Annotated in this window: 45 protein-coding genes, 1 tRNA gene and 2 pseudogenes (2 of these 48 cut by a window edge); 13 read left to right on the forward strand and 35 right to left on the reverse strand. The window is 69.6% G+C overall.

Annotated elements, in window-relative coordinates; genetic code table 11:
• The 14 genes from ACN267_RS12845 to ACN267_RS12910 form a co-directional block, all read right to left on the reverse strand.
• Positions 1–554: the 5' portion of a class I SAM-dependent methyltransferase gene (locus ACN267_RS12845; RefSeq protein WP_421488762.1), read on the reverse strand. Its footprint begins 124 nt before the window's first position; 554 of the gene's 678 nt are visible here — the first part of the coding sequence; its start codon is at positions 552–554; its stop codon lies beyond the left edge, outside the window.
• Positions 551–1,237, reverse strand: coding sequence for a class I SAM-dependent methyltransferase (locus ACN267_RS12850; protein WP_421488763.1), 687 nt, complete (start codon positions 1,235–1,237; stop codon positions 551–553). Before ACN267_RS12850 ends, ACN267_RS12845 begins: the two co-directional genes overlap by 4 nt.
• 50 nt (positions 1,238–1,287) lie before the next feature.
• The gene (locus tag ACN267_RS12855) at positions 1,288–2,391 is read right to left on the reverse strand and encodes an NAD(P)-dependent oxidoreductase (RefSeq protein WP_421488764.1); all 1,104 of its coding nucleotides are present in this window, start codon (positions 2,389–2,391) and stop codon (positions 1,288–1,290) included.
• Between the two features lie 137 nt (positions 2,392–2,528).
• Positions 2,529–3,713: a M20 family metallopeptidase gene (locus ACN267_RS12860; RefSeq protein ID WP_421488765.1), complete on the reverse strand. Its 1,185-nt coding sequence runs from the start codon at positions 3,711–3,713 to the stop codon at positions 2,529–2,531.
• A gap of 3 nt (positions 3,714–3,716) precedes the next feature.
• The gene (locus ACN267_RS12865) at positions 3,717–4,505 is read right to left on the reverse strand and encodes a helix-turn-helix transcriptional regulator (protein ID WP_421488766.1); all 789 of its coding nucleotides are present in this window, start codon (positions 4,503–4,505) and stop codon (positions 3,717–3,719) included.
• A gap of 28 nt (positions 4,506–4,533) precedes the next feature.
• Entirely contained in the window at positions 4,534–5,244 is a 711-nt protein-coding gene (locus ACN267_RS12870) for a hypothetical protein (RefSeq protein WP_421488767.1), read from the reverse strand.
• A 417-nt stretch (positions 5,245–5,661) separates the two neighbouring features.
• Positions 5,662–6,825 (reverse strand): ParB N-terminal domain-containing protein, encoded by a 1,164-nt coding sequence (locus ACN267_RS12875; protein ID WP_421488768.1) that lies wholly within the window; start codon positions 6,823–6,825, stop codon positions 5,662–5,664.
• A 56-nt stretch (positions 6,826–6,881) separates the two neighbouring features.
• Positions 6,882–8,105, reverse strand: coding sequence for a class II histone deacetylase (locus ACN267_RS12880; RefSeq protein WP_421488769.1), 1,224 nt, complete (start codon positions 8,103–8,105; stop codon positions 6,882–6,884).
• A gap of 115 nt (positions 8,106–8,220) precedes the next feature.
• The gene (locus ACN267_RS12885) at positions 8,221–9,468 is read right to left on the reverse strand and encodes a histidine decarboxylase (protein ID WP_421488770.1); all 1,248 of its coding nucleotides are present in this window, start codon (positions 9,466–9,468) and stop codon (positions 8,221–8,223) included.
• Positions 9,465–10,118: a hypothetical protein gene (locus ACN267_RS12890; RefSeq protein ID WP_421488771.1), complete on the reverse strand. Its 654-nt coding sequence runs from the start codon at positions 10,116–10,118 to the stop codon at positions 9,465–9,467. Before ACN267_RS12890 ends, ACN267_RS12885 begins: the two co-directional genes overlap by 4 nt.
• Positions 10,119–10,495: 377 nt before the next feature.
• Positions 10,496–11,953 carry an APC family permease gene (locus ACN267_RS12895; protein ID WP_421488772.1) on the reverse strand — a complete coding sequence of 486 codons (1,458 nt, stop codon included), beginning with the start codon at positions 11,951–11,953 and terminating at the stop codon, positions 10,496–10,498.
• Positions 11,950–12,342: a hypothetical protein gene (locus ACN267_RS12900; RefSeq protein ID WP_421488773.1), complete on the reverse strand. Its 393-nt coding sequence runs from the start codon at positions 12,340–12,342 to the stop codon at positions 11,950–11,952. Before ACN267_RS12900 ends, ACN267_RS12895 begins: the two co-directional genes overlap by 4 nt.
• A 114-nt stretch (positions 12,343–12,456) precedes the next feature.
• A complete protein-coding gene (locus ACN267_RS12905) occupies positions 12,457–13,140 on the reverse strand; it encodes an N-acetyltransferase (RefSeq protein WP_421488774.1) in 684 nt (227 codons plus the stop codon).
• Positions 13,140–14,474 (reverse strand): FAD-binding oxidoreductase, encoded by a 1,335-nt coding sequence (locus ACN267_RS12910; protein WP_421488775.1) that lies wholly within the window; start codon positions 14,472–14,474, stop codon positions 13,140–13,142. Before ACN267_RS12910 ends, ACN267_RS12905 begins: the two co-directional genes overlap by 1 nt.
• 153 nt (positions 14,475–14,627) lie before the next feature.
• Between ACN267_RS12910 and ACN267_RS12915 the strand changes: the two genes are divergently transcribed.
• Entirely contained in the window at positions 14,628–16,268 is a 1,641-nt protein-coding gene (locus tag ACN267_RS12915) for a hypothetical protein (RefSeq protein ID WP_421488776.1), read from the forward strand.
• On the opposite strand, the gene ACN267_RS12920 is transcribed toward ACN267_RS12915, so the two are convergent.
• Together ACN267_RS12920 and ACN267_RS12925 are read right to left on the reverse strand one after the other, a co-directional pair.
• Positions 16,251–16,817: a GNAT family N-acetyltransferase gene (locus ACN267_RS12920; protein WP_421488777.1), complete on the reverse strand. Its 567-nt coding sequence runs from the start codon at positions 16,815–16,817 to the stop codon at positions 16,251–16,253. The two genes, ACN267_RS12915 and ACN267_RS12920, sit on opposite strands and share 18 nt — an antisense overlap.
• 330 nt (positions 16,818–17,147) lie before the next feature.
• Positions 17,148–20,414, reverse strand: a complete 3,267-nt coding sequence (locus ACN267_RS12925; protein ID WP_421488778.1) for an NACHT domain-containing protein — start codon at positions 20,412–20,414, stop codon at positions 17,148–17,150.
• 1,832 nt (positions 20,415–22,246) lie between these two features.
• Here ACN267_RS12925 and ACN267_RS12930 point away from each other — a divergent pair.
• The gene (locus ACN267_RS12930) at positions 22,247–22,585 is read left to right on the forward strand and encodes a hypothetical protein (protein WP_421488779.1); all 339 of its coding nucleotides are present in this window, start codon (positions 22,247–22,249) and stop codon (positions 22,583–22,585) included.
• Here ACN267_RS12930 and ACN267_RS12935 read toward each other — a convergent pair.
• Positions 22,540–22,761, reverse strand: a pseudogene (locus ACN267_RS12935) (hypothetical protein); the annotation flags it as partial. The gene ACN267_RS12930 and the pseudogene ACN267_RS12935 sit on opposite strands and share 46 nt — an antisense overlap.
• A gap of 320 nt (positions 22,762–23,081) precedes the next feature.
• Between ACN267_RS12935 and ACN267_RS12940 the strand changes: the two are divergent.
• Positions 23,082–23,381, forward strand: a complete 300-nt coding sequence (locus ACN267_RS12940) for an NIPSNAP family containing protein (protein WP_421488780.1) — start codon at positions 23,082–23,084, stop codon at positions 23,379–23,381.
• On the opposite strand, the pseudogene ACN267_RS12945 reads toward ACN267_RS12940, so the two are convergent.
• Positions 23,376–24,413 (reverse strand): annotated as a pseudogene (locus ACN267_RS12945) (WD40 repeat domain-containing protein); the annotation flags it as partial. The gene ACN267_RS12940 and the pseudogene ACN267_RS12945 sit on opposite strands and share 6 nt — an antisense overlap.
• Positions 24,414–24,533: 120 nt before the next feature.
• Positions 24,534–25,411, reverse strand: a protein-coding gene (locus ACN267_RS12950; RefSeq protein WP_421490416.1) for an IS5 family transposase whose coding sequence is annotated in 2 segments (ribosomal slippage) — positions 24,534–25,021 and positions 25,021–25,411 — 879 coding nt in all. Because the reading frame shifts where the segments join, the coding sequence is not laid out codon by codon here.
• 185 nt (positions 25,412–25,596) lie between these two features.
• Between ACN267_RS12950 and ACN267_RS12955 the strand changes: the two genes are divergently transcribed.
• Positions 25,597–26,196, forward strand: coding sequence for a GNAT family N-acetyltransferase (locus ACN267_RS12955; protein ID WP_421488781.1), 600 nt, complete (start codon positions 25,597–25,599; stop codon positions 26,194–26,196).
• Positions 26,197–26,469: 273 nt separating this feature from the next.
• Here the strand turns inward: ACN267_RS12955 and ACN267_RS12960 are convergent, their stop codons facing one another.
• Positions 26,470–29,340 carry a restriction endonuclease gene (locus ACN267_RS12960; RefSeq protein ID WP_421488782.1) on the reverse strand — a complete coding sequence of 957 codons (2,871 nt, stop codon included), beginning with the start codon at positions 29,338–29,340 and terminating at the stop codon, positions 26,470–26,472.
• A gap of 188 nt (positions 29,341–29,528) precedes the next feature.
• Between ACN267_RS12960 and ACN267_RS12965 the strand changes: the two genes are divergently transcribed.
• From ACN267_RS12965 to ACN267_RS12990, 6 genes are all read left to right on the forward strand, one after another.
• Complete coding sequence (locus tag ACN267_RS12965; RefSeq protein WP_421488783.1) at positions 29,529–29,966, forward strand: hypothetical protein; 438 nt, start codon at positions 29,529–29,531, stop codon at positions 29,964–29,966.
• Entirely contained in the window at positions 29,963–32,602 is a 2,640-nt protein-coding gene (locus ACN267_RS12970; RefSeq protein WP_421488784.1) for a tetratricopeptide repeat protein, read from the forward strand. The genes ACN267_RS12965 and ACN267_RS12970 overlap by 4 nt, the downstream gene beginning before the upstream one ends.
• A gap of 178 nt (positions 32,603–32,780) precedes the next feature.
• A complete protein-coding gene (locus ACN267_RS12975; protein WP_421490417.1) occupies positions 32,781–34,592 on the forward strand; it encodes an Hsp70 family protein in 1,812 nt (603 codons plus the stop codon).
• 67 nt (positions 34,593–34,659) lie between these two features.
• A complete protein-coding gene (locus ACN267_RS12980; RefSeq protein ID WP_421488785.1) occupies positions 34,660–36,171 on the forward strand; it encodes a hypothetical protein in 1,512 nt (503 codons plus the stop codon).
• 280 nt (positions 36,172–36,451) lie between these two features.
• Positions 36,452–36,646: a hypothetical protein gene (locus ACN267_RS12985; protein ID WP_421488786.1), complete on the forward strand. Its 195-nt coding sequence runs from the start codon at positions 36,452–36,454 to the stop codon at positions 36,644–36,646.
• Positions 36,647–37,804: 1,158 nt separating this feature from the next.
• Positions 37,805–37,978, forward strand: a complete 174-nt coding sequence (locus ACN267_RS12990; protein WP_421488787.1) for a hypothetical protein — start codon at positions 37,805–37,807, stop codon at positions 37,976–37,978.
• 54 nt (positions 37,979–38,032) lie between these two features.
• Here ACN267_RS12990 and ACN267_RS12995 read toward each other — a convergent pair whose 3' ends face one another.
• Positions 38,033–38,974 (reverse strand): hypothetical protein, encoded by a 942-nt coding sequence (locus ACN267_RS12995; RefSeq protein WP_421488788.1) that lies wholly within the window; start codon positions 38,972–38,974, stop codon positions 38,033–38,035.
• A 574-nt stretch (positions 38,975–39,548) separates the two neighbouring features.
• Between ACN267_RS12995 and ACN267_RS13000 the strand changes: the two genes are divergently transcribed.
• The 3 genes from ACN267_RS13000 to ACN267_RS13010 all read left to right on the forward strand — a co-directional run bounded on the left by ACN267_RS13000 (position 39,549) and on the right by ACN267_RS13010 (position 41,255).
• Positions 39,549–40,385, forward strand: coding sequence for an IS5 family transposase (locus ACN267_RS13000; protein ID WP_421488789.1), 837 nt, complete (start codon positions 39,549–39,551; stop codon positions 40,383–40,385).
• A complete protein-coding gene (locus ACN267_RS13005; protein ID WP_421488790.1) occupies positions 40,382–40,789 on the forward strand; it encodes a hypothetical protein in 408 nt (135 codons plus the stop codon). Before ACN267_RS13000 ends, ACN267_RS13005 begins: the two co-directional genes overlap by 4 nt.
• Positions 40,790–40,898: 109 nt before the next feature.
• Positions 40,899–41,255: a tyrosine-type recombinase/integrase gene (locus tag ACN267_RS13010; protein ID WP_421488791.1), complete on the forward strand. Its 357-nt coding sequence runs from the start codon at positions 40,899–40,901 to the stop codon at positions 41,253–41,255.
• A gap of 115 nt (positions 41,256–41,370) precedes the next feature.
• On the opposite strand, the gene ACN267_RS13015 is transcribed toward ACN267_RS13010, so the two are convergent.
• The 14 genes from ACN267_RS13015 to murJ all read right to left on the reverse strand — a co-directional run.
• Positions 41,371–41,444: transfer RNA gene (locus ACN267_RS13015), tRNA-Pro, on the reverse strand.
• A gap of 174 nt (positions 41,445–41,618) precedes the next feature.
• Entirely contained in the window at positions 41,619–43,016 is a 1,398-nt protein-coding gene (gene der, locus ACN267_RS13020) for a ribosome biogenesis GTPase Der (protein ID WP_204962024.1), read from the reverse strand.
• Positions 43,013–43,693 carry a (d)CMP kinase gene (cmk, locus tag ACN267_RS13025; RefSeq protein ID WP_421488792.1) on the reverse strand — a complete coding sequence of 227 codons (681 nt, stop codon included), beginning with the start codon at positions 43,691–43,693 and terminating at the stop codon, positions 43,013–43,015. Before cmk ends, der begins: the two co-directional genes overlap by 4 nt.
• A gap of 186 nt (positions 43,694–43,879) precedes the next feature.
• The gene (locus ACN267_RS13030; RefSeq protein ID WP_204962026.1) at positions 43,880–44,650 is read right to left on the reverse strand and encodes a pseudouridine synthase; all 771 of its coding nucleotides are present in this window, start codon (positions 44,648–44,650) and stop codon (positions 43,880–43,882) included.
• Complete coding sequence (gene scpB, locus ACN267_RS13035) at positions 44,637–45,620, reverse strand: SMC-Scp complex subunit ScpB (protein ID WP_421488793.1); 984 nt, start codon at positions 45,618–45,620, stop codon at positions 44,637–44,639. The genes ACN267_RS13030 and scpB overlap by 14 nt, the downstream gene beginning before the upstream one ends.
• Positions 45,621–45,624: 4 nt before the next feature.
• A complete protein-coding gene (locus ACN267_RS13040; RefSeq protein ID WP_421490418.1) occupies positions 45,625–46,587 on the reverse strand; it encodes a segregation and condensation protein A in 963 nt (320 codons plus the stop codon).
• A gap of 140 nt (positions 46,588–46,727) precedes the next feature.
• Positions 46,728–47,651 (reverse strand): ParA family protein, encoded by a 924-nt coding sequence (locus ACN267_RS13045; RefSeq protein WP_088644512.1) that lies wholly within the window; start codon positions 47,649–47,651, stop codon positions 46,728–46,730.
• A 171-nt stretch (positions 47,652–47,822) separates the two neighbouring features.
• Positions 47,823–48,854 (reverse strand): site-specific tyrosine recombinase XerD, encoded by a 1,032-nt coding sequence (locus tag ACN267_RS13050; RefSeq protein ID WP_421488794.1) that lies wholly within the window; start codon positions 48,852–48,854, stop codon positions 47,823–47,825.
• Positions 48,855–48,886: 32 nt separating this feature from the next.
• A complete protein-coding gene (gene ald, locus ACN267_RS13055) occupies positions 48,887–50,002 on the reverse strand; it encodes an alanine dehydrogenase (RefSeq protein ID WP_421488795.1) in 1,116 nt (371 codons plus the stop codon).
• Positions 50,003–50,345: 343 nt separating this feature from the next.
• A complete protein-coding gene (locus tag ACN267_RS13060) occupies positions 50,346–50,951 on the reverse strand; it encodes an NUDIX domain-containing protein (protein ID WP_204962031.1) in 606 nt (201 codons plus the stop codon).
• A complete protein-coding gene (locus ACN267_RS13065; RefSeq protein WP_421488796.1) occupies positions 50,948–52,723 on the reverse strand; it encodes a CTP synthase in 1,776 nt (591 codons plus the stop codon). Before ACN267_RS13065 ends, ACN267_RS13060 begins: the two co-directional genes overlap by 4 nt.
• Positions 52,724–52,848: 125 nt before the next feature.
• On the reverse strand, positions 52,849–55,248 hold the full coding sequence (locus ACN267_RS13070) for a hypothetical protein (protein WP_204962033.1): 2,400 nt from the start codon (positions 55,246–55,248) through the stop codon (positions 52,849–52,851).
• On the reverse strand, positions 55,248–56,423 hold the full coding sequence (locus ACN267_RS13075) for a glycosyltransferase family 4 protein (RefSeq protein ID WP_421488797.1): 1,176 nt from the start codon (positions 56,421–56,423) through the stop codon (positions 55,248–55,250). Before ACN267_RS13075 ends, ACN267_RS13070 begins: the two co-directional genes overlap by 1 nt.
• Positions 56,420–57,671 carry the 3' portion of a murein biosynthesis integral membrane protein MurJ gene (gene murJ / locus ACN267_RS13080; protein ID WP_281898771.1) on the reverse strand. Its footprint extends 419 nt past the window's final position, so only the last 1,252 of its 1,671 coding nucleotides appear in the window; its start codon lies beyond the right edge, outside the window — the gene reads right to left on this strand; its stop codon occupies positions 56,420–56,422. Before murJ ends, ACN267_RS13075 begins: the two co-directional genes overlap by 4 nt.

The following is a 57,671-nucleotide window of genomic DNA, read 5'->3' on the forward strand; positions in this document are numbered from 1 at the left end:
AGCGTGACCCGGCCGGCTTGGCGGGACGGTTCGGGAGCCCAGTTCGCGCCGGCGCACCAGCCGCCCGGGGCGAGCGGGACGTGCGCCCTGCGCCAGGCGTCGAGGAAGTGCTCTGGGGTTTCGGCGAGGCCGAGCAGACCGAACTGGGTGATCAGGTCGGTGCTGCCGGGGGTCAAGGCCAGCGACGGTCCGTCAAGGCAGTCTGCGACCAGGGTGCCGGCCAGGGACCGGCACCGGCGGGTGAAGTCCTCGGCGGTGCGGTGGCACATTCTCAGCACCGTCGTATAGGCGGGGCGTGGCTGGCCTTGAGCGGCGTACCGGGACAGGATCGCCAGGCGGTCCGGGTCGACGTCTATGGCGATGAGATGGTCGGCGGTGAGCGGGATCGACCACAGCAGCGACTCGGAGCCGGCACCCAGATCGCACCAGCGGCGGACGGGCGGAAGTTCCGAAAGGGCGGCGAGGACGTCCTCGGTACCCATCCCGAACTCGAATTCGGCGTTGTAGTAGCGGTTCCAGTAGGGGTCGGCCGCCGCGACGGTCTGCCCGGTCATGTCGGCGCTGCGGCGAGGAGGACTTCGGTCAGCTGGCCGAGCCCGGGCCGGTAGGTGGCCACCTTCATACCTGCGGCCGCTGCGGCGTCGGTGACCGACGGGCGGTCGAGCAGCCGCAGGGTGACGGTGTGCTCGTACACCTGGGTGTCGTCGTGCCGCAGAACGAAGTCGATGCTGACGCGGTCGCCGGTGCGGCGCTGTCGACGGTGGCGCACCAGCGTGCCGCCGGAGGGGGCCGGTATCACGCGGTCGATGAAGGGCGCGTCGCCCCGCAGCGGCTCGTAGAAGCCGCACCTCTCGACCGGTTCGCCTAGCAGCGCCTGAATGAGTACCTGGCCGCCGGGGTTCAGGACGCCGGCGAGTGGTCGGAAGATGTCCGGTAGCGGCATAGCGTCGGCGAGCTGGTTGAGGGCGCCGTTGGGCACCACGATCAGGTCGACCCGCAGTTGCTCGGCGGTGAGCGTTTCGAGCCGCGCGTGGATCAGGCTGACGTGCGGCATGCCTGCGACGTTCTCGGCCGCGGCGTCGAGCATCTCCGGGCTGGCGTCGATGAGCACCGTGGTGCATCCCGCAGCGGCGTAGGCCCTCGGGTAGTGCCCGGTGCCGGAGGGGACCTCTGCCACGGTCAGGCCCGGGCGCAGTAGGTCGTCGAGCAGGTGGGGGACGGTGAGTCCGGCGGCCACCTCCGCTGCGTACGTGCCGGCGCGGGCGGCGTATCCGGGCGTCGCGGCGGTCACCGCGTTATCCCGTAGAAGCGGGCGTGCTGGCGGACCACGGGGTGCGTCAGCGCGCCGTCGGCGGTGATCTGAGCGGTCCGCACGGCGGTGTCGTCACGGCCGCGTAGCACGGTTTTAGCCAGTCGTACCAGGTACGGCGCGGCGTTCGCGGCATACGCGTGGCTCGCGGTGACCGGCACCAGCGCGGGCCATACGTCTACCTTGACGTGCAGCACGCCCCGGACGATCCTCGGCGGGTCGCCCGGTTCCTGCACGGGTCCGGCCGTCGGGAGGTAGCCCGGCCCGTACCCGCAGGTGGCGTCCACAATGACCGCGCCGCGTCGCATGTGGTGCAGGTCGGTGGTGTCGATCATCGGCGGGGTGTCGTGGGTCGAGATCAGAATGGCGCCGATCACGAGGTCGGCGCTGGCCAGAGCCTCGCGGAGGACCGCGCAATCGTTGGCGAGCACGGTGACCCCGGTCGGGGCTTCGGCCTGGTATTCGTCACGGGACGTGGGGCCGCTGGTGAGGACGGTGACGCGGGCTCCGAGCTGCGCGGCGGTGAGCGCAGCGGCGCGGCCGACGTTGCCGCTGCCAATGACCACGACGTTCGCCGGGTCGGCTCCCGGCAGGCCGCTGGGGAGGACACCGCGCCCGGCCGGGTGCTGCAACGCCTGCGTGCCGGCCAGGACGGCTTGTACGCCGGCGATGTGGCCGCCGGGGCGGCCGAGGGGGAACTGGCCGTTGTCGGCCAGGAACTCGTAGCTCCAGGCGTTCACCTTCGTGGACATCAGCGCGGCGAGCAGATCCACGTCGCCCTCGGCGTGGAACAGCGCGCCGATGTGCTGCCCGGGCCGTAGGCGGGTGAGGTCGCCGGGGTCGGGCGACTTGTAGCGCAGCACGAGTGGTGCCGCCCATACCTCGTCGGGCGTGGTGAGTCGCACTCCGGCCTGCTCGTAGGTCGTGTCGTCGATGAAGATGCCCTCGCCGATGCCGGGCTCGGCGTGGAGGTCGAACCCGGCGTCGGTGAGCGACCGCGCCAGGGTGGGGGTGAGGATCGTGCGGCGCTCGGGTCCGCTCTCGCGAGGGAATCCGATGGTCTGTGGGGGGTGGGGGCGCACGGTGGACGACCTCCTGAGGATGTGCCTACTGGTAGTGGCACCCTCACCCGCCGTGCAGGAGTGGGCCAGTTCACGGATGTCGTCGAAATATCTACCGCTTGTTCATCGACCAGTCGCGAGAACGATGAAAGCCCAGGTCAGCGAGATGCGAGCAGACCGAGAAGTGTCCGATGGTAGACAGCCTGCACCGCAGGGATGGACGCCAGCCGAATCCGCTCGTCCGTCGCATGCAGCCCTTCGTAGTCGACGCCGAAACCGGCCGTCGCCGGGATGCCCAGACCAGCCAGGTAGTTGCCGATGTTCGACGGGCCGGCGATCTTCGGCGACGGGGCGAGCCCGTAGCGCGTAGCGGCGTTGACCAGCTCCCGCACCATCGGGTCGGTGTCCGCCAGGGCGTACGGCGGCCATCTGGTCGTGATCTCGACGTGGGTCGGCGCAGTGTCCGGCCACCTTCGGTCGACTGCCCGGACGCACTCGCGCACCAGCGTCTCCCCGGCCCGATCGTCCAGCGAGGGTGTGAGCCGCACGTCCACGTTCACGGTGCACAGGTCCGGAACGACGGAGTAGCCCTCTCCACCGCTGATCGCGGTCACGGTCAGCTTGGGCAACGGTGGGAAGGCTTGGGCGGGCCCGGGTAGCGGTGCGTCGCGCAGCTTCTGCACCAGCTCCGCGGCCTTGACGATGGCGTTCGGTGTCGGTCGGCTGCCGCCCGAGTGGCTCGACACCCCATGCACGTGCAGCCGGGCCCGAAGCACGCCGCGGCCGCCGACGACGACATGGTCGCCGCCTGGATAGCCGATCATCACGCCAGCGATGGGCGGGGCGTCACGGAAGTACGTCTTCGCCCCACCGAACACGCCGGTGTGCTCGTCGACGTCGAAGAGCAGCACGACGCTGCCGCGCAGCCGATCGCGGACCGCCGCGAGGCGCACGCCGATGTGCGAGAAGACCGCGACGGCAGCTTTGGAGTCTGCCGCCCCACGGCCGTAGAGCCAGCCGCCGTCGGAGGCGGCCGATGTCGGAGCATGGGTCCAGGCGGCCTCGTCGCCGAACGGGGCGGTGTCGAGGCAGGCGTCAAGCACATAGCGTGGTCCTGGCTGAGCGCCGTGCATCTCGACCACAAGGGCGACGGCTTCCCCACTGGGCCCTTTCAGCCGGCGCGCCGGCAGTCCTCGCCCGGTGAGCCATGCTTCGAGGTGGTCGAGCGCCGGACCGTAGGGGTCGATGCCGCCTCGGCTGGGAAGGCGGACCAGGTCTCGGGTGAGGGTGATGACGGAGTCGTGGTCGTGCTGCGCCGCCTGCCACACCGGATCGTGGGTCACCCGCTACTCCCGCTCTCGCAGCACGTCCAACGCTTGCACGTCGGCCACCGTTTCGATGCGTCGAGCGGCAGCGTACGCCTGCCGGCCGTGGTCGAGCAGGCGTGAGGCCGGCCCGGCGCCGAGCATCACCCCGGAGTCGAACGCCTCGTGGGAGGTCAGTGACGGGATGGGAACCACGGCCGCCCGCTCACTGGCCACGAAGAACCGCTCCGGAGCCAACGGGTCTTCCTCGATGCCGAGGTTGAGCGTCTTCACGCCCAAGCTGCGGTCGCGCGGATCGCGGATCTCCAGGAGCCGCGCCAGGTGCTCGCGCAGCACCCGGTAGTGAGGTGGGCCGTGCAGGACGCGGTAGAAGATCAGCGCGGGGCTCGCCACGAGGGCGGCTTCGATCGCTTGCAGGTACCCGGTGCTACGTGACCGTGAGCCGGTGACGATGAGGCATTCACGGGCCTGCGCCACGACGGTCAGCATCGCCTCGTTCAGGTCGGCATACCGGGCCAGCAGTTGTGGCCCGTCGCCATGGTCGCCCAGGTGGTTGTCCTGGTGGGTGAACAGCTCGTCGACGCTTTTGCCGTAGATGGCGCACAGCGTCTTGCGGTGAGCGTGGCTGGTGGTGTGCCGGCCCAGCTCCCAGCCGCTGATCATGGTCGGGGTGACGCCGGAATGCCCGCCGGTGGTGCGTTGGTCGAACGCTTCGACGACCTTCTCCAGGGTCCACCCTCGCGCGAGGCGGGCACGGCGCAGGGGGGACGGCTCCTTGGGGGTTGCCTGACGACGAATGATGACTTCCACCTCCCAGTCGCCGCGGCCGAGGATGCCGCTAGTGACCGTGCACGGTCATCTCGCGGGTCGGTGAGTCGGCCGTGACCTTCTCGCAGATGCTCAGCAGTTCGGGATGGTTGCGCAGCCGGGTGTAGCCCTGAGGGGGATGGAACGAGCCGAGTTCGATCTTGAGCTGATCCAGCGGCATCCCCGGGTACTGAACGACCCGCTGAATGGGGATCGCGAACGCTTGTGGCAGGTCCTGCACATACTCGAACACCGAAACGCCGTTACCCACGCGGGCCTGCTCGGCGATATCAGCGATGCGCTGCGGTGTGTCCACCACAGCGGGCCCCAGGTCGATCACCGCGCCAAGGCGGGACACCGGGGCGGTGAGGAAGACGAACCAGCGTACCGACTGGCCGGTCAAGAAGCGGCGTCGGAACTCGTGACGCTTCTCGCCGGCCCAGATCAGGTCGAAGTAGACCGGGTTAAGCGACATCAGCACCGGCTCCCGAACGTCGTCCGAGGCGTCGTCGAAGAGGCTGGGTTGGGCGCTGCCGGTGAACAGATTCATCGTCACCCTATCCATCATGCGGCCGGCGTGGTCCTGGAGGTAGCCGTCCAGGTCAGTCGGTGTGTCGCCAGGTCGACCGGCGGTGCGGCCTCCTTCCGGCCGCCACCGACGCCGCCTGGTTGCAGGCGTGCTTCTCAGGTCAGTCGACGCCAGCCGGTGGGCATTGACCTCGTCGGTCTTGTTCAGGTACATCGCGCCGGTCAGTGTCTCGGCGTAGGCGAGCGAGATTCGAGGGCGGTATGGCCCCGAGGGCCCACGCCCCTAGGGTCTGGGCGACCGGGGCCAGCAACGGGACACGATGGCCATCAGACCCTGTGGGCAACGCCGCACCGCCGCGTGCGTGGCGATCAACGTCTTGCCCGGCCTGCACGCGGCGAACACCTGTCTCCTGCCGTCGTGGGTGGTGTGCTCGGCGGTCACCTCAACCGCTTCCTGCTGGTCTTCCCGCAGCGGTGGCACCGCCTCGCAGGGTCTTCGGTCTAGGGAACGTCGGGCCGATAGCGGCCCGACGTTCTGCCGCGTGCAGCCGTGTCCGGGGCGGTCAGGGTCCTGCGGTGTCTGCGGGGTGGTTTCTTGACGACCCCGCGGCAGAGGGCGGTCTGGCCTGGGTTATGGGAGTTGGCCTGTGTGGATTGCCCAGGCGATGGTCTGGTAGCGGCTTCGGAATCCGGTGCGTTTGTTGAGTGCTTGTAGTCGATTGATGATGGTGCGTTCGTCGGTGTTCATGGTGTTGGCGATCTGGCGGACGGTGTGTCCGGCGGCGGTGCTGCGCAGGATGGTGGCGGTGTGGTTGTCGAGGGTGATGGGTGTGGTGGTGGGGTGGGGGGTGGGTGGTAGGGGGATCAGGTGGTGGCGGGCTGCCCAGGCGACGGCTTCGATGGTGGTGGTCACGCCGAGGCGGCCGATCATGGGCAGGAGGACCCGTCGTTGGAGGAAGGCTTTGGAGACTCCCAGTCGGCGGGCGGTGTCGGTTTGACTCATGCCGGCGGTGATGAGGCGGATCGCGTGGGTCTCTCGGGGGGTCAGGGTCGGGGTGGGTGTGGTGGTGTTCGGGGTGGTCGGGGATTGGGTTCGTTGGCGTTCGTCGGCGCGGATGACGTGTTCCCAGATGGGCGCGCAGGACACCGGTGCCCACGGCGTGTGGGGGTTGCGGTGGGTGTGTCCGGCGTCGGCGCAGGCGGCGATTGCTGCTGAGGCGAGTGGGTGCCCCATGTGCCAGTACCGCTGGTGCCGTCGGGGCGGCGGTGGCGGGGCATCGGGTGCTCGGGCGGGTGTGTCGTTGTGGCGGCGTCGGACCATTTTCAGTGCGGTGCGGGGTGTGAGGTCGCCGATGAGGAGGCGGTGTTGCTCGCCGGGGGTGAGGCGGAGGAGGGTGATGCGGTCGGTGACCCAGCGTGTGGTGGTGCCCAGGCTGGTGGCGATGTGAGGCACGGGTAGCTGTTCGACTCGTACGAGGTGTGCGAGGGCTTTGGCTTGTGCCAGTGGTGTGTATCCGCCGTCGATGTGCCAGGCGAGTTGTTGTAGGGCCCGTGCGGCGCCGGTGAGGTGGCGTCCGGTGATGACGCTGATGTGGGTGTGTCCGAGGCGGCGCATGGCGGTCCATCGGCGTTGCCCGTCGAGGATCTCGCATATGCCGTCGGGTGTGGTCGCGATTCTGATCGGGTCTTTCTGCCCGGCTTTGTCGATGGAGCGTTGCAGGTTGATGCTGTCGGTGGTCGGGCCGCGCCAGTTGATGCCCGGGGTGACGTCGTGGATCGGGATCCGGTAGATCACGGTGGCGACCGTCGCCGTGGTGGAGGGTAGGACCGCAGGGGCGGTAGGAATGGGGCTCATGGGTGTCCCAAGGTCGTCGCAGAGGTAGGGCGGACGTCGGGATGACCGGAGTCATCCCGCCGTTGTCTGGTTCGGTCTGCGGATCGGCGGGTGACGGGGGTGGCGGTAGCGTCGATGCGGGATACGAGGTGGGCGGCGGCGTCGATGACGTCCTGCTGGTGGGGGCGCAACGGTTCGGCGGTGTAGGCGGCGACGACGGTGGCGTAGGGGTCGGTGATCCGGGTGGTGGTGCCGGTGAGTTCTTCGAGGACGGCCAGGACGCAGTAGGGGGTGTAGAAGGGGCTGTAGCCGCCTTCATGGGCGGCGATGAGTCGTCCGTGGCAGAGCCGGTCGGCGGCGTCGACCAGCAGGCGGGTCATGGCGCGGTAGGCGCTGGTGGTGAGCATCTGTCGGGCCATGGGGTCGAAGACGTTGGCGTCGACGCCGTTGGCGAGCAGGATCAGGTCGGGGCGGAAGCGGTCGAGGGCGGAGATGACGACCTGGTGCATGGCCTGGAGGTAGGCGGCGTGGCCGCTACCAGCCGGTAGGGGCACGTTGAGTGCGTAGCCGTGGCCGTCGGCGATGCCGTTGTCGTGGGTCCAGCCGGAGTCGGGTGGGAAGCAGTTGGCCTGATGTAGGGAGATGGTCAGGACGGTGGGGTCGGGGTAGAAGATGGCTTGGGTGCCGTTGCCGTGGTGGGCGTCCCAGTCGACGATCGCGACCCGACCCATGCCGTGGACGGTTTGGGCGTGGCGGGCGGCGATGGCGAGGTTGTTGAACAGGCAGAAGCCCATGCCGGTGTCGGCGGTGGCGTGGTGTCCGGGTGGGCGGGTCAGGGCGTACCCGTTGGTGATGTCACCGTCGGCGACAGCGGTGACGAGGGCGAGCAGGCCTCCGGCGGCGAGGCGGGCGATGTCGTAGCTGCCGTGCCCGACCGGGGAGTACCCGTCCCCCGCGTCCCCTCCCCCACGCCGGTCGCTCTGCGTGCGAATGTGCTGCACGTGTGCGGGGGTGTGCACCCGGAGCAGCTCGGTCATGGTGGCCCGCCGGGGCTCGATGACCATCAGTTCGGCCAGGAGCCCGCAGGCGTGGATCAATTCGTGGGTGCGGCGTTTCGCCTCCGGGTTCTCGATGTGCACGGCGGGCTGCACACCCGCGGCCGGGTCGGCGGGTAGCAGGCCGGCGCTGGTGCCGGTGTCGTGCCACAGGTACGCGGGGTGGAAGACGTAGCCGGTGCTCACAGTGATCGCCTCGCAAGGGGGTCGGCAGACAGGTTCGGGCAGCGGTGAGCAGGTGCGCCGCGACGCGGGCAAGCAGGCGCTTGGGAAGCCAGGGCGGCGGAGCGGCAAGCAGCGGTCAGGGGGTGCCGACGCCAGCGGTGGGTGAAGACGTTCGCCGGGGACGGGGGATCGACCTCGGCAGGTATGGGTGACCCGGGTCGGGACCGCCAGCCGGCGCGGTGGCGTCGGTGAGGTCGGCGACGAAGGCGTCGATCTGCCCCTGAGTGACCCCGGGCATGCAGATGAGGTGACTGACGTCCGCGTCGGTCGCGAGGAGCCACTTCGCCCGCACCGCGGCGGGTGGGGTGGGCAGGACGACGGTGAAGGCGTGGGGATGTCGCCAGGCGGGCCAGCCGATGGCGGTGAGCTTGTCGACGGTGTACGCGGCGAGACGGCGGGCTTCGCTGACCCGCCACCGGTGTCCCTCCCGGCCGTGGGTGGCGATGGCATGCCACAGCAGGGCGGCGGCCAGCCCACAGCGCGATCCGGTGACCGTGGTGTCGAGGGTGGCGGTGTAGGTGACCGGGGCGCCCTCGCGGCGGAGGCTTTCGCGGATGAGGACCACCCCGCACGGCGTCGGCACCCCGAGGAACTTGTGCCCCGACACCGCGATGCTGCCGATGCCACTGCCGTCGTCCAGGCGCAGCCGCCCGTCGAGGGCCAGGGGAATTCCGGACAGGGCCGCGTCGACGTGCACATGCCGGCCCGGCACCTCGACGGCGTCGAGGACCGCCCGGATGCGGGTGGTGTCGTCGACGGCTTCGGTCATGGTGGTGCCGGCGGTGGCGACCACGATCGCCGGCCACCGCCGGTGGCGGCGCACCCGGAGGGCGAGGTGGTCGTAGTCCATCTCCCCGTCCGCGCCGGCGTTGACCACCACACCGCGTGCTCCGAGCATCTCGATGATCTTCGGGATCGAGTAGTGGGCGGCCGTCGAGTAGTAGATGCGGGCGGTGGGGAGGCGGCGGCGGGCGGCGTGCAGGGCGGAGAGGTTGCCTTCGGTGCCGCCGGTGGTGACGTAGCCCCACCGGTCGTCGGCCGGCATGTGGAGGGTGTCGGCGAGCCAGGCGATCACGGCTTGTTCGAGGACGCGGGTGTGCGGGGTGCCGCCGGTGTCGGTGGGGTCGCCGATGTTGTTCCAGAGGCGGTGACCGAGGCGGGCCATCACCTCCCGATGGTCCAGGTCGACCGCGCCGGGGAAGCCGATGCTCGTCGGCGCGGCCGTGTCGGCCTCGGCGACCAGGTGGTCCAGGACCGCGGTGATGTCAACCGGCGTACGACTGAGGTCCGCGGCCTCGGTGAGAGGCGCGGGGGTGTGGGTCATGCCGGACGTCCCGCGAGAAGGTGCCCGGCGAGAGTGCGGTGCAGGCGGGTGAGCTGCGCCCAGGTGTCCCGGGTGACGGTGTCGCCCTGCTCGGTGAGGTGCTCGTGCGGGTTGTAGTGGATAACCCGGTCCGGGTCGAGGGGCTTGGTGCAGCGGACGCCGTCCGCGCCGATCGGGGCGTGCGGGTCGCGGTCGACGTGCAGGGCGGTGCCGTCGGTGAGCAGGACGAAACACTGGCCCTTGAGGTCGAACACGGAGCGGCGGCGGTGGTCGTCGGGGTGGCGTAGGGTCCGGGCGAGTTGCTGCCAACGACCCTGATCGGAGTCGAGGGTCGTCACCCCCACCCCCACGTAGACGGCCCCGGCCGGCAGGGTCATGTCGCCGCCGTTGACCATCGACCCCTGCGGGCCCAGCGGATGCCACCGGCGGCCCGCCGCCCCGGCCCGGGTGATGCTGTCCCCGACGACGTCGGTGAGGTCGGTCAGCAACCTCGGTAGGTGCTGGGATTCCGGGGAGGCCAGCCACAACCGGTAGGCGGTGTGCAGCTGGTAGCCGTGGGGTTGGGCCGCAGCGTCGGAGACGAAGAACAGCATCACCCCGTGCGGGCCGAGCGCGTCACGCTGCCCGTACCGCTGGTCTGCTTCAATCATGTGCCCGGTGTTCAGGCGTTTCGCCCGGTAGACGACCTGCTGCCGCAGATCGGCCCACCATCGGGTCTCGGCCGACACCGCGCCGTCGGGCTCCCCAGGTTGTGGGGGTGGTGACGGGGCGTGCTCGGGTGGGGTCGGGTGGACGGGGACGTCCCGGCGGTGTGGTCGCTCGTCGGGCATGCGGTAGTCCGGCGGCGGCTGGACAGGGCTGGGACCTGGTGGGGGTTGGTGGTCTGCTGGTCGGCGGGGGCCGGGTGGTGACGTCGGCCGTGGGCGTTCGGGTCGCCAGGCCGGGTCCAGCGGGTCACTGCTGTAAAGCCCCCGTGCTGCTGGCGTCTGGGCGGTGTAGGTCTTCATGATCGGGTCGTCCTCGGGGTTCAGATGGAGATGTGCAGGGCGTCGGGCACGGCATGCGTCTTCGGGGTGCCATGACCGATGCCCGCGTACACCTCGGGTCGAGTGCGGCGCAGGCGTGCGGCCCACACGCCGCCGGCGGTGGCGGTCGCGGCGAGGATCGCCGGAAGCAGCAGCGGATACGGCGACCCTGGTGCGGCTCCGAGGAGGGAGCCGACGTTGCCGACCATCGCGACCAGGACCACCGACCCGCCGAGCACCCCCAGCACCGGTGCGACCCTCCACTGCCAGGTTCCGGCCCGTTGACCTCGCACGGCGGGTGGGGCGGTCAGCGCGGCAATCGAGGCGGCGAGGAGGAGGCAGAGCAGGCCGAGTGCGCCGAGGGTGGACAGCCAGGTGAACATCACCGCCACCGGGTCGACCCCGGCGACCGCGAACGCCGCGACGACGAGTGCCGCCGTCCCGGATTGGGTGAGGGAGCCGCCGCGCGGGGCGCTGACCCGGGTCGTGCTGTCAGTCCTGGCGAGACCCGTGGGAAGGACACCTTCGCGGGCCATGGCGAACACGTACCGGGCGATGACGTTGTGGAACGCCAACATCGAGGTGACGATCGCGAACACCAGCACCACACCGGCAACACCCACCCACACCGTCCCGGCGGGTTCAAGAATCGTGAACGGCAGGCCGGAGGACGGATCGGCCGCGCGGGCGGCGACGGTGTCCGGGCCGACGGCGACACCCATCGCCCACGCGGCGGCGGCATACACGCCACCCAGCACGAGAACGGCGGTAATGGTGGCCCGGCCGATCGACCGCCGGTCGACGGCCTCCTCCACGAACGAACCCGGGGCGTCGACCCCCATGAACGCCGCCACGCACAACGCCACCGCCCCACCGATCCCCCCAACCGCCAGACCGGAGACGTCGAACCCCTCCCACGACACCGTCCCACCGGCCGGCGCGCCGAGGCCGGCGGCCACGAACAGACCGACGATCAGCAGCGACACCGCGAGGACCCCACCGAGGACCCAGGTCGACAGGGCGATCGCCCGCACCCCGAGCGCACCGACGACGGCCCAGGCGATGCCGGCCCACACCCACCACGTCCCGCCGAGCTGGGCGGCGAGGGTCGCCCCGAACAGGCCGTACAGGCTGGTCTGGATTCCCGTGTACGCGACCAGGGCGACCAGGCCGGCGGCGACACCCCAGCCACGGCTGACACTGTGGGCGAGGATGCCGTAGTAGGCGGCCGGGTGCCCGACCTGCCGGGCGAGCGCGGTGTAGCCGACCATCAGCACCGCCACCACCCCGGTGACCAGGACGAAGGTCAGGGGTAGGGCGGTCACCCGGGTCGTGGCGTAGGTGGTGACCAGACCACCGGCGAGAACCACCATCGGCGCGGACGCCGCCGCACCGAAGATCGACAGACCGGTCGGGGTCATCGTCCGGCGGGCGAGGGCCACCTGCGTGTGGATGCTCATCGCTGCCCCCGCTGCGGGGCGTCCGGGCACGACGGCCTGCGGCAGTCCCGTACCGGATGGGTGGTGACGTCGGCGGCGTGCACCGGCACCAGATACACCGCCGTGGGTCGCACCGGGCCGGTCCGCCAGTAGCTGCGGTCGCGGTCGAGTCGCCGCAACGCCACGTCGGCGCGCGGGGTGAACCCGAACAGGTCGTGCGTGCCGTCCGGCCATTCCCGGCGGAGCGCGTACCCCCACAGGTGCACCTGGGGTTCGGTGCCCGCGTCGTCCGCGCTGGCGGGGGTGGTGGGGCGGGTGCGGGTGGGGGTCAGCCAGGGCGGCAACCACCACCCCGCCGTACGCCTGCGCGGCGGAACCATGACCAGCGGACGCTCGACAACGGCCAACATGAGACAAGCCCTTTCTTCGGTAAGTGGGTGCACGGGGGTGACTGGCGGGCCACAGGGTCTCCGCCAGCTGCTGATCGAGATGGATGCCCTACCGGGCGCGGTCAGAAAGAACGGTCAGGGAGAACGCGGCGGTGCCGGGAGGAGCCGGCCGCGCAGCGGGGTCATCCCACGGCGCAGCCGGGCCCGTGGCGGAAGCCCGCCACACGACCGGCCGCTGTCAGGGCCGGGCCGCCACATCCGCCACAGCGCAGGGCCGCCCGGCTCCAGCAGAATCGGTGACCTCGGCTCGTACCCCAGCGCGGCCAACAGACCCTCCCGGGGACGACCACCCGGCACCTCCGCGTACGCCGGAAGTCCCTCGGCGTCGAGGGCCCGATGGTGGGCGGTCAGCAACGCCCGCACGGTGTCATCGTGGCCGGGACGCGTGGCGAGATGCGCGAGGTAGGCGTGGGGGACGTGCGGGACCACAGCATCGAGATAGGCGTGCCACAGCGCGAACCGGGACGCATACGGGCCGAGGACCCGGTGCAGGTCGTACATCCACGCCGCCGACGGCACGGGCACCTCCAGCCGCCGACGCCACACCGCCACCACCGAACGGTCCCCCGTCGTGTCGACCTGGCCGTGCTCCAGCCCCCACGACAGCAGCAGCCGCGCATACCGGCCCAGCACCTCGGAGCGTTCGGTGGCGTCGGGGACCAACCAGCCGCCGACCGGCCCCGCCGACAACGACTCCGCCACCAGGGGCGACAGCACGTCGAGGTCCCCCTCCGACGCCCGGCACACCACGACCCGCATCACGGCACGTCCCCCGCCCGGCGCTCTCCGCCCTCACCACCGGCCGCCTCGGCGACCGCAGTGGTGGCGGAGCGTTGCCGCGACGCCCACGACACCACGTCGAAGCCGTGCCGGAACGTCACCGCCACATGCAGATTGTCGGGGTCGACCCCGACAATCTGCAGCCAGGTACGCGCTTCCTCAATCAACTGCGGCGGGCCACAGACGTACACGGCCTGACCTGGCTCGTAGTGGTGCAACACCACGCCCAACAGACCACCCGCCGCCACCGGATCGGCATCGTCGTCGGAAGACGCCGACACCACCGTCAACCAGTCGCCGTGCGTCCGCCGCAACCCGTCCAACCCGGCCGCATCCCACAGCTCCGGCAGGTCGCGGGCACCCACCACCAGTGTCACCCGCCGCCGGACCGGCGACGCCGCGAGCTGCTCCACGACCGCCCGCAACGGCGCGAGCCCGGTACCCCCAGCAGCCAGCAGCAGAGCGGCGTCACCGGCCGCCGCCGTCGACAGGCCCACCTCACACGACGGCCCCAACCACAGCAACTCCCCCACCGCCACCCGCCCGACGAACACCGGCGAGACGGCACCACCGGCGATGGTGCGGATGTGGAACTCGACCGTCCCGTCCGGACGCGGCGCGTTCGCCGGAGACAACCACCGCCACCGACCCGGCAACCGAGGCGAACACACCGGCAACGCATCCCCCGGCACGTAATCCAGCCGCCGCACCGGACGCACCGTCACCACCGCGAGGTCCGCACCCGCCGACACCACCGACTCCACCACACCGAACGTCACCTGCGGACCATCGCCCAGCATGCCGGCGGACTGCTCAGCCAGGCGCAACACCCGGAAACAACCCTGCTCCCACACCCGCGCCGACTCCGGCCCCCACGACTCCCCCGCGAACCGCCGCACCGTAGCCACCACCGCCGCCGCGATCACCGTCCCGTGATACGGATACAGACCGAACCGCCGGTACAACCGACCCAACACCACCAGCCCAGCCCGATAAGCAGCAGGATCACCCCCGTGCGCGATCGCCTCCACCAACGTCGAGAAGAACACCGGCGCAAGCCGCTCCGGCAGAAACCGCACACTCCGATCCACCATGTACGACCAGAAGCACTCCGCCGCTCGCTCATGATCAGCGATAGCAGGGGTCAAGGACTGCTCAAGATCAGGCGCGGACATGAACCACTTCCTCCGGTGGATCGTCACGTCCACCCCTCTCGACACCGACATCGGACAACGCCTCCGGGCATCACTGGTCCACATCCTTCGCAATGCGAAGGAGGCGCAGGAACGCCGTCGCCCGGCAACTGCGTCCATGATCATTGACGCGGCACGGACACCGCCACCTGTGATCATTGGGAGGTTTCTTCCCCGCAATTCCCCGTGTCGCGGGGAAGTTACATAGACGGCCCGAATTGCGTACGGTGGTGCAGCACCATCGATGGGAACGGCTGACGGGGAAGGCCGCACATGACCGACGGGAATCCCGAAAGCCTGCGGCAGCAACAAACGCGCCTCGCCGCCGAACTACGGTCAGCGGGAAGAACATGGGTCGAGACCGCCGAGGTCTTCCGCGACAGGTTCCGCCTCAACCCCCGCGTCGCACTGCGCGTCGTGCGCGGATGGAGCCAGGCGAAGGCCGCCGAGGAATGGAACCAGCGCTGGCCCAACGAACCGAAGTCGTTCAAGAGCTTCTCGTACTGGGAGATCTGGCCCGGCAAGGGTGGCTACTCCCCCTCCCAGGACAACCTGGCCCGCCTCGCCGAACTCTACGAATGCAGCGTCGCCGACCTCCTGGCCGACCTACCGAGCTTCCGCCACCTCGACTCCGCCACCGGATCGACCCCCGTCACGCCCGAGGGGGTGAAACCCGGCCTGCAAGGTGAAATCATGGTGCTGAGCGAGGCAGAGATCCTGCTTCGTGACCTGCTCGGTCGACGCCCCGGCGCTGACGCGGACGCCCCGCCACAAGCGGAAACCGCCGGCCTGTACCGCCGACCCGAGGAGGTCAACTTCGCAGAGTTGGCGCAGGTCATCACCATGTGGATGCAACGAGTACCCCACCCCCAGACCCGACGGGACATGCTCGGCAAACTCACCGCCGCACTGGCCGTCGCCGCGACAGCACCACTGACCGACCTCGCAGGCTTCACCGACAGCGCCACCGCCGCACCCACGCTCACCGATCCCGCACGGTTCGAGCCGGCCACCCTCGCGCACTGCGAAGCCATGATGCCCAACCTGCGTAAGCAGGGCGATGTCCTCGGCGCTGCCGCCACCCTGCCCACCGCCCTGGCCTACCGGCGCATCGCCGAACAACAGGCCAAAGCCGCACCCCACGGTCCACACCGCGACCGCGCCATCGCCACCTATGCCGAACTCACCCAACTCGCCGGCTGGCTCTGCTTCAACATGGGCGACTACCACTCCGCACAACGCCTCTACGACGACGCACGCACCGCCGCCCACGACGCCCGCGCCGTCGAACTCGTCACCTACATCCTCTGCACCATGAGCCACCTCGCCACCTGGCAAGGCAAACCCCGCATCGGCATCGACCACGCCGCCGCAGCCTCCGCCTGGGCCGACCAAACCGGCAGCCCCTACGCCCGCGCCTACGCCGCCGATGTAGCCGTCCGCGCCCTCACCGCCGACAACCAAAACCACCAATCCAAACAAGCCCTCGACCGCGAGTACGCCGCCCTACAGGAAGCACTGGCCGACCAGAGCCCCAGCCAGTCCTGGTGGTACTTCTACGACGAGTCGTTCTACTGGAGCACGAGTACTCAGAACGCGTTGAAGTTCGACGGAGTTGATCGAATCATGGCCGCCTCAGAAAAGGCGTTGAGGCTCAGCGACAACGGCAACATTCACGAGCGGTCGTTCCGCCTTCTCTACCGCGCGGATGCCTTCGCGCGTCAGCAGAACATCGGACTGGCCTGCCAAACCACCATCGAAGTAGTGGAACTGACGTCCGTGAACTCGACTCGCCGCATCGAGCAGCGTTTGCAGGAGATGCGCCGAGGGCTCGATCCGTGGAAGCGCACTCGCGCTGTCAAACAGCTCGACCAGGCAATCGCCGCCTACCGGTCGTCAACGCCCGTCAGGTAACGGGAGCGGACGCACGAACATCGCGTACTCCCGGTAGTACGCCCCCGGCCGGCCGGGAATGCTGCCTACCCGCTGCCAGCCCCACCCCTCGTACAGAGCATGGGTTGCCGTGGCAACCGGGTTGGCCGTCAACGTCGCACGCTCCTCACGCCGTCCCCTCAGGAACGCATCGTGCAGGCCGCGCCCGATCCCCCGACCCTGCCACGCCTTGCGTACCTCGATCTCAGCCAGGACCACCGTACGTTCGCCACCCCGCTCGTCGGTGAACCCCTCCTCCGGGGCCGGCTGAAGCCCTGCGAACCAGTCCCGGTCCTGCCGCAGGCTGTACCCGAAGACGAACCCCACCCGCTCATCCCCCGCCCTCGCGGTGACCAGCTCGTAGTTCCGCGCACCCAACGCCGCCGTGGCCCGCCCCCGGAACGCGTCGACCTTGACCGTCGCGTCCTCGCCAGGCACCTGCCCATAGGCATCCGCGTAGACCTGACAAAGCTCGTCCATCAACCCGCCAGCAGCCTCCGCACCAAGGCGGGCGTACGTCACATCGCTCACGCCCACCACCCTATGAACGCCTCATACCCCGCCCCTCCCCGTGCCACGGGGAACTACTCTGTGCAAGTACCGACGACCTTCGCGGCCTCGACCGTCCTGCCGGTTCCTCGGCGGACGTCGCCAAGGCGACGGCTCGAATTGGCAGCCCCCCGCCACCAATACGTAGTCCTGGTAGAGCCGTCCCAGACCGGGGCCGTGGCTGCCGTGGCTGCCGATCGGCCCTCTGGAACTGCACCCCTACGCGAACAATATCCACACAAGGCTTAAGCTGCCTCTTACCTCGATTAGTTTTACACGCTCGCCACCGTTCGCTGAGACCACTCCCGGCCTTCAGAAACGTTTGACCCGCACACCGTCAGGCATTGCCGCCCTTTCCATTTCCACCCTCTTCGACAGATGCACGATGGTGCGTTTCCCACGCAGCGGCGTCAGGTCGATTCCAGGCGCAGGTGCAGCTATCCAAAGATCTTTTAGGTTCGGCAGTTTACTGAGGGGTGCGAGGTCAAGCGCGTGTTCGGTGTTGCCAATATAAAGCCACTGCAGCCTCGCCAGCACCGACAATGGGTTCAAGTCGATAACCGATGTTCCCTCGATGTCAACATCGGTAAGTAGCGGCACTTGCTCAACCGGCGCAAGGTCTGCCACCCATCGGCAGTTCCAAAGGGTCAGCCGAGTGAGGCTCGACTGATTAAGGCTGCCCACAAGACGCTGGAGACCACCAACCGGCTCTACGGAGCCTGTTAGAGACAGCGACGACAGCTTGGTCAACGCGGCAAGAAAATCCGATTCCCACAAGACTGTAGGGCAGATAGCCAGGTCCGCCAACGCCAGGAGATTTGCGAAAAGTTCTCCGGTGATCATGACCCTGGATAGGGTGAGATCGGTCAGGTTTCCGAGGTCGGCTAAGGCGGTCAAGTCTTGATCGGCTGCAAGGTTGGGGAGGTAAAGGCGAGTAAGGCTGGGCAGTCTTTTGAAGACGTCTAGGTCTAATTGTTTGCCGCCCATTCCAAGATTGATCACCTGCAGGCTGACGTGCCGCGCAAGGCGGTCGAGGCTTCCTGTGAATCCTGAGGGCAAAAGCAGCTCTGCCAGATGGGGCACATCATCCAACAGGCTAAGGTCAACTTTTTGGTTGCTCCAGAACTTCGCCCTGTTCAGGTGCCGAAGCCGAGGAAGCGCTGAAAGCAGGGTTGTGCTCCGGATCATCGCATCGCCGTTTTCCAGGGGCGCGTCGGCGAGAACTTGGTCGGCGTAGTCGTATGGGTCGAAGTATTCCCAGGCGGCGATGAGTTGCTGTTGAACGCGGGGACGAGAATCAGTGCAGTATCGATTGAGGACAGTCAACGCACCGGGCCCGTTGACCAGGGCAGCTGCCTGGATAACAGCTCTAGCCTGAGCATCGCTTAGGGAGTTTAGGTTGGCGGGCAACTCGGAGAGCAGCGGTTCTCCGACCGCGGCCAGGGAACGAGCTTCGCCGACGGACCGAGGCAGCATCCCGCGTAGATGCGACCGAATCTCAGCGAGGATCTCCGGCGCGACCGCAGGGGCGGTTTCCAAGCAGGCTGCGGCGAGCAGCCGCAGCCTGCGGGCCTTCTTCGGTCGCTCGGCGGCGAGGGTGAGTAGACCGGCCAAGAGTTGGGTGCGAACGGGTGCGTTGGCGTGGCCGGCGACCAGGATGATGGTTTCGCGCCAGGTGTCGAGGTGGGCATGTTCGAGGAGTGCGCCGGTATGCCCCTGGTCTGCGGCTTCTCGTGCGGCCAAGTATTCCTGAAAGGTTCGGTGGACGAAGTCGATGCGGCCGGGGACCGGCTCGCGGAGGACGCCGCTGCGTTGGATCATGTGGTTGAGGACTGCGGTCGCCGGTGCCGTGATGTGCCGGATCCCCGCCAGCCGATTGGCGAACCGCTGTTCAGCTTCGTCACGGGTGAGTTCAGTGCGGCTGTTCTGGGTCATCCACCAGGCGACTTCCTGCAAGAGTTGGGCTTGGTCGCGGCTGGTGAGGTCGGGTAGGTCGGTGGCGACTCCGCGTTGGTAGTCGCGGCGGTGTAGCAGCATGTCGATGGCGGCCTGGTAGATGTCCATCCGGTTGCGGGGCAGGTTGCTGTCGCGGTCAAGGTTGAGTGCGCACAGCATCGCGCACAGCAGGGGACTGCCAGCCAGGTTCTGCAGGTGAGCGCTGCCGTCGAGTTGGGCGAGTAACCGCTGTTCATAGCCGGAGAGCTGTTGTGGTTGACAAGGCAGGTCCCCGGCCCTGCGGACAGCCTCGTGCCAGTGCCGGATGAGGGCTTTGACGTCGGATGGTCCCATTCGTTCCAGGAAGACCGAGGTGAACCCCTCGTCGTTGAGCCAGCGGGCGGATGCAGCGGCCGGACGGGAAGTGACAACGACTCGCAGGTCGGGGTAGATGGTGAGCAAGCCGCGTAGCCAGTCCCGGACCGCTCGGCGTTGGGCTTCGGGCACCTCGTCAACACCGTCGATACACAGGATGGCTCCCGCATCGAGTTGACGATGAACCCACCCGGCGGGCATGAGCCCAGCGATGACGGCGGCGATCAGGTCGAGGAAGCGCTCCGGGGCCGGCAGCGGCTGGGTGACATGGTCGCGCAGCCGGATCAGGAACGGAGTCCGCCCGTTCCAACTATCGAGTTCACCGGTGAACCCATGCCGAGCGGCGGTGACCGCGATCCACTGCATCAGGGTGGTCTTGCCGGAACCGGCATCACCGCGCAGCAAGACCCGGGCAGCGTCGCCAAGGGCCTGCTCAGCACGGACCGATGCGCTTTCCGCGCCCCCGTCAGCGCGGAGCTGACCGGGGTTCCAGCGGAACCCTCCTCGACGAAAGCCGCGAATGTTGGAGCCGGTGACGGTGAGGCTGATGTAGGCAATGCTCAGCGGGGTTCGCAGACGGTAGCGGTGCACGTCGACACCGAACAGCTCCAGATAGTCCAGTACGGCGAGCAGGTGGGCCAGGTACCGGCTCCGAAACTGGAGGTCATGGGTGGTGCCGGTCGGGGCGTCGAGGCTGGTGACCGGCAACCGGGCCAGGACTTCGGCGAGGCCGTCGGCAACTGTGGTCAGTCGTTCCAGAACCTGGACGGTGGCGCGTGCCTGGAACGGGCCGAGCTGCACGACCAGTTGGGTCAGGCAGATGCAGCACTCGTCGAGGAGCCTCCGGTACAGATGGGCCGCAGCCTCGCTCAGTCCGGCCCGTTCGGGCGCATCGGGTAGTTGCCGGCGAAGCCGGGTGGCCAGCAGGACAGGATCGACATCGTCGGCGAACACTGCGGCGTCGGACAGGTCGGCAGTCCGCAAGGTGTCGGTTACTGCGTCCAGGGTGGCAGTAATCTCGTTGTCCGGTAGCGCCTGCTTGCGGCGTTGGACCAGCAACTGGAGTCGTTCGTAGACGGTGTCGGTGATGTCATCCAACCGCCGGCCCGCCCGGCGTACGCCCAGGTCGTCGGCGATCCCCGCGCCGATCAGCTCGATCAGCGGCGTCTCGCGTTCCCGCTTGTCACGACGGCGTCCCAACCACCGCCGCACCGCTGGTGATACCACCGCGCCTGCCGTCCGCAGCAGCGCTGCCTCCACCACACCCACGCCGTTCCTCCCATAGCCACCCGTCCTGCTTCAACCCATCCATGCCTGGGCATCTCACGGGTCGTCGCTGAGGCTCGGCTGGCTCAGCACACGCCGATGTTTTGCTGGGAGCGGCGGGAAGGTGCATCGCCTGTGGACGTTGATGTGTGCGGGGCTGCTGCGGTGTGAAGGCAGAGCGGACTTCAGGCACGGTAGGCCCAGCTGCGGATGCTGGCGGGCGGCGCCGGCCGGCGGGCAAGGCCCGTGCGAAGGCGCGGCCTGCTGCGGCCGGATGGGGTAGTCCGAATGCATCCGGTCAGGGTACGAACGCGGACCGCGATCCCGCTGTCCGGATCATGACGGTCCGGTTGTCACGGCTGTCGGTTCCGGCTGATCGGTGGACCGTGCGAGCACGATCCAGTCCAGGGCGTCCTGCTCACCCGTCAGAGGACGTCCGGAAGCTGCGCCGGTGAACGCAGGCTGGCTAAGGTCGCGCGGCTTAGCGGATGCCGGCGTGGCTAGTGCCCGACCCCGCGGCGTGACCCGTCATGCCCTGACCGATGCCGGCTTCGTCGACACCGGCCCGGCCGCCGACCGACTCATCGGCGACCACAGCACCTGCTACCCACCATCGGACCCCCGCACCGTGTTCGAGCCGCTGCACCCCGACCGGCTCGGTGAAGACCTCATCGCGCTGTCCACCCCCGGCCACGACAGCAGCACTCGGCTGGGGCGTGACTGGACCCCTGAGGCGATCGTCGCCCTGCTCACCAGCAACACGACACCACCAGCCTGGACCAGGTCCGCGATCACCGTGCTCGTCGAGGCCACGCACCGCTGGCCACACCTGGCCACCACCGTGCTCTACCCGCTCATCTGGTCACATCCACAACTCGCGATCGCGGCAGGCGGTGCAACTCTGACCCGTCTGGCTAGCATCCCCAGCATCGACCCGACGATGCTGGAGGCCCTCGAACCTCTACTTCCGACCGATCGGCACATCGGTCTCGACATCGCCGCCGCTATCACCGACACACTCACCCACCATCACTTCACCCGCACCAACGACCCCGCCCAGCGAGCCAGGCTGCACGCCAACCACGCCTGGCGCCTCAAAAATGCCGGTCAACGGCAACAGGCGTACGGAAGGGTGCATGGGTCTGCCCAGACACATCGAAGGTCCGGGCCAACGGCGGAACGTGCTCGGTGCTCGGGTGCTGGTACTACGTCGCGAACTACTGGGCCGAGTTCAGCGGCGATGGTATCTATGGCTACAACGGCACCACGTTGGGGAGCACCGAGTTCTTCATCGAGGTGAAGTTCAGCGGAGGCTCGTCCACGTCGAAGCCCTTCCAGTTCGAGTCGACGCGTGGCACCAAGCAGGTCCGGGCATCCGGTGAGCGGCTGTACTTCAGCACCGCCCACCCTGAGGGCTACCCGGTCAGCGGAGGCTCGACCTATCAAATGTGGAGCGGTGGCCCACATGGGCCGGCGCACTGGTGACCGGCTTCGGCTCCGGCGGCTACACCGCCTATGAGGGCAACGTCGCTCACGCCGGGGTCGCCCACCATTCGACTGGACGGACCCGTCCAGCTCGTACCCGGGCCGCTGGTACACCTTCATCAAGAGCCCGAAGTTCCACCGCAACTCCGCCGGAGCATACAACCTGGACGACCCGCCGCAGCTGGGCAGCGCCTGGTACGGCTCCAGCTGGAGCCCTTCCTGATACATCCGAGGCGAGATCGATCTGAAAAGCCTCTCACGGGGTCGAGGGCCGCGTGATCCAAGAGTGATCACGCGGCGCTCGATCCGCTTCCCGGCCCGAGCCCGCACGAGTCGGGTAGCTTCCACTCATGGAGGACTCCCGCCGCCGAACGAACGCCTTCTACCTACCTGAGGAGATGCGCGACAGCAAAATTGCGCCTCAACAGGTCATGTCTGCCCCTCGCCCAGGGTTCGGCACTGTCTATATTCATAAGGGTCGTGGCCTAGATCGGCGGATTGTGTGGGCCGCGAAATGGGTAGACGAAATGCCTGACGGCCAATCTGCGGGTGTCGAGGAATTCGAAGGCACCCGGGACGAGGTTCTGAGGTGGGCAAGGTCGCGTCCGGCAGCGCTCCTCGTTGTGCCGGTAGAAAGGGAACCTTACTGGATTCCGGCACCCGAGAACGATGACGAGATCGATCTCTGATTTCGGTCTGACTGTGTACGCGGGTTGGTGTAGGTCCGGCGCGGGACGTCCTTCCCTGCTGCGCGTAGGGCATTGACCTCGGCATGAGGTCCTCCCTTGCGTCGGTGATACCCCGCGCCGACAACGACACTGTGGCGATCGAGGATGACGCAGCCGACAGGCGGGTCGGACTGGTGGTGCCCAGACCGAACGACGACAGCGTGATCGCGTGCCGCTTCGTAGCCAACTCAAAGCGGACGCAATCAGGATGCCTCCTTGAGTTTCATCGAGGGTAGGTACGGACGCGGAAGCTACTGGTGCCCGCGAGTGGCAGTGCCACGTCGACCGAGGCCGTCGAGGACTTGCCGTCACGAGCACGGCGTCACCGACCTCCTCGCCGGACTGCCGAGGTTCCGCCACCTCGACGCCGCCACCGGATCGACCCTCACCCCCAGCGGATCGATGGTTTGGTTATGGTCGGCGACGGAGGGTTCGCACGGCTATGTGGGGTGGTGTTGTGGCGAGAACGGTACAGATCCGTATCTACACCGTCCGGGCGGGGCTGCTGGACGAGTGGGTGGACAAGTGGCAGCGCCTGGTTGTACCGCTGCGGCTCGATCTCGGTTTCGGTATCCACGGTTCCTGGAAGGACGCCGCGCGCAGTCAGCACATCTGGGTGATCTCCCATGACGGGCCCGAGTCGTTCGAGGAGGCCAATGCCGCTTACTGGGCCTCGGATCGCCGTAAGGCGATGGGGTTGGACCCGGGCGACTACCTGGTGGATGAGGAAACCCGGGAGGTCGAGCAGACGCTATGAGTCCCCGCTGCCCGGAAGCAGGTGGGTTCGCCGCTCGTCGTCGGTAAGCGCGCGGAACACTCGGGTACGGGCTCGGGTGGTCAGCTCGTCCGGGTCGACGGAGTCGGCCCATACACGGGCGGTGCCGTCGGCCGAGCCGGTGACGACATGTCGCCCGTCGGGTAGCCATGCCAGGCTGGCCACGCCGTCGCGGTGGACACCGATCACCTCACCCTGATTGTCGTTGACGTCCCAGACCTGGACGGTACGGTCGTCGGAGCCGGAGGCCAGCCGTTGGCCGTCCGGTGCCCAGGCCACCGCGCGGACCCGCTTCTCATGGCCGCTGAGCACGAGGGGAAGGTCGGTGCCGGTGAGGTCCCAGACGCGGATGGTCCAGTCGGCGGAGCAGGTGGCGAGTCGGTGTTCGTCCGGTGCCCAGCTGAGTCCGTCGACGTAGTTCTGGTGCCCGGAATGGACGGTGCTGTCGCCGGGGTGTTCGATATCCCAGACACGCACGGTCCGGTCGTCGGAGCCGGATGCGAGATAGCGACCGCTCGGTGACCATGCCAGGGCGCTCACCCAGTCGGCGTGGCCGCGCAGCACGCCTGCGGAGCTGCGGGTGTGGATGTCCCACACCCGCACGGAGTTGTCCTTGCAGCCGGCCGCCAACCGCGATCCGTCCGGGGACCAGGCCAGCGACTCGGCCTCGCCGTCGAGGCGTACGTCGTCGTCGGTGCCGATCAGGTGAACTGCACCGTCGCGCAGGGCGACGGCCAGTGTGTCAGCCGTCGGTGAGCATGCCAGTGCCACCACCGGCTCGGACCAGCTCGACACCACGGCGGTGCCGTCCGGCTGCCAGACCCGCACGGTACCGTCGGCACCCCCGGTGACGATCCGCGCCGTGCGGTCGAGCGCCAGGGCGGTGACCGGCCCCTCGTGGCCGGTGAGCAACCGCTGTTCGGCCCCGCGTGGCTGGATCGTCCATATCCGGGCGGTGCCGTCACCCGAGCCGCTGGCCACCCGTCGCCCGTCGGGCGATAGGGCGACGGACCAGAGTCCGGCGACGGCAACGCCGATGGATTGTTTGGTGGTGAGTGGCTTCGTCACCCGGCCGAGTCTGCTCGCGGCGGGCAGGCCGGTGGATGGGCCGTTTAGGGCCTGTGTCGAAGTCGGTCACAGCCACTCGTTGATGGCCGCAATCTGCACGGTGGCCTCGTAGCGCACGGCGAGTTTGTCGAAGCGGGTCGCAACGGCCCGGTTGCGCTTCAGGCGGTTGATCCCGCACTCCACGGCATGGCGCTGCTTGTACCGCTCGGGGTCGAAGGCCGGTGGCCGGCCACCCTCGGAGCCGAGTTTGCGCCGGTTCGCGTCCTGGTCAGCCTTGGACGGGATGGTTGCGGCGATCCCGCGTCGGCGCAGGTAGCGGCGGTTGGATCGGGACGTGTATGCCTTGTCCGCCAGGACCCGGTCCGGGCGAGTCCGAGGCCGGCCCGTGGCCAGCCGGGGCACCCGGATGCCGTCGAGCACCGGGATGAACTGCGGGCTGTCCCCGCGCTGCCCGGCGGTCAACACGATCGACAGCGGCTTCTGCCCGTGCTCGCAGGCCAGATGCAGCTTGGTCGTCAGCCCACCGCGTGACCGCCCCAAGGCGTGATCGTCCGGCTCGGTGGTGACGCCACCAGGCGGTTCGGCCTGTCGATCCCCCTTTTACGCGCACCGGCGGCATGCTGGTGCGCCCGGGCGGACGACGAGTCGACCGACACATCCCACGTGATGCGCCCAGCCGCGTCGGCCATCGCCTGCAACGTGGTCAGGATCTTCGCCCAGGTTTCGTCGCGCTGCCAGCGGCGAAACACCGCGTACGCCGCCGCCCAGGACCCGTAGCACTCCGGCACGTCCCGCCACGGGGCACCGACTCGGATCCGCCACCGGATCCCGTCAACGAGCTGGCGCTTCGTCCATGTCGGCGGCCGTCCCGGCCTACGCCCCACGGGCAACACCGGCTCAAGCGCCGCCCACTGCGCGTCGGTCAGGTCGTGCCGCCTCGTCACCGCTACAGTGGCCACGAGGTCTCCGTGCTGATGGTCTTCTTCGTCGATGAACCATCTACCGGAGACCTCGCTACGTACCGATCACCGACGCGCCGGGTTCTCATCACCCCGCTACCGCCGAATTCGACCCAGGCCCGAGTTGTACAGGCGGGCGAGGGCCGCACCCGGTCGAAATGAGGTGCTTGATGATCCCGAAGCCTGCCAGGCTGCGCGGCATGGACGTTCGTCTTGAGCCTTGGTCGGAATCCGCGCTCGACCTCCTGCGCCGGATCAACACCCCGCAGATGCGTCGACACGTCGGCGGTCCCGAGCCGGAGGAACAACTGCTTGCCCGGCACCGCCGATACCTTGCCATGCCGGCAACTGGCCGCGGCTGCATGTTCGCCGTACTGCTCGGCGACGATATGGTCGGCAGCATCGCATACCACCAGCGTGACTGGCAGGGCCAGCAGATCTACGAGACCGGCTGGAACGTCCTACCGCCCTACCAGGGCCGAGGCATTGCCTCCGCAGCCGGCACCGCCCTGATCACCATCGTCCGCGAGGCTGCCCGCCACCCCGACGGGCCCCACAGCCTGCACGCGTTCCCCTCAATCGAGAACGCCCCCTCCAACGCACTCTGCCACCGCCTTGGCTTCACTCTCCTCGGCCCCTGCAATTTCGAGTACCCGCCGGGCAGCGGCTCCCTCATGCGCAGCAACGACTGGCGCATCGACCTCGCCAACTCCGGCCGGACTACCGTCACGCCGCAGCGCGACCGCCTGCGACTTCGACACAGGCCCTAGACGGAGGCCTGTCCGGAAGGCGACTGCAGGTTTCGGTGAACGACATTGTTCCAGCCGACCGTAACGAACACCCCGATGCGTCGGCCTTTCCACTTCCAACTTCCCGACCCCGTTGAGGCGGACCTCGGGCCGCAGCGCCTGAACCTCTTCGAAGTTGCCGCCCGTCCACAACACGGTCATGGCCCGGCGGGGACCATACCGGCGGTTGCGGGCGGAGAGACTTTTCCGTTTCGGTCGCGCAGCATCTCGTCGGGCACGCCGCCCGTCGCGGCATCACAGCCGGCCATAGCGGTTGCCTCCGTACATCCGCAACGCGCGAGCGACGAGATGCCGACGGGTATGAAGGATGTTGAGCGGGCAGATGCCGACGGCGTTCAGTTTGGGCAGAAAGCGGGGTCCCCAGCCGAGGTTGTCGGACTCCGGGAACAGTTCGGGGTTCGAACACCATGCGACGAGATGGTAGCGGCCAGCCTCCAGCCGCGTGATCTCGACTCGGTCGAGGGCTTGCCAGGGAAACCAGGAGGTTCCACTGCGGCTGTAGATCTGGATTCCGGCTTTGCCGATCTCCAGCCGGGTGGGATTGCTCGCCAGCTTACCGAACGCGATGGTCACGAAGATGAGAAAGGCGTCGGTTAAGCCTAGGAGGACTTTGACAAGGGCAGGGATACCCGTAGCGGCGATCACGATAGCCAGGATGATGATCAGGAGTGAGTTGAGGGCAACGACGGTCCAGTAGAGGCCACTGTGTGTGGCGAAGGTGGCATATTCGGCCGGCGGGTTGGCCCGGTCGGGGCGCGACACCACCCAGTCGGCGCGTTCGGGGACCGGTCCGGCTGGTGGCTCCGCCTGCGGCTTCATCGCGTCGGTACTGGGTGCGGGCTGTTCCGCTGGAGGGGACGGCGGTTGCGCATGGTGCTGCACCTGCGGTCGCCCGCCGTTGGCGACACGTCGAAGGTCCCAGATGGCGAACCAGAGGAGCCCGAGGAGGGGGACACCGAAGCAGGCGTTGCCGATCACCGCGCTGCTGACGGTGTTCGGCTCCCATCCCCCGGTGACGGTGGCACCGATCGCGCCGAACTCACCGACGCAGAACATGCTCGTCATCAGCCACAGGACACCGCGCCCAGTCCATTTCCAGATCGTCAGCCTGCGAACCCTCTTCGCAGCCGCGCTGAGGCCGGCGATGGTCTGCAGGCCGGTAGGCAGACCTGGTCGTGGCGGCGGGGCCTGGATCCACTGCCTGAGCCTCACCGCGTCTGCAGGCACGATTCGACTGCGTACGGCATCCAGCCAGGCAGCCTTGGCACCGTCTGCGAATCCAATTACGTAGAAGGCGGAGGGTGCGATCTGCCCATGCGCCACCCCGGGCGGCGCGGCATACACCCCGAGGTGGAGAGCGAGTGGTGGCAGCCAGTCGGCGAGGGCCTCCCCGGCACCGGCACGCCCGGAAGCAATGCGTTCCCATTGGTCGCGCCACGGTCTCAACCAACTTACGACCTCGAAGTTGCACGCCAAGAGACCTTCCAGCGCATACAGGGGAAGACCCGCAGCTGCGGTCAGGCCATCGGCGTAGCCGCGGCGCTGGTCATCGAGCCGCTCCTCGGTCGATAGCCCTCCGTCGGCGCGGGCACGGGTGATCGTCACCGGGGGAGGCTCAGCGGGCAGCCGCGTCGTCGGCACGACGGTCGCTCTCGCCACCACTGCCGCTCTGGGCACCATAGGCGGAGTGACCACAACGGGAGGGACTTGAGCTCTGCTTCCGCCTGGCTCCGCCTGCCGCGCTGTGCCCCTCTGCGAGGGATGCTCGTGGGCTGGGCGGCGGCCGAGGATGTCGACCTCGGCGACGCCGAGATGACCTTCCTTGGCGAAATGATGGCCGAGAGCAAGGATGGAGCCTTCGGTGCGACGAACGACTACGCCAGGTAGTCCGATCCGATTGATCCGCCCCAGAAATTGCGGCTCTGGATCGTCCGTGTCGACCAGTGCCACTGTCAGGTCGTCCATGAGCATGACGACCGTGTGTTCGTTGACGGCAGTCAACGCACGTATGTTCCCGGCCGGCCCTGACAGACGCCACTCCACGGTGAACCGGGACGAGAGTACGAGGAGATCTCCGCCATTCGCCACCACCAGCCTCGTTCTGGTCAGCCAAGTTGCCGCTGTCGCCGAGGTGGGCAGTCGGTACCGCTTCTCGTCGCCTACCTGCAGCCCGACTTTGATCAGTTGAGCCGGCGCAGCCTCGGGTGATCCACGATCGAGGCACCAGATCGACCCGTCAGGTCTCATCAGGAGATGACTGTCGTGTGGCTTCGCTGACCCGCTGGACACCGTGGTCAGCTGTCCGGCCTTCCAACGCCCGATGCCGTTTCCTCTGGCCATGAAGACGCTGCCATCGGCAGCGGACAGTGAGCCGTTACTGCAGCCCGCGACGGGCACGGCCCAGTTGACGCGCTTGCCTGCCAGATCCACAGCGAGGATGCCCTGCCCGAGCGTGAGCAGCGGCGTGCGACTCCCCTGGACTCCGAGACCGACGTAACGAAGGTCGTCCTGCGGGATGGGACCGATGGTGGTGACCCGGTCGTCGATCGGTCGCCCCGCAGGTTCGGTCGCCACCCTGGGCGTCGCCGTCGGGTGCTTGAGCAGTTCAGCGATCGGTGTATAGGCGCGGGCCTGGAACGATGCTGCGTCGGTGGCCAGGTCGAAGAGCTCCTGCGGTGACACGAACCCGCTGAGCATCGCCTCCCAGTGGGACTGGTCAAGCAACAGCACGTCGAGGCGTCGACCTCTGTCGACCTCGGCTATCGCCTCAGCGGTGAAGCCCTTCATCGCCAGAAAGATGCCGGTCACGCCCGCCATACGCTGCTCGACCCGCCGTTGGAGCTTCGCGATCGGGCCCGTGCCTGTTCTCCCGCGCTCCCACTTGGCCTCCAGGATGAAGCGCCGGCCACCGTAGGTGAAGACAACATCCAACTCGCCGAGGCTCCGTTGATCCGACTTTGCCCGCAGACCAAAGGCGGAGAGGAGCTCGGCGATCATCCCATTGAACCGCTGGCCGCGCGCCTGCTGCGTCTGCCCGGAGCTCAGTTGGCGGAGTGCGGCGTACTCGGCAACAAGCTCGCGCCATTTAGTCGGGTCCTCAAGCACCGTTACATGCTGTCGCATCACGTTCACCGGTCAACAACCACCCGGACAGAGATCCGACCGGACAGGTTGAGCAGGGGTCCGGCTCACGCCGGGTCGACTGATCTTGGCAGCCGATCCATGCCGATCATGAGCGCAGCAATGGCCGGGGCGGTAATGCCGCCGTTGCCGCATCGGTCCATGATGGCGTGATGACGCTTGGTAGTCGGCTGCGCGTATGGGCGGTGGCATTCGCCGTCGGGGTGCTGGTCGTGGGGTTGGGTGGGTTCCTGGTGGTCCAAGGGCTCGACAAGGCCGACAAATGGGCCAGCGTATTCGGGGTGTTCGTCGGCCTGTCAGGGGTGGCGCTGTCGGTGGCTGTGGGGGTCCGTGCTCGCCGGGAGGCCGGCGGGCAGTCGGTGACCGGTTCGACGATCGGTGGCGGGGTGACCCAGGTACGTGGGGTGGGCGGCAGTGTGCGCATCGGCCCGGCCTCCGCGTCGCCCGTGGTGCCCACGCCGCCCGGGTCCTCGCCGCCGCAGGTGCCGTCTCCTTCGCAGGGTGGCGGGCAGGCGGTAGAGGGTTCGTCGACGGCGGGTTCGGTACGGCAGATCGACGGGGTCGGTGGCGACGTCGAGCTTGACCAGTGACGCGCTGGTGGGGGCCGCCCCCGGTGGCCGGGCAGGCGGTGACCGGCAGCGTGGTCTTCGGCGACACCGTGCAGATCGCCGGCGTCGACGGAGACGTGACCGTCAGCCTGGACCGACCGCCCTACCAGGTCGTGACAGCTGACGACAGGCCGGTGCCTCTGAGTACGGCGCGGGCGCGGGCGCAGCCGAGCCGGCTGCTGCTGGCCCGGCATCAGATCGTGCCGTTCACCGGTCGTGAGCGCACCCTGGACCGGCTCGCCGACTGGGTCGGTGGGGATGAGCCGGTGGCGGCGCTGCTGGTGCACGGTGCGGGTGGCCAGGGCAAAACCCGCCTCGCGGCACACGTCGGTGCCTCCTGCGCGGCGGCAGGGTGGGCGGTATGGCAGGTTATCTATACGCCGACCCCGGTCGCCGGGTCCACGCCGGTATCGCGGGCCGCGTTGCCCGGTGGTGCGGTGCTGGCGGTCGTGGACTACGCCGACCGGTGGCCGGCCTCCGCGCTGCTGGCTCTGCTCACCCAGTTGCGGGACCTCCACGTACGAGCGGGGGCCCGGGTGCGGGTGTTGATGCTGGCCCGCTCGGACGGCTACTGGTGGCCGGCGCTGGCCGACCGGGCCGACAGCACCCTCAGCATAGAGGTAGACCAGTTCCCGTTGCCCGCTTTGTCTGCTGACAGTGTCGATGACCGGCTGGGTCTGTTCGCCACTGCTGCCGGCCGGTTCGCGGCTGTCCTGGGCATCGCGGCCCCGGTTGAGGGTTGGCCGGTGCCGGATCTGACCGCAGGCAGGTTCGGGCAGGTTCTGGCCGTACACATGGCGGCCCTGGCCGAGGTGGACGCGGCCCGGCGCGGCGAGGTGCTGCCCGGCGGCCCGGATGCGGTGTCGTCGTATCTGCTGGGCCGGGAACAGGCGTACTGGCAGCAATTGCACACCCGGGCTGAGGCACCGGTGCAGACTCCGCCCGAAGTGATGCACCGGGTTGTCGTCGCGGCGACCCTGACCGGAGCCCGACCCCGCAGCGTCGCCCGCCACGCCCTGACCGACGCCGGCTTCGCCGACACCGGTCCGGCCGCCGACCAGCTCATCGACGACCACAGCACCTGCTACCCGCCGTCGGACACCCGGACGGTGTTCGAGCCGCTGCACCCCGACCGACTCGGCGAAGACCTCATCGCCCTGTCCACCCCCGGCCACGACAGCGGCACCCGGCTGGAGCGAGACTGGACCCCTGAAGCGATCACCGCACTGCTGACCACCAGCACGACACCGGCCTGGACCAGGGCCGCGATCACCGTGCTGGTCGAGGCCGCACACCGCTGGCCACACCTGGCCACCACCGTGCTCTACCCCCTCATCCGGGAACACCCGCAACTAGCCATCACCGCAGGCGGCGCAGCCCTGACCCGGCTGACCAGCATCCCCGACATCGACCTGACGATCCTGGAAACCCTTGAACCCCTGCTTCCAACCGGCCAGCACATCGACCTCGACATCGCCGCCGCCGCCATCACCACCACGCTCACCCACCACCGCCTCACCCACACCACCGACCCCGCACAACAAGCCCGCCTACACGCCAACCACGCTTGGCGCCTCGCCAACGCCGGCCAACGACAACCGGCCCTGGCAGCAGCGGAGGAAGCCGTCCGCATCTACCGCCGCCTCGCCGAGGCCAACCCCGACGCCTACCTACCCAACCTCGCCACGTCGCTGAACAACCTCGGCGTCCGCCTGTCGCAGCTGGGCCGACGCGAACAAGCCCTCGCCCCGGCAGAAGAAGCCGTCCGCATCTACCGCCGCCTCGCCGAGGCCAACCCCGACGCCTACCTACCCAACCTCGCCATGTCGCTGAACAACCTCGGCGTCCGCCTGTCGCAGCTGGGCCGACGCGAACAAGCCCTCGCCCCGGCAGAAGAAGCCGTCCGCATCTACCGCCGCCTCGCCGAGGCCAACCCCGACGCCTACCTACCCAACCTCGCCACGTCGCTGAACAACCTCGGCATCCGCCTGTCGCAGCTGGGCCGACGCGAACAAGCCCTCACCCCCACCGAAGAAGCCGTCCGCATCCGACGCCGCCTCGCCGAGGCCAACCCCGACGCCTACCTACCCAACCTCGCCATGTCGCTCAACAACCTCGGCATCCGCCTCTCGGAACTCGGCCGACGCAAGCAAGCCCTCACCCCGGCAGAAGAAGCCGTCCGCATCCACCGCCGCCTCGCCGAGGCCAACCCCGACGCCTACCTACCCAACCTCGCCATGTCGCTCAACAACCTCGGCAATCGCCTCTCGGAACTCGGCCGACGCAAGCAAGCCCTCACCCCGGCAGAAGAAGCCGTCCGCATCCACCGCCGCCTCGCCGACACCAACCCCGACGCCTACCTACCCAGCCTCGCCAAGTCGCTATGGGCTAACGCCTGGGTATGCGTGAACGTGCAGACTCACCTGCCGCAGGCCCTGGATTCCATCACTGAGGCCATCGACCTCTACCAGCCCTTCGCCCAACAGCTACCACAGGTCTTCGGTGAAGAACTGCACTCGGCGCGTCGGACGCTCGCCGATGTCCTCGACGGACTCGGTCGAAGCGAGGAGGCGGCAGATCTACGCAGGCGGCTCGACCAGGAAACCAGCACGCCGTAGCGAAACATGTCGAAGTCGGCGGGACCGCCGAGCGAGCCATGCACCCACCGGCTGGACCAGCCTTGACTCTCGTAGGTGATCAGAAGGTGACTTGAATGGGCATTCATGTTTGACTACCTGCATGGGGGCGGGGGGAGCACGGCTGTCGATCGACCGCGGTAGCGCGACCACCGTGGCCGTGTTGGCCTGGGCTGATGGTCGGGCAACGGCGTTGCCGTTCGACGGCCTGCCCTACCTGCCCAGTGGCTTGTTCCTGGCCGAGGGTGGGCAGGTGTGGACGGGCCGGCAGGCGTGGCGGGCCGCCGAGGCGCAGCCGCACCAGTTCGTACCGAACCCCTGCCGTACCGGCGATGGCGAATCGGTCGTTGACGGCGCTGAGGCGGTGGAGTTGGCGGCGGCGCCGTTGCGCCGGGCTGCTGCGGAGGCCGAGGGTGTTGTTGGTGAGCCGGTGCGGGATGTGCGGTTGGTGGTTCCGGCCGGGTGGGGGCCGCGTCGGCGCACCTGGATGCGGCAGGTCGCGCACCGGGCGGGTATCGGGCAGCCGCGCCTCGTGGAGGCTCCGGTGGCCGTCGCGGAACATCTGGTGGCCACAGGTGCACGGCTGACGGTCGGATCCTTCATCGTCGTATGTGATGTCGGCGCGGGTGCCGAGGTGACAGTGCTGCGCCGAGGCCCGGCAGGGTTCGAGGTCCTCGCCACGCACGCCGACCCTGCAGCCGGCGGTGCTGCCGTCGACCTGGCATTGACCTCTACTGTGCTCCACGGCCGGGAGGTACCTGCCGGCGGTATGGGCCAGTGGGTGATGGCGGAAACCGTCCGGGTCGCGAAGGAAACCCTGGGCTCGCACCCGGCGGTCACGGTGCCGATCGCCGGCCACCACCCGGTCATCGCGGACCGCACCATGCTCGACGCCGCCGCCCACCCGGTCGTACGGCGGGTCGCGGAGTTGACCCAGCAGTGCATCTCCGCCGCCGAACTGACCCCCGGCGACCTCGCGGGAATCTACTGCGTCGGCGGTAGCGCCCACCTCCCACGCCTGGACACCGCCATCGCCGAGCACACGGGGATCACTCCGGTGCTGGCGGCGGAGCCTCAACTCGTCGCGGCGCGGGGCGCCGCCGAGGTGGGCGCTCCCGCAGCGGGGGTGAATGCGGTGGAGGTGACGGTGCCGCCGATCCGGCGGGCCGTCGCCATCGCGGTGCCCGGCCTCGCCTCCCTGGCACTGCTGTGGCAGGCCCTGCTGACCGCCGAACGCAACAACACCCTCAGCGCGTACTACTACGTCCTGTTCAACCTCGGCGAGTTGACGATGGCAGCGGTGTTCGCCCTGGTGGCCTGCATCGCAGCGGGCACCATCCTCGGCTCGTTGATCGCCGCCCGCAGCCCCACCCCCGAACTACGCACCGAAGGCGGAAAAGTCAGCATCGGCATCCTCGCCGGAGTCTCCCTCGGCGTCGCCATCGCCGCCCTCTACGCCATCGTCATCAGCCAATACTTCGGCCTACCCCTACGCGGGTTCCTCACCTGGACGCTCTGGCCAATCGCCCCCACCGCCGTCCTCGCAGTGGTCATGGCGACGATCGCCGCCCGACAATGGCGTACACCCTCCGGCGGCTGGTCCGCGCTCCTGGCCACACCCACCGGCTCGGTCGTCACCGCCGCCGTGGGCATGGGACTCATCCAGTACGCACGCACCGCCGACCGATGGCCCCACCTGGTGGTATGGCTCGACCTCACCGCCCGCATCGGCGGACTCCTCCTCGGCATCGGCACCGTCATGGCCCTCGTGACACCTCTGATGTTCCGCATCGTCCTCGCCGCCCCGATAGCGGTGATCAGCGCCGCGATCGTCACCGGACAATCCACCGGCATCCTCGGCGTCAGCTACGCCATAGCCATCACCATATGGTGGGCAGCACGCGTATGGACCCGCCTCATCCACCCCACCACCAGCCCCACCACCCTCAGCCCACCTGGTCGAGGAGGGTGACTTGCGCTGGCCACGGCAGATGATGTCACTGATCTTCGTCCTGGCGTTCCTGGTCGGCCCACCAGCGGTGCTCCTGACCGTGATCGGTCCGCCCCTTCGCGGCTGGCCCACCTCGGAGCAGTTGCGGGCCTGGTTGCAGCAGCCGTTGACCGAAGAGACGCTCACCGCCGGACTCGCCATCGGCGCGTGGCTGATCTGGCTGCTCGTCGCCTACACCGTCACCGCCCGGATCATCATCCGCCTCCGCGCCACCACGGCATGGCTACGGCGGATGCCCCTCCCCACACCACTACAGGCAACGGCAAGCGGAATGGCCGGCGCAGCCGTCTTCGGCATCACCACCAACACCGTCACCACCACCCCGCCGCAACCGCCACAGCCCGCAGCAACAGGCACCACCACATTCCACGACGACACCGCCCCGGACGACCAGCCCGACCAGGCCGTACGCGACGACGGGGTTACGGTTGCCGGTGGCTGGCTGCCCCGGGACGTCGCCGAACAGGTCACCGCCGCCGCAGCACTGGTCTGGCTACGCCGCCGCCGCGACTACCAACCCCACCCCACCCACCCCGACGACACCGACCTCACCCCACTACCGACCACCGTCACCGCCGTCCAAGCCGCCCTCGCCGACACCCCCACCCCGCCGCCGTCGGACGGAATCGCGGCCCCCTTCGAAGCCCTGCCGACCGGCGGGGTGGGCCTCACCGGACCGGGCACGCTGCCCGTCGGGCGAGGACTGCTGGTCACCGCCATCCTGGCCGGACAACGCCGCAGCTCTACGTCGTTGATCGTCACGAAGGCAACACTGGCCCTCCTTCTCGGACCAGCTGCGGAGACACTCGGGCGACGCCTGCCACTGACGATCGTCGACACCGCTGACGACGCAGCACAGCTACTCCGACCCGCCAGCCCCGTCACTGGTGAAGCCATCCCTGGTCAGCGTCAGGGTGAGACGTCGAGTGGACACGGCCATCGAAAGATGGTGCTGCTGAACGGCCACGACGGCAGCGAGCAGCAGATGAAGCACCTCGCCGAGACAGGCACCGCCACTGCTGCTCTCGTCGTCGTTCTGGGAGAACAGCCGGACGGACCAAACTGGCACGCCACCTCCACCGGCCACCTGCACGACCCACACCGCCCCGACATGCCCAGCCCACGGCTGTGTGTCCTGGACCAGACGGCCGCCACGGACCTGCTTAGCGTCATCGCCCGCCCCGAGCCGCCAAAACCCCAGCCCGCCGCCGAGCCCTCATCATTTCCCTATGCCAGATCACCAGAGCTACCGCTGCCCCGACAGGTAGACCGGACCAGACCCCAACGCCTTCCCAGCACGCCCCAGCAGCGGCTTCATCTGCGCATCCTGGGCGACCCGCAACTGCTCATCGACAACGCACCTCTCGCCGTCCGTCGCAGCGCCAGCCTCCAAGTCCTCGTCTACCTGGCCCTCCACTCCAAGGGGGCCAACACCGCACAACTCACCGACGCCATGGCCGGGGCTACCCCGAAGCTCCCTCACCGGCCGCCTCTACACCGCCCTCAGCAACCTCCGCAGCACCATTCGGACCGCAAGTGACCTACCCATCATTGATCACTCTGATGACCGCTACCGCCTCAACCCCGAGTACATCGACGTTGACCTGTGGCAACTCCACGCCACCATCCACCATGCCGCCACTGCCCTCGTCCCCGCCGCCACTGCCTGGCAGGGCGTCCTCAACGCCTACCCCGCCGACCTCGCCGCCACACGCACCTGGCCATGGCTTGACTCCCACCGCGAAGCAACCCGCCGCCGAGTCATTGACCTTTGCGCAGCCCTCGCCGCCAAAGAGTCTGACCCAAACCGCGCCCTACAGTTGCTGCAGGACGGCATCCGCATCGACCCGTACAACGCCGACCTGCACAGGCTCGCCGGCCGTGCCCTTATCGCCTTCAACAAGCCGGAAGCCGCCACCAAGCTGCAGCACCGCTATCAGCAGTCCCTCACACAAGTTGGGCTCGACAGCGAGCACTCTCATCGCCTCTCGTTCACCGACACCAGACACCTGTAGCCGATGCTCGCGCGGGTCAGGACCGGCCTACTCGCGCCGAGTGATGAGCGACAGTGGGTCACTGCGGGCAACCCAAGCGGCAGGCGAAGATACCGACCCAGTGCCCCGGCAAAGTCGCCAGGTGATGCCGAGCATCGCCAGCGGGCGTTTGCTGTCGCGGGTGTGATGTCGGTTGGCGGCGGCGATGTTGGTGGCCCCGACCTGCCGCCGGGGCGCCGATCGCAGCGTTACCTAGTGCGACCATGACCTCGGGTCCGTGCCGGTGCGGACTGCGGTCCTCGTCATAGGTGACGTCGCGATCCCAGTGGACTTTGCTCCCGATCAACCAGTGCTCGCGGATCCAACCGGTCAGCTGTGCCGGCCTGGCCTGGTGGGGGCGGAGGTTGGTGAGGGCGTAAACGGTCTCGGTGGTCAAGCGTTCGGCTGGTCCAGGCGGTGCCTGCGGCGGCGGATCTGGATGGCTTGGGCAGCGTTCGGGAAGTCGATGCCGGTGGAGACGCTCAGGATTCTGAGGCTGCGGATCTCGCGGCGGGCGTGCCTGCGGTGACCGCAACCGTCAGCCGATGCCGGACACCTCGCCTGGCGCGTGGATCAGACAGACCGGCGAGCGCGTCGGGCAGCCTGCCAGCGGTTTCCGCAGTGGTCAGAGCCGATGCGCGAGACAAGGACGAGACCAGCGATGGCAGCGCGGGCATGACTCATTTCGGACGATCAGCAGGCGTTGAGAACCTTGATGATCTTCCAAAAGGTCATTCCCGTCTTGCTGCCACCGACAACGGCGTCTCCACTCCAAGCATCACAAGTCAGACATCGTCACGACCTTGCCGGGGCCCTGCGCCGCCCGGTCTCCAGGTAGACCTCGTTCACCGCGTCGATCTTGTATGTGCACGACCAGGCGCATGAAAGGCTTCAAGATCCTGCGCCCCCTTCCGCCCGCAAAACCCTGCTGGCAGCTTTCGCCGAAATTGCCAAATTTGGCGCACCTCGACGCCGATCCTCTAAAGCAATGTAGCCAGGTCTGACCAAGAAGGACTGACGCCGGCCTGCTGGCAAGGTTGATCGAGTTCATGACAACGAGAGAATAACTCAAGAACGGGCGGCAGATTCTTGCATTGGAGTCTACATCAGCCCAGCTTTACGTCATGGTATAGTCTAATCATGACGCGCTATGTGCGATTTGCCTATCCAGCGGCACTGCTAGTCTTGTTCATTGTTGGCATGGTGGTTGATCTGCCGATTTGGCAAGCAGCTTTGTTGGGAATTGCCGGAATGGCATTGGTCCTTATCGCTGATCTTATCCTGGCGCGTTCACGGAAGGATGAGCGGGTGTGACCATAGTCGTGTGGGTCGCCCCGGAGCCGGGGCGACCCACACGCCTGCGTTCGGCTACAAGCAGTTGGATGAGCTTACGATGGTGAGCTTAGAAGCCACTGCTGGAACGATCTTCTGTTGGTAGCAAGAACTGTCATTGATAGTGGTGGTGTAGTAGGTGTCAACCATGGCAGTCCAGACCTTGGTGAGGTTGACCGAAGCGGCACCGCAGATTAGAGTGGCGACGGTCTTCAAAGCTGGGTTCGGAATGCTCCCGATTGAGGTGCAGGCAGCTACGAAGGTGACGCCACCGAGGCCGATGATCGCGATCGCGTACGCCCGTACCTCGTAGCCCCACATGTTCAAGTAGACGCCAACGCCGTACGTCAACTTGGGGTCCGCCACCACAGGGAAGACAGCTTCCGCAGTCCTGGTCTCCTGGATTAGCGTGTCACCTTCCAGCAGGTAGCGGGTCGGGAGGCTCTTTCCGGTCGCATCCTTGGCCCACGGGGCTTCGATCGCGCCAGAGCGATGACCGTCCGAGTCGACGATCTCGAATCCCGACCCGGCCGGGATCAATTTCTCGCCAGCAGCTAACTCCACTTTGTATCGCTGCCTGGCCGGGGCGGCGCTGCTTTGCATGACACTGATGATCTGCACGCCGCCGTCCGACTTTCGAACGAGCGCGTCAGTATCGCGGGCCACCTGACCAAAAATTCTGGTTGAGGCGTCGACACTTACGGCCTGACTGCCTTTAGCTTCAAGGGAAATGGCAACACTCTTACCATTTGACTTGATCTTGGCAGAAGGAAATTCGGCCTGCAGCGAGATCCCCTCCGCCCCAACCGAAACTGTCGATGCACCCTTTTTGGGCACGCCCGCCGCCGCCAGGGCCCGATTAACCCTCTCGGTCGCAGAACTCGAACTGGCCGAGGCAGGTGTTACAAAACCCAGGACCATAATCGTCGCTATTGCTGCAGCAATGAAACCGCTCGGAACAACTCTTTCGATTTTCACTAAACCTCGTTCATTCGTGGGCGCAGGAAAGAAGTAGGGCAGGGGGTAGATCCCCCAGTGTTTTAGTTTCTGCCGCCAATGCCTCCACACCTTGACCAAACTACTCTCAGTGACAACGCGATCGCCGTTGCGTCACGAGTCGATCACCCTTCTGGTGGCATGTCAACGGCCATTGGCGCTGACACCCAGGCACATCGAGCGAGTTTCTCCTGCTCAGGGAGGTCAATATCGACATTGGCACTTTTTTGATTTGAGTGAACCTTGAAGAGTTGTTATGTGCTTGATCAAACCAAATGCGGCATTTGTGATGGCGGCGTGCCGCTGGTTCCAGGCTTAAGTGGTAGTGGGCTGCGGAGTATGCGCGTAGGGCGGTATAGGCGTCCGGACTGGTAGCGTTTGAGGCATCGAAGGGTCCCTTACGTGCTGAGAGGGCGGTCCGCAGTAGCTTGGTCTGATCTATGTGTTGAGTCCGGTTGGTGGCCTTCCGGCGGGTTCGCTATGGATAGCGGCAGGTCGATGGGTTGAATGTGAGTTCTGGTCGTGACCGTCGGGTGGATGGGGCGTTAGCCCGGTCATGGGTGATCGAAAGCGGTATCCCAGTGATGTCACCGACGAGCAGTGGGAGCTGATCGGACCGTTTCTGCAGGCGTGGAAGGCCAAGCGGGTCGCGGTGTCGGTGTCGGGCCGTGAGGGTGACTACGAGCTGCGGGAGATCGTGAACGCGATCTTCTACCAGAACCGGACCGGTTGTCAGTGGGCGTACCTGCCGCACGACCTGCCACCGAAGTCGGCCACCTACTACTACTTCGCCCTGTGGCGGGACGACGGCACCGACCAGGTGATCCACGATCTGCTGCGCTGCCAGGCCCGGGAGAAGGTCGGCCGTGCCGAGGATCCGAGCGCGGTGGTGTTGGACACCCAGTCGATCCGGGCGGCGAACCACGTCCCGGCGGCCACGACCGGCAAGGACGCCGGGAAGAAGGTGTCGGGGCGTAAGCGGGGCCTGGCCGTGGACGCGTTGGGGCTGGTCATCGCGGTCGTGGTCACCGCGGCGTCGGTCACCGACAACGCCATCGGCATCCGGCTGCTCGACAAAGTCGTCGCACACACCCCGACGGTGACCCGCGCCTTCGTCGACGCCGGGTTCAAACAGGACCTCGCCCTGCACGGCGCCGTGGCGGGCATCGACATCGAGGTCGTCAAACGCTCCGACACCCGCTCGGGGTTCGTGCCGATCCGCAGGCGGTGGATCGTCGAGCAGACCTACGGCACTCTGATGCTGCACCGCCGACTCGTGCGCGAGTACGAGAGCCGACCCGAGTCCTCGACGTCACGAACACTGTGGGCGTCGACGGCGATCATCGTGCGCCGACTGACCGGGACCAGCACATCGTCCTGGCGGCACCGGTGAACCTTCCCACGGTTCTCGACCTGATCGCCGGACGCGAGGCCACCACACGCCACACCGCCGACCGGCTCCGCGAGCAGATCACCGCGCTCACCGCCGAACTCGCCCACACCGAGCGTGAACTGGCCGATCTGGTGACCACCCGCACCACCCTACGAGGGCTCGCCGCAGCCGAGTTCACCGCCGACGACCCGACGATAGCCAGCGGCCCCTACCAGCAGATCCTGCACGTCCTCACCACCGAGCCCGCCGGCATGCGCGCCAAGGGCATCTGCCTCGCACTCGGCGTCGAACCTCTACCGAAACACGTCGAGAGCACCCGCGCGAAACTGAAACGCATGGTCAACCGCCACGTCCTCACCGAAGACGAACCCGGCGTATTCACCCTCGCCCCGAAACGGACGTAATCCTCCGAACCGTCCTCTCACAGGCCAGGGAATCTTCCGACAACCCTGGACCAAGAGCGACGCCGGCCACCGGATGGTCGTCCTGCCCCGATTCGCCATCGGCATGCTCATGGACCGCAAAGTCGACGCCCCCGACAACCCCCACGATGCGATCTTCGCGTCCCGGCGCGGCACCTGGCTCTCCCCCAACAATGTCCGCCGCCAGTGGCGTCAGGCCCGCGCCGACACCGACCTCGACTGGGTCACCCCGCACACCTTCCGCAAGACCGTCGCCACCCTCATCAAGGAAGAGAAGGACACCAAGAGCGCGTCCGCGCAGCTCGGACACTCCAGCGAGGAGGTCACCGACACCTACTACATCGCCAAAGCCGTCCAAGCCCCGGACGTCTCCGACATCCTCGAACGGCTGGGCACCCACCGCCACCGCCGTTCCGTACCACCAAATCCCAACGATGCACATGGATGACAGAACCTGACCGCCCACCCCGGTAAACGGGGGGTTTTCGGGGGGAGGTTCAAATCTTCATAGAAGAAAATCGAAGCCCTGACCAGCGTTCCCGCTGGTCAGGGCTTTTTATCTGTCGGGACGGCCGGATTCGAACCGACGACCCCTTGACCCCCAGTCAAGTGCGCTACCAAGCTGCGCCACGTCCCGATGCTCCCCGCGTGGTTTCCCCCGCGGCAGCCGGTACAGCTTAGCGCAGGATCTTCGCACCGCGCGCACAGCCCCCCGCCGCGTCGGTGTGCACCCCCACCACCCCTAAAGCGTCCTAGGAAAGAGGGCTGCCGTTCCCCGGAGGGAGGAGCGGCAGCCCTTGTGCGGTGGCGGTCAGCCGTGGGCCTTGCCCCGGCCGCCGGGGCCGAGCTTCTTGCGGGGGCGTACCGAGATTTCCACCGGGCTGCCCTCGAAGCCGAACTCCTCGCGGAGCTTGCGCTCGACGAAGCGCTGGTAGCCGGCGTCCAGGGGGGCGGTGGTGAACAGCACGAACCGCGGCGGGGAGACACCCGCCTGGGTGGCGAAGAGGATCTTCGGGGCTCGGCCGCCGCGCACCGGGTGCGGGGTGGCCTGTACCAGGGCGGTGAGCCACTGGTTGAGCTGTGCGGTGGGCACCCGGGTCTCCCAGCTCGCCAGCGCCTTACGTAGCGCGGGGGCGAGCTTGTCGACGGCCCGGCCGGTCTGCGCCGACAGGTTGAGCCGAATCGCCCAGGGGATGCGGCGCAGCTCCCGGTCGATCTCCTTGTCCAGGTAGTACCGGCGGTCGGCGTCGACCAGGTCCCACTTGTTGAAGGCGATCACCAGGGCCCGGCCGGCCTCGACGACCATGGTCAGGATCCGCTGGTCCTGCTCGCTGATCGGCTCGCTGGAGTCGAGCAGCACCACCGCCACCTCGGCCGCCTCGATCGCCCCGGCGGTGCGCAGGCTGGCGTAGTACTCGGTGCCGCTGGCCTTGCCGACCCGCTTGCGTAGCCCGGCGGTGTCGACCAGTTGCCAGGTCTCGCCGCCGATCTCGACCAGGCTGTCCACCGGGTCGACGGTGGTGCCGGCGACCGAGTCGACGACCGCCCGTTCCTCCCCGGAGAACCGGTTGAGCAGGCTGGACTTGCCGACGTTGGGCCGACCGACCAGGGCCACCCGGCGGGGGCCGCGCGGCCGGTTCTCGACGATCTTGGGGGCCTCGGGCAGGGCGTCGAGGATCGCGTCGAGCAGTTCCCCGGCGCCCCGGCCGTGCAGGGCGGAGATCGGGTGCGGCTCGCCGAGCCCCAGCGACCACAGCGAGGTGGCCTCCAGCTCGATCGCGCTGTTGTCGGTCTTGTTCGCCACCAGGATCACCGGCTTGGCGCTGCGCCGCAGCATCTTCACCGCGGCCTCGTCCACGTCGGTCGCGCCGACCATCGCGTCGACCACGAAGATGACCACGTCGGCGGTGAGCACCGCCGTCTCGGCCTGCGCGGCGATCGCCGCCGCCCGGTCCTTCGCGTCCGGCTCCCAACCGCCGGTGTCCACCACCGTGAACGTCCGGCCGTTCCACTGCGCGTCGTACGGCACCCGGTCCCGGGTCACCCCGGGGGTGTCCTCCACCACCGCCTGCCGGCGACCGATGAGCCGGTTGACCAGCGTCGACTTGCCCACGTTGGGGCGGCCCACCACGGCCACCACCGGCTGCGGACCGGTCGGCTCGTCGGCTTCGACGTCCGGTTCGCGCAGCTCCACCCAGCCGTCGCTCATGCCACTCCCCGCTCGGTGAGCAGCCCACGCAGCAGGTCGACGACCTCGTCGATGCCCAGCTCGGTGGTGTCCAGTTCGACGGCGTCGGCGGACTGCCGCAGCGGGTCGACCGTGCGGGTGGAGTCGAGGCGGTCCCGGCGGGCCAGGTCGGCGGCGGTCGCCGCGACGTCGACGGCGTCCTCGGCACTGCGCCGCCGGGCCCGGGCCGCCTCGGAGGCGGTCAGGTAGACCTTCAGGTCGGCGTCGGGGGCCACCACGGCACCGATGTCCCGCCCCTCGACGACGATCCGGCCGGCATGGGTGATCAGTTCCCGCTGCCGGGCCACCAGCAGCGCCCGCACCGCCGGGACGGCGGCCACCGCGGAGACCGCACCGGTCACCTCGGGACCCCGGATCTCCCGGTCGACGTTGACCCCGTCGACGGTCACGCCGTACCCCTGGGGGTCGGTGCCGATGCGCAGCTCGACCTCCTCGGCGACCTTGCCCACCGCGGCGGCGTCGGCCAGGTCGACGCCGGAACGCAGCACCGCCCAGGTGATCGCCCGGTACATCGCACCGGTGTCCAGGTAGCGGGCACCGAGGCCGGCGGCGAGCCGCCGCGAGACGGTGGACTTACCCGAACCGGACGGCCCGTCCACAGCGACCACGCAGCGCCCGGCCCGTACGTTTTCCTCCACCGTTGTCCTCCTCAGCCCGTATCTCGCGGGTCGTCGGTCGTCCCGACGCCGTTGAGCGGTCGTCCATCGTCGTCAATCATGCCCGCGCCTCGCGGGTGTCTCCGCGCCGCCGGGGCGGCGCACGCCACCACGCGGCCCGCGGGCCGCGTGGAAGCCTACCGGCACGCCTACCCGCTACGACTCGGGTCAGTCACCCACGGCCTTGAACAGGGCGGCGACCTCCGCGTTGGTCAGCCGCCGGATCCGCCCGGTGCGCAGGTCACCGAGCTTGATCGGCCCGATCGAGGTACGCACCAGCCGGGACACCGGGTGCCCGACCTCGGCCAGCAACCGCCGGACGATGTGCTTGCGTCCCTCGTGCAGGCTCAGCTCCACCTGGGCGGTTCGCCCCAGGGTGTCCACCACCTTGAACGAGTCCACCTTGACCGGCCCGTCCTCCAGCTCGACACCGGCCAGCAGCCGCTTGCCGAGGTTACGCGGGATCGGCCCGGCAACCTCGGCCAGGTACGTCTTGAGCACCTGGTACGACGGGTGCATCAGCTTGTGGGTCAGGGTGCCGTCGTTGGTGAGCAGTAGCAGGCCCTCGCTGTCGGCGTCGAGCCGCCCAACGTGGTAGACCCGCTGCTCCACCCGGTTGCCGATGAACTCGGCCAGCTCGTTGCGGCCCTTCTCGTCGGCCATCGTGGTGACCACCCCGCGTGGCTTGTTCATCGCCACGTACACCAGGCGGTTGTCGGCCTGCAGGCGTTCCCCGTCGACGTGGATCACGGCGGTGGCGGGGTCGACCTTGTCCCCGAGCTGGGCGACCCGCCCGTTCACGGTCACCCGACGCCGGAAGATCAGATCCTCGCAGGCACGTCGGGAACCGACGCCGGCGGCGGCGAGCACCTTCTGCAGGCGCTCGGCACCCTCGTACACGGGGGCGTCGGGCTTGGGGGAACGGTTATCGCGTGGCATCGGCAAGCTCTTCTACGTCGTCGGGGAGGAACGGGGCGAGCGGGGGCAGGTCGGCGACCGAGTCCAGGCCCAGCTTCTCCAGGAACATCGTGGTGGTCCGGTAGAGGAACGCCCCACTGTCCGGTTCGGCGCCGCACTCCTCGACCAACCCTCGGGAGACCAGGGTACGGAGCACCCCGTCACAGTTGACACCCCGGATGGCTGACACCCGACCCCGGGTCACCGGCTGCTTGTAGGCGACCACCGCGAGTGTCTCCAGGGCGGCCTGGGTCAACCGGACCGACTGCCCGTCCAGCACGAACCGTTCCACGTACGCCGCGTATTCCGGCCTGGTGTACAGCCGCCATCCTCCGGCCGCCCGGCGCAGCTCGAACCCGTGCCCGGCGGCGGTGTAGCCGGCGGCGATGTCGTCGAGCACCGGCCCGATCCGTTCCGGTTTCTGCTCCAGCACCTGCGCCAGCACCAGTTCGCTGACCGGTTCGTCGACCACCAGCAGGATGGCCTCCAACGCGCCGCGCAGCTCCGCGTCGTCGAGTTCGGGTGCCGGCGGCGGGGCGACCGTCACCCGCCGTCGCCCGGCCGGCTGCCGCTTCGGTACGCCCGCAGTACCCCGCTCCCCCGCCGTCTCCGGGCCGGCGTCGCTGCCAGCCGCCCCACCGGCTGTGGTCACGGCGGCTGTGGTCACGTCCTCGTCGGGTCCGGGTTCGGGTGTCCCGTCGGTAGCAGGCTCGGGACCGGCCGTCCCGGCGTCGGCGGTCTCGCCGTCGGCTGCTTCGGCGTCGGCTGCGGGTGGTGCCGCCGCAGCGGGGAGTTCGTCGACGGTGTCCGTTGCCGACGAAACGGGAGCGTCCTCGGCCCCGGAGTCAGGCGCACCGGGTGCGGGTTTGCGCTGCGGGGCGGGGCGCTCCCACGGGGGGATCCAGGCGGCGGCCTGGTCGGCAAGCGAGTCCTGCCGCTCCTCGTCGCTCATCACGTCACTCCTGCATCGATGCGGGCTCGTCCACCGTCCCGGCCGACGCCGGGTCAGCGGACACCGGGCCGGCACGCACCGGGGCGGTGGGGGCGGCCGGAGCGGGGTCCGCCACGGCGGGCGCGGCACCGGCCGGGTCGGGGTCGGCGGGGCTGCCGGCGTACTCGTCGACGTGCAGTTCGGCGCTACCGTCGGCGGGGCCGGTCCAGCGCACCGTCAACTCCTCCAGGGCCTCCTCCTGGACGAACGCGACCAGCCCCTCCCGGTACAGCTCCAGCAGGGCCAGGAAGCGGGCCACCACCTCCAGGGTGATCGCGCAGTCGGCGCAGAGCAGGGCGAAGGTGGCCACCCCGGCCCGGCGTAGCCGCTCGGCGAGGACCGCCGCGTGTTCCCGGACGCTGACCCGGACGAGGTGCACGTGCGCGATGGACACCTCGGGCACCGGCTTCGGGGTCATCGCCCGCACGGCGAGCTTCAGCAGCCGCTGCGGGCCGATGCCGAGCACCAGGTCGGGCAGGGCCTCGGCGTAGCGGGCCTCCAGGGTCACCGCGCGCGGGTACCGCCGACCGCCGACCGCCTCCAGTTCGGCGATGTGCGCCGCCGCCTCCTTGTACGCCTTGTACTGCAACAGCCTGGCGAAGAGGAGGTCCCGCGCCTCCAGCAGGGCGAGGTCCTCCTCGTCCTCCACCTCGGCCGACGGCAGCAGCCGGGCCGCCTTCAGGTCGAGCAGGGTCGCGGCGATGAGCAGGAACTCGCTGGTCTCGTCGAGGTCCCACTCGTCGCCCATGGCGCGGATGTAGGAGATGAACTCGTCGGTGACGGTGTGCAACGCCACCTCGGTGACGTCCAGCTTGTGTTTGCTGATCAGTTGCAGCAGCAGGTCGAACGGGCCGGTGAAGTTCGCCAGCCGGACGGTGAAGCCGCCGCTCTGCCCTGCCTGCGGCACCCCCGCCGGGTCGGTCGCCACGTCGGCGGCGACCTCGGCGGCCAGCACGGGCGGCTGCTGCGGGGTCGCCGGCGGGTCCAGCGGTGGCGCGGTCACCGGACGACCGTAGTCCACGTCCCGGACGTCGTCGCCGACCGGGACGCCCCGGCGTGCACCCCGGCCTACCGGTCGGCCTGGGCCGCGATCACCTCACGGGCCAACTGCCGGTAGTTGCGGGCCCCCGAGGAGGCCGGGTCGAGCGTCGTGATCGGGGCACCGGCCACCGTGGACTCGGGGAACTTCACCGTCTTGGTGATGACGGTCTGGTAGACCTTGTCGCCGAACGCCTCGACCACCCGTTGCAGCACCTGCCGGCAGTGGGTGGTGCGGCTGTCGTACATGGTGGCGAGGATGCCTTCGAGTTCCAGGTCGAAGTTGAGCCGCTCGCGGACCTTGTCGATGGTGTCCAGCAGCAGCGCCACCCCGCGCAGGCTGAAGAACTCGCACTCCAGCGGGATGAGGACGCCGTGCGCGACGGTCAACGCGTTGATCGCCAGCAGACCCAGCGAGGGCTGGCAGTCGATCAGGATGTAGTCGTACTCCTTGCGGATGGTCCGCAGCACCCGGGCCAGGGCCATCTCCCGGGCGACCTCGTTGACCAGCTGTATCTCGGCGGCCGACAGGTCGATGTTGGCGGGCAGCAGGTGCAGGCCGGCCACGTCCGTCTTGATCAGGACGTCCTCGGCGATGACGTCGTCCTGCATGAGCAGGTTGTAGACGGACAGGTCGAGGTTGTGCGGGTTGACCCCCAGGCCCACCGACAGGGCGCCCTGCGGGTCGAAGTCGACGAGCAGCACCTTGCGGCCGTACTCGGCCAGGGCCGCGCCCAGGTTGATGGTGGTGGTGGTCTTGCCCACGCCACCCTTCTGGTTGGCCATCGCGATGATCCGCGCCGGGCCGTGCCGGTCGGTGGGCATCGGCTCGGGGATCGGCTTGCGCATCGTGTAGGCGGCCGGATCGGCCGGGCCCAGGTCGGCGCCGAGCGACGCCTGCTGCTCACGGAGCTCCGACGTCCAGGCGTCGGCACGGTCACCGTTGCCAGCCATGTCCTCGTTGCCCCCTCCCGACGACCACCCGGCGTCGGAACACTCCGACGTCCTTCGCAGCGCCGCTGCGCACCCCGGTTGTCGCCCAGGAGGTCCGCGCCGATGCCGACTCTACGCCACCGGCGACCAGCGCGTTCGGCACCGGTCCGGCGTGTCGGGCATAGCGGCCGGTCAGCGGGCCGGCGGGGGGTCCGCGTCGCGGGCGCGGGGGTGGCTGGTGGCGTACACCTCGCGGAGCCGGTCCACGGTGACCAACGTGTACACCTGGGTGGTGGTGACCGAGGCGTGGCCGAGCAACTCCTGCACCACCCGCACGTCCGCGCCGCCGTCGAGCAGGTGGGTGGCGTAGCAGTGGCGCAGGGTGTGCGGGGAGACCGCGTGCGGCCCGTCCACCGGCAGTCCGGCCCGCCCGGCGGCCCGCCGCAGCACGGTCCACGCCCCCTGCCGGGTCAGCGGCCCGCCCCGGGCGTTGACGAACACCGTCGGGGTGCCCCGCCCGGCGGCCAGCAGCGCCGGCCGGGCCCGCACCAGGTAGGCGCGCAGCGCGTCGACGGCGTACCCGCCGATGGGCACCAGCCGGGTCCGGCCGCCCTTGCCACGCAGCAGGACGGCACCCTCGTCGACGTCCAGGTCGTCGACGGCGACGCCGACCGCCTCGGAGATCCGCGCGCCGGTGCCGTACAGGAACTCCAGCAGCGCCCGGTCGCGCAGGGCCAGGGCGGCCCCGTCGCCGGTGGCGGTGACCGGGCCGGCGGCCTCCAGCAGCCGGACCACGTCGTCGACCGGCAGCGCCCGGGGCAGCCGCCGGGCCGGGGTGGGTGGGCGCACGTCGCGGCTGGGGTCGTCGCCGGTCAGGCCCTCGCGGACGGCGAAGCGGTGCAGCCCACGCACGGCGGAGGCGGCCCGCGCGGCCGAGGTCACCGCGAGCGGCGGATGGTCGTCGTCGCCGGCGCGCAGCCGGGCCAGGTGCGCCTCGACCTGCCGGGCGTCGACGGCGGCCAGGTCGGACACCCCGGCGGCGGCCAGGGTGTCCAGGTACCGTTCCAGGTCCCGCCGGTACGAGGTGAGGGTGTTCGTCGACAGTCCCCGCTCGACGGTCAGGTGGTCGAGGTAGCCGCGCACCGCCCGTCGCAGGGCCGGCGCGGGCTCCCCGGCCCCGTCACCTGTCGCCCCCGGCACCGCGTCCCCGGCCGGGCGGGGCACTTCGGGTGCCGGAGTCTGCGTCGTCTGCCCGGTCAGGCCAGCACCTCGTCGAGCGGCAGGACAGCCATGCCGTGCGCCTCGGCGACCGGGCCGTAGACAACCTGACCGTCGTGGGTGTTCAGGCCCAGCGCCAGGGCCGGGTCGTGGCGCAACGCGTCGCGCCAGCCCTGGTTGGCCAGTTCCAGCGCGTACGGCAGGGTGACGTTGGTCAGCGCGTAGGTGCTGGTGTGCGGCACCGCGCCGGGCATGTTCGCCACGCAGTAGAAGATCGAGTCGTGCACCTGGTAGGTCGGCTCGGCATGCGTGGTGGGGCGGGAGTCCTCGAAGCAGCCACCCTGGTCGATGGAGATGTCGACCAGCACGCTGCCCGGCTTCATCCGGGACACCAGCTCGTTGGAGATCAGCGTCGGGGCCTTCGCACCGGGGACGAGGACCGCGCCGATGACTAGGTCCGCGTCGAGCACCGCCCGTTCGATCTCGTACGCGTTGGAGGCGACCGTCTGCAGGTGGCCCCGGTAGATGGCGTCGGCCTGCCGCAGCCGGGCCACGTTCTTGTCCAGCAGCAGCACCTCGGCCTGCAGGCCCAGCGCGATCGCGGCGGCGTTCATCCCGGACACGCCCGCGCCGATGACCACGGTCTTCGCCGCGTACACCCCGGAGACGCCGCCCATCAGGATGCCCCGTCCGCCGCCCTGCCGCTGCAGGTGGTACGCGCCGACCTGCGGGGCGAGCCGGCCGGCCACCTCGGACATCGGGGCGAGCAGCGGCAGCGACCGGTCGGGCAGCTCGACGGTCTCGTAGGCGATGCCGGTGACCTGCCGGTCGACCAGCGCGTCGGTGCACTCCTTGGACGCGGCCAGGTGCAGGTAGGTGAAGAGCACCTGGCCGGCACGCATCCGGTGGTACTCCTCGGCGATCGGCTCCTTGACCTTGAGCACCAGCTCGGCGGTGTCCCACACCTCGTCGGCGGTGCCGAGGATGGTGGCCCCGGCGGCGGTGAACTCGTCGTCGGTGAGGCTGGACCCGACGCCCGCGCCGGCCTCGACGAAGACCTGGTGACCGTGACGGACGAACTCGTTGACGCCCGCGGGCGTGATCGCCACGCGGTACTCGTGGTTCTTGACCTCGCGGGGGATTCCGACCTTCACGATGCAGACACCTTCCTCCGGGGTGCCGCACCCCGGACTGCGCGGTGCCCCCGTCGGCTCCGTTGCCGACGCGGTCCACCGGTCCCGCCGGCGGCAGTCTAGGCGTGCCGCCCTCCCCCGACGGGCGGCACAGTGACAGCCGGTGCCCGATCCGCCTGACGGTGTGTCAGGCATACCGCGCGGGCCTGCCGTTCGGCATCACACCCATCGTCGCACCGCGCGGCCCCGACCGCCGCACGGGAAACACTCCCGCAACGACGTCGTGACGCACCGCGCCGACCGGGTGGGCGTACGACGCAGGGGCCGCGCGGCGAACCGCGGCGGCCCCTGTCGGCGGACGGATTCAGCGGTGCAGCGGGGTGTCGGCGCGGCGCAGCACCGACCAGCCGGCGTCGCGGGCCCGCGCGGCGGCCAGCAGCCCGGCCACGCACGGCCCGTTGGTGATCTCCCCGGCCAGCGCCATGCCGACGGCCTCGTCCAGGTCGATCCGGACGACCTGGAGGTCGGCCTCCTCGTCGTGCCGCTCGTGGCGCTGCCCGACGGGGACCTCGGCCAACTCCCGGGCGAGGAACACCCGGACCACCTCGTCGGAGAAACCCGGCGAGGTGTGCACGTCGACCAGCAGGTCCCACCGGGCGGCGGTCAGGTCGGCCTCCTCGGCCAACTCCCGGGCGGCGGCCACCGGCAGGTCCTCACCGGCGACGTCCATCAGCCCGGCGGGCAGCTCCCACAGGTGCCGTCCGACCGGCTGCCGGTACTGGCGCACCAGCACCACCTGACCGGCGTCGTCGAGGGCGACCACGGCGACCGCGCCGACGTGCCGGGCGTAGTCGCGGGTGGCGGTGCCCCCACCGGGCATGGTCACCTCGTCGGTGACCACCGTGAAGATCCGCCCGGCGTACCGCTGCACCCGGGAACGCAGCTCGTAGCGGTGCTCGACGGCGCTCACGACGCGGACGACGCCGTCGCGCCGTTGCGGGACGCGTTCTTCGCCGTCGGGGCCGCCTTCTTCGCCGTCTCGGTCGTCGCCGCCCCGGGCACCGGGTCGAGGTCCACCGGCAGTTGGTCGGCCTGCGAGTACGCCACGGCCGCCTTGACGAACCCGGCGAACAGCGGGTGCGGGCGGGTCGGGCGGCTCTTCAGCTCCGGATGCGCCTGGGTGGCCACGAAGAACGGGTGCAGGCTGCGGTCCAGCTCGACGAACTCGACCAGCCGGCCGTCCGGGGAGGTGCCGGAGATGTGCAGGCCGGCCTTGGTGAGCTGGTCCCGGTAGGCGTTGTTCACCTCGTAGCGGTGCCGGTGCCGTTCGCTGATCTCGGTGGCGCCGTACGCCTCGGCCACGATCGACCCCTCGGCCAGCGTCGCCGGGTACGCCCCCAGCCGCATGGTGCCGCCCAGGTCACCCCGGCCGGCGACGATGTCCTGCTGGTCGGCCATGGTGGCGATGACCGGGTGCTTGGCGTCCTCGTCGAACTCGAGGGAGTTCGCCGCGTCGAGGCCGGCCAGGTGGCGGGCCACCTCGATGGTCATGCACTGCAGGCCGAGGCAGAGCCCGAGCAGCGGCACCCCGTTCTCCCGGGCGTACCGGGCGGTGCCGATCTTGCCTTCGATGCCGCGGACGCCGAACCCGCCGGGGATGACGATGCCGTCCACGCCGGCCAGGGCCGACGCCGCGCCGGCCGGGGTGACACAGTCGTCGCTGGGCACCCAGCGCAGCTGCACCCGGGCCCGGTGACCGAACCCGGCGGCCCGGATCGCCTCGCTGACCGACAGGTAGGCGTCGGGCAGGTCGACGTACTTGCCGACGACCGCCACGGTGACCGTGTGGTGCGGCTGGTGCACCCGCTCCAGCAGGTCGTCCCAGCGGGTCCAGTCGACGTCCCGGAAGGACAGGCCGAGCCGGCGCACCACGTACGCGTCGAGCCCCTCGCGGTGCAGCACCTTGGGGATGTCGTAGATGCTCGGCGCGTCCGGGGCGGCGACGACCGCCTCGGCGTCCACGTCGCAGTAGAGCGACAGCTTCTGCTTCAGCTTCTCCGGGATCTCCCGGTCGCAGCGCAGCACGATCGCGTCGGGCTGGATGCCGATGTTGCGCAGCTGCGCCACCGAGTGCTGGGTCGGCTTGGTCTTCAACTCCCCCGACGGGGCGAGGTAGGGCACCAGCGACACGTGCAGGTAGAAGCAGTTGTCCCGGCCCAGGTCGTGCCGTACCTGCCGGATCGCCTCCAGGAACGGCAGCGACTCGATGTCGCCGACGGTGCCGCCGACCTCGGTGATCACCACGTCGGGGATCTGGCCGTCGGCGTCCGGGTCGGCCATGCCGACGATCCGCGCCTTGATCTCGTTGGTGATGTGCGGGATGACCTGGACGGTGTCGCCCAGGTACTCACCGCGCCGCTCCTTGGCGATCACGTCGGAGTAGATCTGGCCGGTGGTGACGTTGGCCTTGCCGGAGAGGTCCCGGTCAAGGAACCGCTCGTAGTGCCCGACGTCGAGGTCGGTCTCCGCGCCGTCCTCGGTGATGAACACCTCGCCGTGCTGGAACGGGTTCATCGTCCCGGGGTCGACGTTGAGGTAGGGGTCGAGCTTCTGCATGACCACCCGCAGCCCGCGTGCGGTGAGCAGATTGCCGAGGCTGGAGGCGGTGAGGCCCTTACCGAGCGAGGAGGCGACGCCCCCGGTGACGAAGATGTGCCGGGTCGTGCGTGCTGAAGGGGCCAAGGCCTGCTCCCGTGTCGTCCGTAGCGGTCGTGCGAACCGCCGTGCCGATCAAGTGATCACGCGATCCACGGGATTCCACGGTAACACCTCACCCGGGGCCACCCGGCGTCGCACCCGACCTCGGGCTATCCGGTCCCGACGCCGGGCCGGCCGGCCGTCGCCCCGGTCCCGGTCGACACCTCCGGCGCGGCGGTCCGCGCCACCGGCACCCGGGTCGCGCTACGGCCTGCCGGCCGGGTCCCGGCGGCCGGGCCGCCGTCGCCGTCGTCGTCGCCCGAACCGGTCGTCCCGCCGCCGTCGGGCACCGCCGTGGTGCCGGTGCCGTCGCCGGGGCGGGCCGCCCCACCGTCGTCGTCGGGTCGGCCGCCGGTCGGAGCACCGCCGGACGGGCCACCACCGGGGCCGTCCGGACGCGGTTGGCCGGTGCCCGGCTGGGTCCGGTCGGTGGAGTGGTCCAGCACCCGCAGCGAGGCCAACGCCGCCATCGGCACCACCAGCGCCCCGGCCGCCCCGGCCACGTCCAGCGCGGAACCGCCGAGCAGACCGGCGATCACCGAGGCCAGCGCCGTGCCGGCCAACGCCGCCCGGATCGCCGGGTAGATGCCGAACAGCCGCATCAGCCCACCCCAGGGTTGCAGCAGCGCGAACCACACCAGCAGCACCCCGACGACCGCCAGCACCGTCAACGGGCTGTTCACCAGGGTCTGGAAGTTCGCCGTGCTGGCCCGGTGCACGGTCAACCCGCCGGTGCCCTCGCCCAGGGCGGTCAGGAACCGGCCCAGCGCCCCCCGCTCCTCCACCGGCCGACGCAGGTCCACCACCGCGAACCCGATGGTCAACGCCAACCCGGCCATGGTCGCCCAGACCAGCCGGCTGACCGTCAACCAGCCGCCGGTGCTGATCGCGGCGGCCACCGCCACCCCGGCGGTCAACGCGATCGCACCGATCGAGTCGGCCCCCAGGTAGGGGCTGCCGACCACCACCACGGCCAGCCCGCCCACCGCCACCACCACCATCGGCCGCCACTGCCGGCGGACCCGCTGCGCCAGCCACCCGGCGCTGAGCAGCGAACCGGCGAGGAACACCCCCAGGCCCACCGTGCCGAGGCCGGAGAACCGGCCCCCCTCCAGAGCCGAGTAACCGACCACCCCGTTGAGCTGCAACCGGGCACCGCTGAGCACGTCCGCGCCGACCACCAGGGTGGCCAGGCCGGCGACCGCGCCGAGCGGGCCGAGGGTGCGGTCGTGGCCGGGGGTGAACCGGACCAGGGCCGTCGCACCGACGATCAACGCGACGGTCACCACGGCGAAGTAGACGCCGGCGTGCCCACCCCGCCACCACGGCACCGCATCGGCGAGCAGGGCCGCGGGCACCGCCAGCGCGACGGCGATCAGCAGCAGCTCCACGGTCGCCACGATCCGCGGCGACACCGGCGGCGGACTGTGCGGGCCGGCCAGCCGCCGGGCCCGGCGCAGCAGCGGCAGCACCGCGACGGCGAGAACGATCTGGGCGGCGGCGAGCAGCCCGAAGAACCAGCCGGCCACGGCCCGCTGGGCGGCGGCCTCCCGGTCGGCGTCGGCCGGCGCGGCGATGGCACCGGCCAGGTCGTCCGGGCGACCGTCGACCTTCACCGCCGGCCGGCCCAGGAAGAGCCGTTCGGGCATCGGCCGGCCCAGCGCCGTCAACGCCGTGGGCGCGAGGTCGACCAGTTGCAGGTAACCCTCCCGGCCGGTGCTGGCGGAGGTGAGCCAACCGTGCTCCCACCCCGGGCCGTCGGCGACGACCACGTGCAGCCGGGCCGGTGCCTCCGTGTCGGACACCCCGGCGACCAGCACCAGGGACCGCGGCGGCCGGGCCGCCAGCACCTTCGCCAACGCCTCGTCGGCCCGTCGGGCGTCGGCCCGTCGGTCGGCCGGGTCGGTGCCGCTGACCGTGCCCAGGTCGACGATGCTCAGCACGCACGAGCCGAGCAGCCCGGACGGGTCGGCCGGCAGCGCCGGGGCGTACCTGTCGACCCGGCCGAAGGGGCGGGCGGCGGCGACGGCGGCACCGGGGCCGACCGCCACCGAGCAGCGCACCGACTCCGACAACGAACCGGGCACCGTGCCCCAGGGCTGCCGGTCGGCGTTGTAGGCGACCACCCGTTCCTGGTCGGGCAGGTTGGCGCCGATCCCGTCGGGTTGCTCCACCGTCACCGCCGCCGGTGGGCACCCGCCCGGCTGACGGCTGCCGTTCCAGCCGGCGTAGCTGCCCGCGCCGAGGGTGAGCCAGCCGTCCACCGGGCAGGTCGGGCGGTGCGCGGAGCGGGTCGACAGCGACCCGATGGAACCCTGCTGCGCCATCCGCCACAGCGTCGGGGTGCTCTGCGGGTCGACGTCGGACCAGCGCAGCCCCGCCACCCCGGCCAGCACCACGTAGTCGGCGGTGCGCCGGGGTGGGCTGCTGTCGGGGCGGGCGGCCAGGGCGGTGACCCCGAGCGCCACCACGACCAGGGTGAGCAGGACCGGGGTGAATCGGCGCAGCATCAGGCGCGTCCCGTCGAGGGGGTGTCGGTGCCGGGGGCGGACGCCCCGGCGCGGCCGGCCGGGTCGGCGTCCAGCTCCGTGTAGAGGGCCCGCAGCGCGGCGACCGTGTCGGCCTCGGTGGGCCAGCTGGCCGCCCGGGTGGCACCCCGCTTCGCCAGGTCGGCGCGCAGGCTCGGGTCGTCCAGCAGCGACCGGACGGCCGCGTCGACCGCGTCGACGTCGCCGGGCGGGACCAGCGACGCGCCGTCGCCGACCAGTTCGGGCAGCCCGCCGACGGCGGTCGCCACCAGCGGTACGCCGGCCCGCAGCGCCTCCTGGGCGAACAGTTGCCGGGCCTCCCAGTCGCTGGTCACCACCGCCAGGTCGGCCCCGGCGAGCAGGTCCGCCACGTCGGTACGGTGCCCGAGCAGCGTCACCGGGGCACGCTCGGCGGAGATCCGGGCGGCCAACGGCAGGTAGGCGGGGCCACTGCCGGCGATCACCACCACCGGCGGCGGGGTGCGGGTACGCCACCGGGCGGCGGCGTCGACGAGCACGTCGTAGCGTTTCTGCGGGTGCAGCCGGCCGACGGAGAGCACCAGCGGCTGCCCGGCGGCGACACCGAACTCGGCGCGTACGGCGGCGCGACGCCGACGCGGGGCGGGCAGGGCCGGGGCGGCGACCGGGGCGAGCCGGGCGTCGGTGGCGCCCAGCGCGGCGGCCCGCTGCACCAGGTCGGTGGAGGCACCCAGGGCGACCCGGGCGGAGCGGGCGACGACCCGTTCGGCGAGACGGGACAGCCGCCCGCGCAGCCCGCCGGCGAGCACCGCGTTGTGCCAGGTGACCACGAGCGGCGCTGCGGGCCGGGCGAGCGCGGCGACCAGCCCGGCACGCAGCCCGTGGGCGTGCACCACCCGCACGGGCTCACCGGCCAGCGCCCGGCGCAGCGCGGTGACCGCCCGCGCGTCGGCGGGTGTCGGGTTGGCCGAGATCTCCACCGGGGTGAACCGGGCCCCGGTGGCGGTGAAGTCGAACTGTTCGGCGGTGGCGGCCGGGCCGCAGACCAGCACCGGCTGGCCGGCCTCGACGAGCCCGCGCGCCACCGACCGGACGTGCTGGCCCACCCCGCCGGTGCTGGAGGCGAGCAGCAGCACCACCGTGCCCCGGGTGTCAGGGGCGGACGTCGCGTCGGTCATGGGGAGAGGGTCTCCTTCCCGTCACCGGCGTCGCGCGCAACGCCGTCCTGCGGGTCACCCGCCGGTCGCCGGCCGCCCAGCCGACGCCGTACGCCGGTGAGCAGCGGCCCGACGTCCCGCCGGTCCACCAGCCAGGCGACGGCGAGGAACAGCGCGCCGACCACGGCCCCGGACAGCATGCCCTGCACGAGTGCCCCGGCTGTCGTCGGGGTGCCGCCGCCGGCGGCCAGCCGGGCGGTGATCCCTCCGGCCGGGGCGGCGACCAGCGCCGCCAACAGGCCGGCGGTGGCGGCCCGGCCGGCCCCGGCCAGCGCCGCCGGCCCGGCGCTGCGGCGTACGGCGACGACCAGCAGCGCCCCGAGCAGCAGCATGCCGACGGAGTTGGCGAGGGTGACGGCGAGCACCCGGTCGGCGCGCGGCAGCAGCGCGGCGAGCGGCAGCGCGACCAGCGGCACGACCAGCCAGCCGGTGGTGATGGCGGCGGTGGCGGCCCGGGTGGCGCCCCGGGCGTAGAGGGCCCGCGACAGGGCGGCGAACAGGGCGTAGCCGACCAGGCCGGGGGCGAACCCGGCGATCGCGGCGGCGGTCGGCTCCGCGCCGAGCGGGAAGAACCGGCCGACCGGTTCGGCGGTGCCGATCAGCGCCGCCGCGCCGAGGAAGCCGAACAGCAGCACCCCCCGGGTGGTCGAGGCGACGGTGGCGCGGTAGCCGTCGTCGTCGCCGGTCGCGGCGGCGGCCGACAGACCCGGGTACGCGGCGACCGCCAGCGGCACCGCGAGCACCGCCCAGGGCAGCAGGTAGACGGTCTGGGCGAGGTTGTACACCTGCGGGGAGCCGGTCGGGCCGCCGGAGACCCGGTTGAGGATGACCACCAGGGCGAGTTGCTGGGCGGTGACGGTGACCGCCCCGGCGACGGCGAGCCCACCGACGCGGGCCCGCGCGTCGGCGGGGAACGTGTAGCCGGGCCGCCAGGTCAGCCCGAGGCGGCGCAGCGGGACCAGCAGCGACAGCGACAGCACCACCACCCCGAGGGTGGTGCCGCCGGAGAGGATCAGCTCACCACCCCGGCTCACCTGCGCGATGCTCGCGTCCCGCCCCTGGGTGACGCCGAAGACGAGGTAGACCACCACGACGGTGAGGCTGGACAGCAGCGGCGCGACGACCGGCCAGGCGAACCGGCGGTGCGCCTGGAGCACCCCGGTGAGCACGACGCCGATGCCGTAGAGCGGCAGTTGCGGGGCGAACACC

Origin of the sequence: Micromonospora sp. WMMD734, from assembly GCF_049178975.1 — a bacterium.
GTDB lineage: Bacteria > Actinomycetota > Actinomycetes > Mycobacteriales > Micromonosporaceae > Micromonospora > Micromonospora wenchangensis.

Excerpts from the sequence above, each read along its gene's own strand:
- ACN267_RS12870 (WP_421488767.1), bottom strand. The coding sequence starts at position 5,244 with ATGTACCTGAACAAGACCGACGAGGTCAATGCCCACCGGCTGGCGTCG.
- ACN267_RS12885 (WP_421488770.1), bottom strand. The coding sequence starts at position 9,468 with ATGACCCACACCCCCGCGCCTCTCACCGAGGCCGCGGACCTCAGTCGT.
- ACN267_RS12890 (WP_421488771.1), bottom strand. The coding sequence starts at position 10,118 with ATGATTGAAGCAGACCAGCGGTACGGGCAGCGTGACGCGCTCGGCCCG.
- ACN267_RS12895 (WP_421488772.1), bottom strand. The coding sequence starts at position 11,953 with ATGAGCATCCACACGCAGGTGGCCCTCGCCCGCCGGACGATGACCCCG.
- ACN267_RS12900 (WP_421488773.1), bottom strand. The coding sequence starts at position 12,342 with ATGTTGGCCGTTGTCGAGCGTCCGCTGGTCATGGTTCCGCCGCGCAGG.
- ACN267_RS12905 (WP_421488774.1), bottom strand. The coding sequence starts at position 13,140 with ATGCGGGTCGTGGTGTGCCGGGCGTCGGAGGGGGACCTCGACGTGCTG.
- ACN267_RS12910 (WP_421488775.1), bottom strand. The coding sequence starts at position 14,474 with ATGGACGCAGTTGCCGGGCGACGGCGTTCCTGCGCCTCCTTCGCATTG.
- ACN267_RS12915 (WP_421488776.1), top strand. The coding sequence starts at position 14,628 with ATGACCGACGGGAATCCCGAAAGCCTGCGGCAGCAACAAACGCGCCTC.
- ACN267_RS12930 (WP_421488779.1), top strand. The coding sequence starts at position 22,247 with ATGGAGGACTCCCGCCGCCGAACGAACGCCTTCTACCTACCTGAGGAG.
- ACN267_RS12955 (WP_421488781.1), top strand. The coding sequence starts at position 25,597 with ATGATCCCGAAGCCTGCCAGGCTGCGCGGCATGGACGTTCGTCTTGAG.
- ACN267_RS12965 (WP_421488783.1), top strand. The coding sequence starts at position 29,529 with ATGACGCTTGGTAGTCGGCTGCGCGTATGGGCGGTGGCATTCGCCGTC.
- ACN267_RS12990 (WP_421488787.1), top strand. The coding sequence starts at position 37,805 with ATGACGCGCTATGTGCGATTTGCCTATCCAGCGGCACTGCTAGTCTTG.
- ACN267_RS13000 (WP_421488789.1), top strand. The coding sequence starts at position 39,549 with ATGGGTGATCGAAAGCGGTATCCCAGTGATGTCACCGACGAGCAGTGG.
- ACN267_RS13010 (WP_421488791.1), top strand. The coding sequence starts at position 40,899 with ATGGACCGCAAAGTCGACGCCCCCGACAACCCCCACGATGCGATCTTC.
- der (WP_204962024.1), bottom strand. The coding sequence starts at position 43,016 with ATGAGCGACGGCTGGGTGGAGCTGCGCGAACCGGACGTCGAAGCCGAC.
- ACN267_RS13030 (WP_204962026.1), bottom strand. The coding sequence starts at position 44,650 with ATGCCACGCGATAACCGTTCCCCCAAGCCCGACGCCCCCGTGTACGAG.
- scpB (WP_421488793.1), bottom strand. The coding sequence starts at position 45,620 with ATGAGCGACGAGGAGCGGCAGGACTCGCTTGCCGACCAGGCCGCCGCC.
- ACN267_RS13045 (WP_088644512.1), bottom strand. The coding sequence starts at position 47,651 with ATGGCTGGCAACGGTGACCGTGCCGACGCCTGGACGTCGGAGCTCCGT.
- ACN267_RS13070 (WP_204962033.1), bottom strand. The coding sequence starts at position 55,248 with ATGCTGCGCCGATTCACCCCGGTCCTGCTCACCCTGGTCGTGGTGGCG.
- ACN267_RS13075 (WP_421488797.1), bottom strand. The coding sequence starts at position 56,423 with ATGACCGACGCGACGTCCGCCCCTGACACCCGGGGCACGGTGGTGCTG.